This window comes from Psychrosphaera sp. 1_MG-2023 (assembly GCF_030548245.1).
GTDB lineage: Bacteria > Pseudomonadota > Gammaproteobacteria > Enterobacterales > Alteromonadaceae > Psychrosphaera > Psychrosphaera algicola.
Window position 1 is genome coordinate 346,029 of record NZ_JAUORW010000001.1, and the last position, 57,671, is coordinate 403,699.

General features: G+C 39.3%; 50 protein-coding genes (2 of these 50 cut by a window edge). 26 read left to right on the forward strand and 24 right to left on the reverse strand.

Annotated elements, in window-relative coordinates:
- Together aroA and serC are read right to left on the reverse strand one after the other, a co-directional pair.
- Positions 1–416, reverse strand: the 5' portion of a protein-coding gene (gene aroA / locus Q4575_RS01350; protein ID WP_303521080.1) for a 3-phosphoshikimate 1-carboxyvinyltransferase. It extends 874 nt beyond the left edge of the window; the window shows 416 of its 1,290 coding nt (coding positions 1–416); it begins with the start codon at positions 414–416; its stop codon lies off the left edge, out of view.
- Positions 409–1,485, reverse strand: coding sequence for a 3-phosphoserine/phosphohydroxythreonine transaminase (gene serC, locus Q4575_RS01355; protein ID WP_303521081.1), 1,077 nt, complete (start codon positions 1,483–1,485; stop codon positions 409–411). Before serC ends, aroA begins: the two co-directional genes overlap by 8 nt.
- A gap of 244 nt (positions 1,486–1,729) precedes the next feature.
- Between serC and Q4575_RS01360 the strand changes: the two genes are divergently transcribed.
- The gene (locus tag Q4575_RS01360; protein ID WP_272179676.1) at positions 1,730–1,933 is read left to right on the forward strand and encodes a hypothetical protein; all 204 of its coding nucleotides are present in this window, start codon (positions 1,730–1,732) and stop codon (positions 1,931–1,933) included.
- A 65-nt stretch (positions 1,934–1,998) separates the two neighbouring features.
- Here Q4575_RS01360 and Q4575_RS01365 read toward each other — a convergent pair whose 3' ends face one another.
- The gene (locus Q4575_RS01365) at positions 1,999–2,889 is read right to left on the reverse strand and encodes a LysR family transcriptional regulator (RefSeq protein ID WP_272179677.1); all 891 of its coding nucleotides are present in this window, start codon (positions 2,887–2,889) and stop codon (positions 1,999–2,001) included.
- Positions 2,890–3,042: 153 nt separating this feature from the next.
- Here Q4575_RS01365 and Q4575_RS01370 point away from each other — a divergent pair, with 153 nt between their 5' ends.
- The gene (locus Q4575_RS01370) at positions 3,043–3,930 is read left to right on the forward strand and encodes an MBL fold metallo-hydrolase (RefSeq protein WP_303521082.1); all 888 of its coding nucleotides are present in this window, start codon (positions 3,043–3,045) and stop codon (positions 3,928–3,930) included.
- Between the two features lie 96 nt (positions 3,931–4,026).
- On the opposite strand, the gene gyrA is transcribed toward Q4575_RS01370, so the two are convergent.
- Positions 4,027–6,690 carry a DNA gyrase subunit A gene (gene gyrA / locus Q4575_RS01375; protein WP_303521083.1) on the reverse strand — a complete coding sequence of 888 codons (2,664 nt, stop codon included), beginning with the start codon at positions 6,688–6,690 and terminating at the stop codon, positions 4,027–4,029.
- Positions 6,691–6,952: 262 nt separating this feature from the next.
- Here gyrA and ubiG point away from each other — a divergent pair, with 262 nt between their 5' ends.
- From ubiG to arsJ, 9 genes are all read left to right on the forward strand, one after another.
- Positions 6,953–7,672: a bifunctional 2-polyprenyl-6-hydroxyphenol methylase/3-demethylubiquinol 3-O-methyltransferase UbiG gene (gene ubiG, locus Q4575_RS01380; protein WP_215962983.1), complete on the forward strand. Its 720-nt coding sequence runs from the start codon at positions 6,953–6,955 to the stop codon at positions 7,670–7,672.
- A 401-nt stretch (positions 7,673–8,073) separates the two neighbouring features.
- Positions 8,074–10,389: a class 1a ribonucleoside-diphosphate reductase subunit alpha gene (gene nrdA, locus Q4575_RS01385; RefSeq protein ID WP_303521084.1), complete on the forward strand. Its 2,316-nt coding sequence runs from the start codon at positions 8,074–8,076 to the stop codon at positions 10,387–10,389.
- Positions 10,390–10,452: 63 nt separating this feature from the next.
- Positions 10,453–11,583 carry a class Ia ribonucleoside-diphosphate reductase subunit beta gene (nrdB, locus tag Q4575_RS01390; RefSeq protein WP_215962985.1) on the forward strand — a complete coding sequence of 377 codons (1,131 nt, stop codon included), beginning with the start codon at positions 10,453–10,455 and terminating at the stop codon, positions 11,581–11,583.
- Positions 11,584–11,612: 29 nt separating this feature from the next.
- Positions 11,613–11,882 (forward strand): class I ribonucleotide reductase maintenance protein YfaE, encoded by a 270-nt coding sequence (yfaE, locus tag Q4575_RS01395; protein ID WP_215962986.1) that lies wholly within the window; start codon positions 11,613–11,615, stop codon positions 11,880–11,882.
- A gap of 256 nt (positions 11,883–12,138) precedes the next feature.
- Complete coding sequence (locus Q4575_RS01400) at positions 12,139–12,966, forward strand: metalloregulator ArsR/SmtB family transcription factor (protein WP_303521085.1); 828 nt, start codon at positions 12,139–12,141, stop codon at positions 12,964–12,966.
- A gap of 43 nt (positions 12,967–13,009) precedes the next feature.
- A complete protein-coding gene (arsB, locus tag Q4575_RS01405) occupies positions 13,010–14,038 on the forward strand; it encodes an ACR3 family arsenite efflux transporter (protein ID WP_303521086.1) in 1,029 nt (342 codons plus the stop codon).
- Positions 14,031–14,540: a dual specificity protein phosphatase family protein gene (locus Q4575_RS01410; protein WP_303521087.1), complete on the forward strand. Its 510-nt coding sequence runs from the start codon at positions 14,031–14,033 to the stop codon at positions 14,538–14,540. The genes arsB and Q4575_RS01410 overlap by 8 nt, the downstream gene beginning before the upstream one ends.
- Positions 14,541–14,566: 26 nt before the next feature.
- Positions 14,567–15,577, forward strand: a complete 1,011-nt coding sequence (locus Q4575_RS01415) for an ArsJ-associated glyceraldehyde-3-phosphate dehydrogenase (protein ID WP_272179683.1) — start codon at positions 14,567–14,569, stop codon at positions 15,575–15,577.
- A gap of 16 nt (positions 15,578–15,593) precedes the next feature.
- Entirely contained in the window at positions 15,594–16,805 is a 1,212-nt protein-coding gene (gene arsJ, locus Q4575_RS01420; protein ID WP_303521088.1) for an organoarsenical effux MFS transporter ArsJ, read from the forward strand.
- 223 nt (positions 16,806–17,028) lie between these two features.
- Here the strand turns inward: arsJ and Q4575_RS01425 are convergent, their stop codons facing one another.
- The 5 genes from Q4575_RS01425 to Q4575_RS01445 form a co-directional block, all read right to left on the reverse strand.
- Complete coding sequence (locus Q4575_RS01425) at positions 17,029–17,511, reverse strand: cupin domain-containing protein (protein ID WP_215962991.1); 483 nt, start codon at positions 17,509–17,511, stop codon at positions 17,029–17,031.
- A 583-nt stretch (positions 17,512–18,094) separates the two neighbouring features.
- The gene (locus Q4575_RS01430; RefSeq protein WP_272179685.1) at positions 18,095–18,679 is read right to left on the reverse strand and encodes a hypothetical protein; all 585 of its coding nucleotides are present in this window, start codon (positions 18,677–18,679) and stop codon (positions 18,095–18,097) included.
- Positions 18,680–18,939: 260 nt separating this feature from the next.
- Positions 18,940–19,611: a DUF2987 domain-containing protein gene (locus Q4575_RS01435; protein ID WP_303521089.1), complete on the reverse strand. Its 672-nt coding sequence runs from the start codon at positions 19,609–19,611 to the stop codon at positions 18,940–18,942.
- The gene (locus Q4575_RS01440; protein WP_272179687.1) at positions 19,612–20,415 is read right to left on the reverse strand and encodes a glucosaminidase domain-containing protein; all 804 of its coding nucleotides are present in this window, start codon (positions 20,413–20,415) and stop codon (positions 19,612–19,614) included. It abuts the gene before it with no gap.
- Positions 20,416–20,457: 42 nt separating this feature from the next.
- Positions 20,458–21,036: a hypothetical protein gene (locus Q4575_RS01445; RefSeq protein WP_303521090.1), complete on the reverse strand. Its 579-nt coding sequence runs from the start codon at positions 21,034–21,036 to the stop codon at positions 20,458–20,460.
- A 100-nt stretch (positions 21,037–21,136) separates the two neighbouring features.
- Between Q4575_RS01445 and Q4575_RS01450 the strand changes: the two genes are divergently transcribed.
- The 7 genes from Q4575_RS01450 to Q4575_RS01480 all read left to right on the forward strand — a co-directional run bounded on the left by Q4575_RS01450 (position 21,137) and on the right by Q4575_RS01480 (position 29,993).
- Entirely contained in the window at positions 21,137–22,351 is a 1,215-nt protein-coding gene (locus tag Q4575_RS01450) for a pyridoxal phosphate-dependent aminotransferase (protein ID WP_215962996.1), read from the forward strand.
- A gap of 2 nt (positions 22,352–22,353) precedes the next feature.
- A complete protein-coding gene (gene yfbR, locus Q4575_RS01455; RefSeq protein ID WP_252736705.1) occupies positions 22,354–22,947 on the forward strand; it encodes a 5'-deoxynucleotidase in 594 nt (197 codons plus the stop codon).
- 8 nt (positions 22,948–22,955) lie between these two features.
- Complete coding sequence (locus tag Q4575_RS01460; protein WP_303521091.1) at positions 22,956–24,275, forward strand: anti-phage deoxyguanosine triphosphatase; 1,320 nt, start codon at positions 22,956–22,958, stop codon at positions 24,273–24,275.
- A gap of 487 nt (positions 24,276–24,762) precedes the next feature.
- A complete protein-coding gene (locus Q4575_RS01465) occupies positions 24,763–26,283 on the forward strand; it encodes a GGDEF domain-containing protein (RefSeq protein ID WP_303521092.1) in 1,521 nt (506 codons plus the stop codon).
- A gap of 98 nt (positions 26,284–26,381) precedes the next feature.
- A complete protein-coding gene (ppnN, locus tag Q4575_RS01470) occupies positions 26,382–27,737 on the forward strand; it encodes a nucleotide 5'-monophosphate nucleosidase PpnN (protein ID WP_303521093.1) in 1,356 nt (451 codons plus the stop codon).
- Positions 27,738–27,827: 90 nt separating this feature from the next.
- Positions 27,828–28,208 (forward strand): DUF3192 domain-containing protein, encoded by a 381-nt coding sequence (locus tag Q4575_RS01475; RefSeq protein ID WP_215963001.1) that lies wholly within the window; start codon positions 27,828–27,830, stop codon positions 28,206–28,208.
- Between the two features lie 3 nt (positions 28,209–28,211).
- Positions 28,212–29,993, forward strand: a complete 1,782-nt coding sequence (locus Q4575_RS01480; RefSeq protein ID WP_303521094.1) for a hypothetical protein — start codon at positions 28,212–28,214, stop codon at positions 29,991–29,993.
- Here the strand turns inward: Q4575_RS01480 and Q4575_RS01485 are convergent.
- Genes Q4575_RS01485 through Q4575_RS01495 form a run of 3 tightly spaced genes read right to left on the reverse strand, consistent with a single transcriptional unit; the run spans position 29,977 to position 31,997 of the window.
- Positions 29,977–30,363: a DUF423 domain-containing protein gene (locus Q4575_RS01485; RefSeq protein WP_303521095.1), complete on the reverse strand. Its 387-nt coding sequence runs from the start codon at positions 30,361–30,363 to the stop codon at positions 29,977–29,979. The genes Q4575_RS01480 and Q4575_RS01485 overlap by 17 nt on opposite strands.
- Before the next feature lie 31 nt (positions 30,364–30,394).
- A complete protein-coding gene (locus Q4575_RS01490; RefSeq protein WP_303521096.1) occupies positions 30,395–31,096 on the reverse strand; it encodes an alpha/beta family hydrolase in 702 nt (233 codons plus the stop codon).
- Positions 31,089–31,997 (reverse strand): transcriptional regulator GcvA, encoded by a 909-nt coding sequence (locus Q4575_RS01495; RefSeq protein ID WP_215963004.1) that lies wholly within the window; start codon positions 31,995–31,997, stop codon positions 31,089–31,091. The genes Q4575_RS01490 and Q4575_RS01495 overlap by 8 nt, the downstream gene beginning before the upstream one ends.
- A 234-nt stretch (positions 31,998–32,231) precedes the next feature.
- On the opposite strand from Q4575_RS01495, the gene cysK reads away from it, so the two are divergent.
- Positions 32,232–33,200, forward strand: coding sequence for a cysteine synthase A (cysK, locus tag Q4575_RS01500; RefSeq protein ID WP_303521097.1), 969 nt, complete (start codon positions 32,232–32,234; stop codon positions 33,198–33,200).
- Between the two features lie 149 nt (positions 33,201–33,349).
- On the forward strand, positions 33,350–33,811 hold the full coding sequence (locus Q4575_RS01505) for a hypothetical protein (RefSeq protein ID WP_303521099.1): 462 nt from the start codon (positions 33,350–33,352) through the stop codon (positions 33,809–33,811).
- 134 nt (positions 33,812–33,945) lie between these two features.
- On the opposite strand, the gene ggt is transcribed toward Q4575_RS01505, so the two are convergent.
- Positions 33,946–35,709 carry a gamma-glutamyltransferase gene (gene ggt / locus Q4575_RS01510; protein WP_303521100.1) on the reverse strand — a complete coding sequence of 588 codons (1,764 nt, stop codon included), beginning with the start codon at positions 35,707–35,709 and terminating at the stop codon, positions 33,946–33,948.
- An 80-nt stretch (positions 35,710–35,789) separates the two neighbouring features.
- Between ggt and rrtA the strand changes: the two genes are divergently transcribed.
- Positions 35,790–36,377 carry a rhombosortase gene (rrtA, locus tag Q4575_RS01515; RefSeq protein WP_303521101.1) on the forward strand — a complete coding sequence of 196 codons (588 nt, stop codon included), beginning with the start codon at positions 35,790–35,792 and terminating at the stop codon, positions 36,375–36,377.
- 45 nt (positions 36,378–36,422) lie between these two features.
- Here the strand turns inward: rrtA and Q4575_RS01520 are convergent, their stop codons facing one another.
- The 3 genes from Q4575_RS01520 to Q4575_RS01530 all read right to left on the reverse strand — a co-directional run bounded on the left by Q4575_RS01520 (position 36,423) and on the right by Q4575_RS01530 (position 42,821).
- The gene (locus Q4575_RS01520) at positions 36,423–38,822 is read right to left on the reverse strand and encodes a prolyl oligopeptidase family serine peptidase (protein WP_303521102.1); all 2,400 of its coding nucleotides are present in this window, start codon (positions 38,820–38,822) and stop codon (positions 36,423–36,425) included.
- Positions 38,823–39,028: 206 nt separating this feature from the next.
- Positions 39,029–40,060, reverse strand: coding sequence for a protease SohB (gene sohB, locus Q4575_RS01525; protein WP_215963010.1), 1,032 nt, complete (start codon positions 40,058–40,060; stop codon positions 39,029–39,031).
- Between the two features lie 115 nt (positions 40,061–40,175).
- Complete coding sequence (locus Q4575_RS01530; RefSeq protein WP_303521103.1) at positions 40,176–42,821, reverse strand: VolA/Pla-1 family phospholipase; 2,646 nt, start codon at positions 42,819–42,821, stop codon at positions 40,176–40,178.
- Positions 42,822–43,038: 217 nt separating this feature from the next.
- On the opposite strand from Q4575_RS01530, the gene Q4575_RS01535 reads away from it, so the two are divergent.
- Positions 43,039–43,788: a YciK family oxidoreductase gene (locus Q4575_RS01535; protein ID WP_215963058.1), complete on the forward strand. Its 750-nt coding sequence runs from the start codon at positions 43,039–43,041 to the stop codon at positions 43,786–43,788.
- A gap of 8 nt (positions 43,789–43,796) precedes the next feature.
- Here Q4575_RS01535 and Q4575_RS01540 read toward each other — a convergent pair whose 3' ends face one another.
- The 8 genes from Q4575_RS01540 to Q4575_RS01575 all read right to left on the reverse strand — a co-directional run bounded on the left by Q4575_RS01540 (position 43,797) and on the right by Q4575_RS01575 (position 53,992).
- A complete protein-coding gene (locus Q4575_RS01540) occupies positions 43,797–45,062 on the reverse strand; it encodes an SO2930 family diheme c-type cytochrome (protein ID WP_303521104.1) in 1,266 nt (421 codons plus the stop codon).
- A gap of 33 nt (positions 45,063–45,095) precedes the next feature.
- On the reverse strand, positions 45,096–46,610 hold the full coding sequence (locus Q4575_RS01545; protein WP_303521105.1) for an SO2930 family diheme c-type cytochrome: 1,515 nt from the start codon (positions 46,608–46,610) through the stop codon (positions 45,096–45,098).
- A 64-nt stretch (positions 46,611–46,674) separates the two neighbouring features.
- Positions 46,675–49,902, reverse strand: a complete 3,228-nt coding sequence (locus Q4575_RS01550; RefSeq protein ID WP_303521106.1) for a parallel beta-helix domain-containing protein — start codon at positions 49,900–49,902, stop codon at positions 46,675–46,677.
- 212 nt (positions 49,903–50,114) lie between these two features.
- Positions 50,115–50,981: a 23S rRNA pseudouridine(2605) synthase RluB gene (rluB, locus tag Q4575_RS01555; RefSeq protein ID WP_215963015.1), complete on the reverse strand. Its 867-nt coding sequence runs from the start codon at positions 50,979–50,981 to the stop codon at positions 50,115–50,117.
- 10 nt (positions 50,982–50,991) lie between these two features.
- On the reverse strand, positions 50,992–51,621 hold the full coding sequence (gene scpB, locus Q4575_RS01560; RefSeq protein ID WP_303521107.1) for an SMC-Scp complex subunit ScpB: 630 nt from the start codon (positions 51,619–51,621) through the stop codon (positions 50,992–50,994).
- Positions 51,622–51,623: 2 nt separating this feature from the next.
- Entirely contained in the window at positions 51,624–52,466 is an 843-nt protein-coding gene (locus Q4575_RS01565) for a ScpA family protein (protein WP_272179706.1), read from the reverse strand.
- Positions 52,466–53,086 carry an L-threonylcarbamoyladenylate synthase gene (locus Q4575_RS01570; protein WP_215963018.1) on the reverse strand — a complete coding sequence of 207 codons (621 nt, stop codon included), beginning with the start codon at positions 53,084–53,086 and terminating at the stop codon, positions 52,466–52,468. The genes Q4575_RS01565 and Q4575_RS01570 overlap by 1 nt, the downstream gene beginning before the upstream one ends.
- A 45-nt stretch (positions 53,087–53,131) precedes the next feature.
- On the reverse strand, positions 53,132–53,992 hold the full coding sequence (locus Q4575_RS01575) for a PHP domain-containing protein (RefSeq protein WP_303521108.1): 861 nt from the start codon (positions 53,990–53,992) through the stop codon (positions 53,132–53,134).
- 287 nt (positions 53,993–54,279) lie between these two features.
- Here Q4575_RS01575 and Q4575_RS01580 point away from each other — a divergent pair, with 287 nt between their 5' ends.
- The 4 genes in view from Q4575_RS01580 to trpCF are tightly spaced (at most 12 nt apart) and all read left to right on the forward strand, a layout consistent with a single transcriptional unit that may run on beyond the window.
- The gene (locus Q4575_RS01580; RefSeq protein ID WP_303521109.1) at positions 54,280–55,890 is read left to right on the forward strand and encodes an anthranilate synthase component 1; all 1,611 of its coding nucleotides are present in this window, start codon (positions 54,280–54,282) and stop codon (positions 55,888–55,890) included.
- A 12-nt stretch (positions 55,891–55,902) separates the two neighbouring features.
- Positions 55,903–56,502 (forward strand): aminodeoxychorismate/anthranilate synthase component II, encoded by a 600-nt coding sequence (locus Q4575_RS01585; protein WP_303521110.1) that lies wholly within the window; start codon positions 55,903–55,905, stop codon positions 56,500–56,502.
- Between the two features lie 11 nt (positions 56,503–56,513).
- On the forward strand, positions 56,514–57,533 hold the full coding sequence (gene trpD, locus Q4575_RS01590; RefSeq protein ID WP_303521111.1) for an anthranilate phosphoribosyltransferase: 1,020 nt from the start codon (positions 56,514–56,516) through the stop codon (positions 57,531–57,533).
- 2 nt (positions 57,534–57,535) lie between these two features.
- On the forward strand, positions 57,536–57,671 hold the 5' end (the start) of the coding sequence (gene trpCF / locus Q4575_RS01595) for a bifunctional indole-3-glycerol-phosphate synthase TrpC/phosphoribosylanthranilate isomerase TrpF (protein WP_303521113.1). The gene runs 1,316 nt beyond the window's last position; only the first 136 of its 1,452 coding nucleotides appear in the window; it begins with the start codon at positions 57,536–57,538; the stop codon falls past the right edge of the window.

A 57,671-nucleotide genomic window follows, 5' to 3' on the forward strand; every position in this document is an offset into this window, starting at 1 on the left:
CCAAGTGGGCGTATAGCGTCTACCAGGTGCCCAATTGGACGTTCTGACATGCGTTCTTCGCCGGTTAATTCCGTTGTGATATTTGCAAATGCTAATACCGCCGCAAGAGGACGCATTGCCGTTCCTGCATTACCTAAAAACAATGCTTGTTGAGGCTGTTTAAATTGACCATTACAACCATGCACAACACACGTCGTTTTATCTGCTGACAACGTGGTTTTAACGCCTAATAACTCAAGCGCATTTAACATGTGTCTAATGTCATCACTGTCGAGCAAATTGGTGATGGTTGTATCACCGTCACATAACGCCGCTAATAATAACGCACGATTTGACAGACTTTTAGATCCCGGAACCGTTACGTCCCCTTTAAAACCAGAAATGTGAGGTAGCGTTAATGATTCTTGATTAGCCATGTGTACGTTCGAACTCCTGCATAAACTCAGTTAACGCTTTAACACCTTCAATAGGCATGGCGTTGTAGATACTTGCTCGCATACCGCCAACAATTCGATGTCCTTTCAGTGCAACCAGTCCTTGATTTTCAGCTTGCGCCAAAAATGTACTGTCTAATTCGCTGTTCGCCAAGAAAAACGGAACATTCATACGAGAGCGATTGGCACTTGCAATGTTATTACTATAAAAACTGGAGTTGTCGATCGTTTGATATAACAAGTCAGCTTTTTTCTTATTTAATACTTCCTGTGCCGCAACACCGCCATTTTCTAATAACCAATCAAAGACTAACTTAGCTAGATAAATCGCATAAGTTGGTGGCGTATTAAACATACTGTCTTTTTCATGGGTTAATTTATAGTTAAATACAGAAGGCACGGTTTCCTGCGAACGTGCTAACAACTCTTTTTTAACAACAACTAAGCTTAGCCCTGACGGACCTATGTTTTTCTGGGCGCCAGCATAAATTAAGTCAAATTTACTGCTATCGATTTCACGGGAAAAAATGGTGCTCGACATATCGGCAACGACAGGCACATCAAATGAAGGCTGTTCAAATATTTCAATGCCATCGACTGTTTCATTAGGGCAGTAATGAACATAAGCGCTGTCTTGCGAAACCTGCCAATCAGACATCGAAATAACTTGTTTTTTACCACCAACAATTTCCACCGTATTTTGTTCTGTAACGGCACCAAACTTTTTGGCTTCTTCAACGGCGGCCTGGGACCATGACCCTGTTGTGACATAATTGGCCTGGCCACTATTTAGCAAATTAAGCGGAACCGCAGAAAACTGACCGCGACCGCCACCGTGCATAAATAACACAGTATATTCATCGCTGAGCCCTAATAATTGCTTTATCGAGGCTATTGCCGAGTCATAAACAGCAATGAACTCTTTACTTCTGTGGCTGAGTTCCATTACAGAACAACCTGTGTTATTCCAATTAACAAACTCACTCTGAGCTTTATTCATCACGGCCTCGGGCAATTTTGCAGGGCCCGCACAGAAGTTATAAACTGTCATTCATTTTCTCGTTAGTTACAGTAAAGCTAATTTTATCGAACAATTACTCTAACGTTATTTGAATTGCGTCTCAATTGATTATTTTGCAATTAATTAATTAATTTATGACAACAACAAAATTTGTTTGTTAAATAATCTAAATAGCCAGACGTACAAGGCTTACCAACATCCTCTATGATAAATATCCTATTGAATTTTAGTATTTTACTGCCCATTTAAGTCATACAACCATTTGGAGACATTTATGGAAATATTTGAAGCAATTGGAATTACCAATGAACTTATTCAATATTTCATTACTGGTTTACTATTTTTTATGGGAGCTATGGTGATGTATAAAATGGTTCTTTGGGGTAAGAAAATGCCTAGAGGCGCGTTTCTATTTTTAGCGTTATTTCCACTTATAACAATTTTTCCTATTCCACCTCCCATATTTAAAACATGTTAAAAAAATGTGGATAGTGGCGACCCACCTGACGAGGACCTAGCATAATCATAAGAAAATGGCCGACACTAATCCCAAGGATGTTGCTTAAAATATTCAGCTAGAAAATCGATTAGTGCACGCACTGTCGGTGACAAAAACTTTCGAGAAGAATACAAAGCGTAAATATTCATATCATTCGTATTCCAATTAGGCAGTACACGAACCAAACTGCCATTTTCAATAGCGGCATTTGCCATATAAGTTGGTTGCATGCTAATTCCGGCGCCACATTGAGCTGCTTTTAATAACGTGGTTGCTTCATTAGCCGTTAACTGACAATTAACGCTAATGGCTTTATGTTCGTTTTCATTCCAAAGGTGCCAAATGTGTTTTTCAAAATTGGTATAGCTAAGGCAACGATGTTGACTTAAATCATCCGGTGCCGTGATTGCAGGCATAGAATCCAGGTAAGCTTGACTTGCCACTAAAACGGAATGACACACCGCCAATGGTTTTCCAATCAACGACGGATCTGGATTTGACGCAATTCGAATTGCTAAATCAATTCTGCTATCGACCAAATCAATTGCAGTATCTTGCAGGTCTATGTCGATAGAGACTTTCGGGTGACGTGTCATAAATTGTTGTATTGCAACCATGAGCTGCGCATGACTAAACGACATACTACACGCGAGTCGGATCCGACCGGAAAGTTGCTCAGTTGACTTTATCTCACTGATAAATTGGTCTGCTGTAGTCAGCCACTGCTCAATATCATTTAGGCATTTTTCTCCTTGCGTTGTCAGTGTCACTTTTCTAGTCGTCCTATGTAATAAACGAACTTCGAGCCAACTTTCCATCACTTCGATGTAACGCGTTACCATTGGGCGTGACATCTCCAAACGCTCCGAGGTCGCGGTAAAGCTGCCTGTGCGGGCTACATCAATAAATACTTGTGCCGCTTTAACCCGATCCATACTAAACCCCGATTTCTAACAGACCAACCCACATATGTTCGATTTAAGAAACAATGTTGAACATTATTGTACATATATCATTGCAAATCAATTCTCTATTATTGCCCAACTTTCAAAATACAGTTAAACAAAACCCAAAAAATAGGAAATAAAATGAAAATAAATCTACTCAAAGGTTTCTATTTATTAGCAACATTGACAGTAACATTAATGAGCTTTTCAAGTACCGCCGATAATAAAAGTGCGCTGAGTTTAAAAGTATATAACTCGGATAAAAACAGCTTTCATGTAAATTCAACATTAGTTTATGGTGAAACAGAGGCCGTATTGATAGACACAGGTTTCACAAGAGCTGATGCACTTCGTATTGCAGCAAACGTTTTAGATTCAGGTAAAAAATTAACAACGATTTTTATTAGCCAAGCTGATCCTGATTTTTACTTTGGTATTGAAACCTTGCGACAAATATTCCCTGACGTAAATGTGATCACGACACCCGCAGTACGCAAGGCAATTAGTAAAAAAATGGGAGGCAAATTGGCCTACTGGGGTCCAAAAATGGGCGTGAATGCCCCTAAAAATGTACTACTACCTGACGTATATAGTCCAAATAGCTTTACCGTAGACGGTTACAAAATCGAAGTTAAGGGAACAGAAGGCGTTTTGGCTAACCGCCCTTTTGTTTGGATCCCATCAATTAAAGCAATAGTAGGTAATATCGCAGTGTTTGGTGATTTACATGTTTGGACCGCAGATACACAATCATCTGAAACGTTAGCAGCGTGGCAACATCAACTGCAAGAAATGAAGGAATTGTCACCAAAGGTTGTCGTGCCAGGTCATATGAAAAAAGGAACTCAACTTAATGTTCAACTAATTGACTATACCGCAACTTACTTAACTGACTTTATTGATGCTAAGCGCAAGAGTAAAAACGCACAGGCATTAATAGACATAATGACCACAAGATATCCAGATGCCGAGTTAAACCTTGCTTTAGCGATTGGCGCTAAAGTGCATATGGGCGAGATGAAATGGTAATGTATTCTAATTAACAGGGATACAGGCATAAAAAAAAGGTCCATTAGGACCTTTTTTTATTCTATATTTACAGTTAAAGACTGCGACTTATTCGCCCTATTCAGGCGCTTCGTCATCTTCACTTGATTCAACTTGTATGTCATTTGTTACTTCAGCGCTTTCGCCTTCAATAACATCCTGACCCTCGACAACTTCGCCGTCGATAAACTCGCCTTCAAGCGTTTCATCTTCTTCAATCTCTTCGACTTTAGCCAGACCGACAACCAATTCACCTTCAATTGTTCTTATCAAACGAACACCTTGAGTGTTACGTCCAACAACAGATACTTCGTGAACCCGTGTTCTTACTAATGTACCTTTATTTGAGATGATCATGATTTCGTCAGTTTCAGCAACTTGACAAGCGCCAACCACTAAACCATTACGTTCACTCACTTTAATCGAAACAACACCCTGTGTTGCTCGACTCTTAGCTGGGTAGTCAATTTGCGGCGTACGTTTACCAAAACCGTTTTCAGTGATCGTTAGGATATTGTCTTCTTCGTTAGGCACGATTAGTGATACCACTTTCGCGTCTTCAGTCAATTTAATTCCACGAACACCTGTCGCAGTACGTCCCATTGCACGAACTTGCCCTTCATCAAAACGAACAACTTTACCGTTTTGTGAGAACAACATGATTTCGTTTTGGCCATTTGTTATTGACGCACCAATGAGTTTGTCACCATCATTCAAGTTCACAGCGATAATACCGCTAGAACGAGGACGAGAATATTCGGTCAATGCTGTTTTCTTAACGGTACCGTTTGCCGTTGCCATAAATACAAACTTATCTTGTTCGAATTCTTTGACCGGCAATATTGTTGTTATCTTCTCGTCACTTTCTAGAGGTAACAAGTTAATAATTGGACGCCCACGTGATTGACGTGACGCTAATGGTAATTGGTATACCTTCAACCAATATAAACGACCACGGTCAGAGAAACATAAGATTGTGTCATGGGTATTGGCAACTAATAGTTTTTCAATGAAATCTTCATCTTTCATCTTAGTCGCAGACTTACCACGACCACCACGGCGTTGAGCCTGATAGTCAGTAAGTGGCTGATATTTGCAATAACCTTCATGAGAAAGCGTTACAACAACGTCTTCTTCATTGATTAGATCTTCAAGGTTGATATCGTGTGACGCCTCACGGATCTCCGTTTTACGTTCATCACCATAAGTATCGCGAATTAATTCTATCTCTTCACGAATAACTTCCATCAAACGCTCAGGTGAACCTAAGATCTCTAACAATTCAGCAATTAAGCCTAAAATTTCACGATATTCATCTAAGATCTTTTCGTGTTCTAGACCAGTTAATTTATGTAAACGTAATTCCAATATCGCTTGAGCTTGTTGCTCAGTCATATGGTATAAACCATCGCGAATACCGTATTCATCTTCTAGCCATTCAGGGCGAGCAGCGTCATCGCCTGCACGTTCTAACATGGCAGCAACACCACCTAGCGGCCACCCTTTAGCAGTAAGCTTTATTTTTGCTTCAGCTGGCGTTGGAGAGGTTTTAATTGTCTCGATGATTTCGTCAATATTTGCCAATGCTATTGCAAGAGCTTCTAATATATGGGCACGGTCACGTGCTTTACGTAAATCAAATACCGTACGACGCGTAACAACTTCGCGGCGGTGAGATAAAAATGCTTCAAGCATTTCTTTAAGTTTGAATATTTTTGGCTGTCCGTGATCCAGTGCAACCATATTGATACCAAATACGGTTTGCATTTGAGTCAATGCAAACAAGTGATTTAAAATCACCTCAGTTGGTTCACCACGTTTCAATTCAATAACAATACGCATCCCGTCTTTATCAGACTCATCGCGCAGTGCCGTTATTCCTTCAACCTTTTTATCTTTTACCAGCTCTGCAATTTTTTCAATCAGCTTAGCTTTGTTAACTTGATAAGGGATTTCGGTAACGATAATCGTATCTTTACCCGTTTTTTCATCCGTTTCAATTTCTGTATTTGCTCGGATATAAACCTTACCACGACCAGTACGGTACGCTTCTTCAATCCCTTTACGGCCATTGATAATCGCGCCCGTTGGAAAATCAGGACCCGGAATATGTTCCATCAACTCAGGAAGTTCCATATCAGGATTAAAAGATAAGGCTAAAACCGCACTAACAACTTCACGTAGAGAATGTGGCGGTATATTGGTTGCCATACCTACAGCGATACCAGAAGAACCATTAATGAGGAGATTTGGTACTTTTGTCGGTAAAACAGCGGGAATAAATTCAGTCCCATCGTAGTTAGGAACAAAATCGACTGTTTCTTTTTCTAAGTCAGCGAGGAGTTCATGGGCAAGCTTGTCCATTCTCACTTCGGTGTAACGCATTGCGGCTGCGGAGTCGCCGTCAACAGAACCAAAGTTACCTTGGCCGTCTACTAATGTATAACGTAAAGAAAATGGTTGCGCCATACGAACAATGGTATCGTAAACAGCTGAGTCACCATGTGGGTGATATTTACCAATTACGTCGCCCACGACACGGGCAGACTTCTTATATGGTTTATTCCAGTCATTTTTAAGTTCATTCATCGCAAATAAAACACGGCGGTGAACCGGTTTTAAACCATCACGAACATCGGGTAAAGCACGTCCTACGATTACACTCATCGCGTAATCAAGGTAACTTGTCTTTAGCTCTTCTTCGATATTAATGGGGCTAATGTTTTTGGCGAGTTCAGTCATAAACGAAAATTTCCCTGCAACTATTTAAATAGAAGTTTTTATTGTTTTTAATTAACGCGGGATTGTAACACATTCGTGTATTCGTGCTAGTGAAAATTACGTTATAAATAGTGGGGGGCTAGTGTTGTTGTCGTTAAAATCGCCTTGAGGCCATTTTGATGCGTTATTTGCTGTTTATTTAATCGATTGTTGAAATCTAGAATTCTTTTTCAACACAATATCGAGTACCCTACTCTGCGTTAATTATCTTAAAGGAACTTACATGTCGTTAGAAAACACCACAAATGTTGATCAACATGAAATTGAAAAGTTTAACTCAATCGCAAGTACATGGTGGGACCTAGAAGGTGATTTCAAACCTCTGCACATTATTAACCCTGCGCGGCTTGCCTATATACAGGAACAAACAAGCGGTTTAGCGAATAAGTCTATCCTTGATATTGGTTGCGGCGGCGGTATTTTGACCGAAAGTATGGCAAAACTGGCCGGCGACGTCGTGGGGATCGATATGGCGAGCGATTCATTACAAGTGGCTCAACTACACGCCTTAGAAACTAAGGTAACTAATGTCCGATACGAGCAAGTGCAAGCAGAACAATATTGCGCTGATAATAAGCAACAGTTTGACGTTGTCACGTGTATGGAAATGTTGGAACACGTACCAGATCCGGCAGCTATTATTGAAGCCGCGGCGATGGCCTGTAAACCTGGTGGTTCTGTTTTCTTTTCAACGTTAAATAAAACATACAAATCCTACGCTCTAGCGATAGTTGCAGCAGAAAAGCTATTAAAGATAGTGCCAAATGGAACGCATGATTACGACAAGTTTATGAAACCGTCTCAAATCATCCGTTGCGCCTCTAATTTTGATCTTAATGTAAAACATAGCATTGGCATTAATTACAACCCAATCTATAGCTCAGCCAGTTTAACGCCAAAACTTGATGTTAATTATGTGCTGCATTTTAAAAAATTGGTTTAAATGGCGACAAACCCAACGGTGACGCTGGCATCATAAAATTTACAAAAAGTGAAGTAATAATTTGGTAATTTAAATGGATTTTTCAGATAAAATTCATATAAAAAAATAGTTAAAAATCACGTTCAATTATGGATATTTTTAGTTATGTTTACACCTGTTGCTCATACTGTAAGGAGACACTTACAAGGACCCATGGTTGGTTATTTTGTAGTCATATAGATGAATATTTTAAACTTGCAATCATCTCCTCTACACTCTATCTTGTGCTATCGAATTTAAACAGACACTATATGATGTGTTTTTAGCCAAATTAGCTAATTATTATCCAGTCTGATTTAAAATTGCATCTAAATGCGATACACAAAATAATAATATATAAAAACAAAGGACAAACTGGCCCAATGAACAGCACCCTTTCTGTAACCAAACGTGACGGTGTAAAAGAACCTTTAGACCTAGATAAAATCCATAGAGTGATTACCTGGGCAGCAAAAGGTTTAGACAACGTTTCGGTATCTGAAGTAGAAATTCGTTCTCACATCCAATTTTACGATGGCATAAAAACAGAAGATATCCATGAAACCATCATAAAAGCGTCAGCGGATCTTATTGCAGAAGACACTCCAGACTATCAATATATGTCTGCACGTTTAGCGGTCTTCCATTTACGTAAAAAAGCGTATGGCCAATTTGAACCACCACGTTTGTTTGATCATGTTAAACATTTAGTTGCTAATGGCCGTTATGACGAACATTTATTAGCTGATTATACAGAAGCCGAATTTGACGCTATGGATAAGTTTCTTGTCCATGACCGTGACCTAGATTTTAGTTACGCAGCCGTTAAACAGTTAGAAGGTAAGTACTTAGTACAAAACCGCGTAACAGGCCAAATTTACGAAAGTGCCCAGTTTTTATATATTTTAGTCGCCGCGTGTTTATTTGCTAAATACGACAGCGCGACTCGCTTAGACTACGTAAAACGTTTTTATGATGCGACGTCGCAATTTAAAATTTCGTTACCAACACCAATAATGTCTGGTGTTCGTACGCCAACCCGCCAGTTTAGTTCGTGTGTGTTAATTGAAGCGGGTGATAACCTAGATTCAATTAATGCAACAACATCTGCCATTGTTAAATATGTTTCGCAACGTGCAGGTATCGGTATCAATGCCGGTCGTATTCGCGCTTTAGGTAGCCCGATTAGAAATGGTGAAGCATTCCATACAGGTTGTATTCCATTTTATAAACACTTTCAAACAGCCGTAAAAAGTTGTTCACAAGGTGGTGTTCGTGGTGGTGCAGCTACCCTATTCTACCCGCTATGGCATTTAGAAGTTGAAACACTCCTTGTACTTAAAAATAACCGTGGTGTTGAAGAAAACCGAGTAAGACATTTAGATTACGGCGTGCAATTTAACCGCTTGATGTATCAACGATTAATCCAAGACGGTTTTATTACTTTATTTAGCCCGTCAGATGTTCCTGGTTTGTACGACTCCTTCTTCCAAGACCAAGATGAATTCGAACGTTTATATGTTCAATACGAACAAGACGATTCCATTCGCAAAAAACGCATTAAAGCCATTGAGTTGTTTAGCTTGTTCTTAAACGAACGTGCTAGTACAGGTCGTATCTATTTACAAAACGTTGACCATTGCAATACTCATAGTCCGTTTAATCCTAAATACGCGCCGGTTCGTCAAAGTAACTTGTGTCTTGAAATTGCCCTTCCGACTAAACCACTCCAGCATGTAAATGACGAAGAAGGTGAAATTGCCCTCTGTACATTGTCGGCATTTAACTTAGGCGCAATTGAATCATTAGACGAATTGGATGAGTTGGCTGAATTAGCTGTTCGTGCATTAGACAGTTTATTAGATTATCAAGACTACCCAGTTCCAGCCGCATTTAATGCCACTATGGGTCGTCGTACATTGGGTGTTGGTGTTATTAACTTTGCATATTATCTTGCAAAAAATGGCGCAAAATACTCGGACGGGTCTGGAAACAACCTGATCCACAGAACTTTTGAAGCAATTCAGTTTTATTTGTTAAAAGCCTCTAATACGTTGGCTAAAGAACAAGGTGCCTGTCCGAAGTTTAACGAAACGACATATTCTCAAGGTATTTTACCAATCGATACCTATAAAAAGGCGGTTGACGGATTCTGTCAGGAGCCTTTGCATTTAGATTGGGAAACCCTAAGAAAAGATATTGTTGAGCACGGCTTACGTAATTCAACATTGTCGGCACTTATGCCGTCAGAAACATCGTCACAAATTTCTAATGCGACGAACGGCATTGAACCTCCTCGTGGTTTGATATCAGTTAAAGCAAGTAAAGACGGCGTGTTAAAGCAGGTTGTTCCTGAAATTGGACGATTAAAAGATCAATACGAATTGTTGTGGAATATTTCAAGTAACGAAGGTTATCTGCAATTATGTGGGATCATGCAAAAATTTGTCGACCAGACAATTTCTGCCAATACAAATTACGATCCTACAGACTTTAATGATCACAAAGTACCAATGCAGCAGTTGTTAAAAGATTTATTAACAGCTTATAAATATGGCTTAAAGACTTTGTATTACCATAATACGCGGGATCAAGCCGGCACCTCTACCGACAGTAAGTCTGGTAAAAAGGTCACCGCACCAACCACAGTTGTTATCGAAGACGATGAAGACTGTGAAGGCGGCGCTTGTAAAATTTAGTCATATTATTATGCCCAAACCTATGTTTGGGCAATTCCAAATTAGATTACAGAGTTTAATAAAATGCGATATACCACGTTTAATCAAAATGAAGTTAACCCGCTTAAAGAACCTATGTTTTTTGGCGAAGCCGTTAACGTTGCTCGTTACGACCAACAACGTCACGCTATTTTCGAGAAACTAATTGAAAAGCAACTGTCCTTTTTCTGGCGACCAGAAGAGATCGATGTAAGTCGCGACCGAGCTGACTTCCAAAGCATGACGGATAGTGAAAAGCACATTTTCATTTCAAATTTAAAATATCAAACGTTATTAGATTCTATTCAAGGCCGTAGCCCGAACATCGCTCTGTTGCCAATCACATCACTTCCTGAATTGGAAACATGGATCGAAACTTGGTCGTTCAGTGAAACCATTCACTCCCGCTCGTACACTCATATCGTGAGAAATTTATTTAGTGACCCGAGCGAAGTTTTTGACGACATAGTCAAGAACGAAGAGATCCTGAAGCGCGCAGCAGACATTTCTAAATATTACGATGATCTAATTTTCTATACTCAGATATTTCAAACTCTCGGTGAAGGTGAACATGTCATCGACGGTGAACGCTACGTAGTTAACCTTCGTGTTTTAAAGAAAAAATTGTATCTTGCCGTAAACTCAATTAATGCATTAGAAGCGATTCGCTTTTACGTCAGCTTTGCTTGTACGTTTGCTTTTGCTGAGCGCGAATTAATGGAAGGTAACTCTAAGATCATCCGTCTTATTGCCCGTGATGAAAACCTGCATTTAACCTCAACTCAACACATTATTAATTTGTGGGCTGATGGTCAGGATGATCCAGAAATGCAAGAGATCAGCATGGAGTGTTTCCAAGAAGCAAAAGAAATTTTTGCCAATGCAGTTGAGCAAGAAAAAGAATGGGCTAAATACCTATTTAAAGATGGCTCTATGATTGGCTTAAATGAAGAAATATTGTGTCAATATGTTGAATATATCGCTAATCACCGCTTATCTGCGATTGGTATTCCAGCGATGTATGACGTTAAAAGTAATCCGCTACCATGGATGAACAAATATTTAGAATCTGACAACGTTCAAGTTGCACCACAAGAAGCTGAGATCAGTTCTTATCTTGTTGGTCAAATTGACTCAGAAGTTGATGCGTCTGAATTTGACGGTTTTGAACTGTAATTTTAGTCAGTTCCCTACTTTAACGATTCATGTCTAAAATACGGGTTTTGAGCCAACAAGAAGTTGAAACAGAGTTTGAATTTCAATCTGGCGACAAAACCCTACTCACCTCACTCCTAAATCAAAAATTGGACGTGCTTTACCATTGCCGTGAAGGGTTTTGTGGTGCATGTCGATGTAAACTAAAAAGTGGTACAGTTGAGTACATTAACGAACCACTGGCTTTTGTTCGCAAAGGCGAAATCCTCACTTGTTGTTCCAAACCCACTACTGATATTGAGATAGAAATTAAATTTTAAGCCCCTGTCTTTACGCTGCGCCTCAGACGTAAACGTTACAAATTGACTGCAAAGAGTTTATTCAACACACGTTAGATCCAGCTCATTTTGTTATTTTTTGTCTCAAGCGTCGAGTTAAACCTCTTAAACTCATTAATATAAACAAAAACTTACCAATATAAACCTCATTTAACCGCGACATTTTTAATATAAACACTTTACATATGATTGTTTGTATATACACTATTTTATATATATTAAGTCTGTTACTAATTTTATGAAAAATCTAAATAAACAAAAAGTCCTTTTTATCTGTACTGGAAACTCGGCTAGGTCACAAATGGCAGAAGCGCTTCTAAGACATAAAGCCGCGGATTATTTTGAAGTGTATAGTGCAGGAACACAGCCTGATACAGTAGACGTGCGTGTGATTGAGGCATTAGGTCAATTTGGGATCGACACCACTGGTTTAGTTTCAAAAAATATAAATACGTTCGAAGGTCAAATTTTTGATTACGTCATCACGCTCTGTGATAAGGCAAATAATGAATGTCGTAGCTACCCAAATGCTCTCAAGCAATTAGCATGGGATTTCCCTGATCCAAAAGAACGCTCCTGCAGTAATCCATTTTCTACAACATTAACTGAACTAAATAATCGATTATCGATGTTTCTTTTAGTCGAAGGCAAAAATGCGCGATTTCAAAATGAAACCACCCATAATCGCGCAAGTGACGGAGTTAATCAGCTAATTGACCTAGAGCCGATCTCTTTTTATAAGACCCTTACGGATGATATTCGACTCAAAACATTAATGTTGACCCATTATTATGGTGAACTTTGCGTATGTGAATTAATGGAAGCGATGGATGAAGATAGCCAACCAAAAGTGTCACGCAACCTTGCCGTTTTGAAAAAAGCGAATGTAATAACGGATAGGAAACACGGACAGTGGGTGTTTTACCGAATAAATCCTGAACTGCCGCTGTGGGCTAAATCAGTTATTGCACAAACAACTGAGAACAACGTTCCTCTTATCGCTAACGAAGTCAAACGTTTGGCTAATATGAAAAATAGGCCCGACAAATCCAATTTCTGTAAATAAAGATCACAAAACAATTTTTCTTCTAATTTAAAGAGGATTTTACATGGGTATTTTTGAGCGTTATTTGTCCGTATGGGTAGCTCTGAGCATAAGCTTGGGGGTGATTTTAGGCCTTTGGCAACCAGAGGTTTTTCAAACAATAGCGGGCTTTGAAGTAGCGCATGTAAATATTGTTGTCGCTGTTTTCATCTGGGTGATGATTTATCCTATGATGGTTCAAATAGACTTTTCAGCTATAAAGAATGTAGGTAAAAACCCAAAAGGACTGCTGCTAACTATAGTAATCAATTGGTTGATTAAACCTTTCACTATGGCCGGTTTAGGATGGCTATTTTTTAATATCTTATTTGCCGATCTGGTTGACCCAACATCAGCTCAAGAATACATAGCAGGCATGATTTTACTAGGCGTCGCACCATGTACTGCGATGGTCTTTGTGTGGTCGCAACTAACGAAAGGAGATCCAAATTATACATTGGTACAAGTCTCAGTTAATGACGTGATCATGATCTTTGCGTTTGCGCCTATCTCTGCGTTTTTACTCGGTGTAAGTGACATTCAAGTCCCTTGGGAAACATTGCTTATTTCTGTTGCACTTTATGTATTATTGCCATTAATAGCCGGTGTTTTAACTCGCAATATGCTCAATAAAGGCCAAGGAGAACATACCGTAAATCAATTTTTGTCTTCTTTAAAGCCATGGTCGGTTATTGGGTTGTTGGCAACCGTCGTTTTATTATTTGGCTTTCAAGCAAATACAATAATTTCTGAACCTGAAACCATCGCTTTAATTGCAATTCCGTTAATGATCCAAACTTACGGTATTTTCCTCATCGCTTATTTGGCTGCGAAATGGATGAAACTCCCCCATAACATCGCTGCGCCCGCCTGCCTGATAGGTACTTCTAACTTCTTTGAACTTGCTGTTGCTGTCGCTATCTCGCTATTTGGCCTACATTCCGGTGCTGCTTTAGCCACCGTAGTGGGCGTGCTCGTTGAAGTACCTGTCATGCTCTCGTTAGTTTATATAATAAACCATACTCAAAACTGGTTTGGAGAAAATCATGGATAATAAACCAGCCATACAAAAACACCCTTACGATATATTGCCTCTAGAAAATGGTGCTCAACTTATTTTTACACCTTGCCCTGGAACAAAAGACGCTAGTTTAAGTGACGCTATTTCAACCCTAAAACATGCAGGAACAAGCATGCTGATAACATTAATGTTTGACGATGAAATGGCAAAAAACAATGTGCAGTCTTTACCTACGGAATGTCTTAAACACGACATTGAATGGGTTCAGCTCCCTATTGTTGATGACGCCGCACCTGCGCAGGCATTTGAAAACCAATGGCACGTGCAGAAGGACAAGATCTTAGAACAACTAAAGAACAAAGGCACTATTGCGGTCCACTGCAAAGGCGGCTCCGGTAGAACAGGTTTGGTAATTGGCCTCATTCTTTTATCTATTGGTTGGCCCGCTGAAAAAATAATAAAACAAATTCAACAAAGGCGTCCTAACGCACTAAAAAATTCAAAACAGCTCAATTATTTTAACTCTTATTTGTAAATATTAAATAATACATAGGTAAATTTATGACAATCAAAATAGGTATTAATGGCTTTGGTCGAATGGGTCGATTATCAATGCGCGCCGCTTATGACTGGGACGACATTGAAATAGTACATATTAATGATCCTGCAGGTGATCCCGCAACATTAGCGCATTTAATGACGTTCGATTCGGTACATGGCAAATGGCATTACGACGTAAGTCATAACAATAACGAACTTATTATCAACGGTAAATCAATTACTTGTACGCACAATAAAGCGATTAAAGAAACTGACTGGTCAAAATGCGATGTGGTAATAGAAGCCTCTGGCAAAATGAAGACAAAAGCGCTATTAAACGACTATTTGGAGCAAGGGGTAAAACGTGTAGTGGTTACCGCTCCAGTAAAAGAAGATGGTGTTCTAAATGTTGTTATGGGAGTAAACGATCATCTGTTCAACAAGGACTTACACCCTATCGTGACCGCCGCGTCATGCACCACGAACTGCTTAGCGCCAGTCGTAAAAGTAATTCATGAAACACTAGGTATTAAACATGGGTCTATGACAACCATTCATGATATTACCAATACGCAAACTATCATTGACGCACCACACAAAGACTTACGCCGCGCTCGAGCGTGTGGTTCTAGTTTGATCCCTACCACAACAGGTTCAGCGACCGCAATTACCCATATTTTTCCTGAACTTTTGGGTAAGTTAAATGGCCACGCGATACGTGTGCCATTAACTAACGCTTCTATCACCGATTGCGTTTTTGAATTAGAACGTGAAACCAATATTGAAGAAGTAAATGCCCTATTACAACAAGCTTCTCAAGGGCAATTGCAAGGTATCTTAGGTTATGAGGAACGCCCTCTTGTTTCCATCGATTACAAAACAGATCCACGTTCAGGCATCATTGATGCGTTATCGACTATGGTGATAAACAAAACGCAACTGAAATTGTACGTTTGGTATGACAACGAATGGGGTTATGCAAATAGAACGGCAGAATTGGCACGTTTAGTCGGTATGGCAGATAAAGGCTAAGGGCAAGTTAACAAACATGGGACTTTTATCATTTAAAACACTATCGCCACAGATAAAACAATATTTATTGATCACCGGTAATTATTGGGCGTTTACATTAACTGATGGTGCACTGCGTATGCTCGTTGTGCTGTATTTTCATCAGTTAGGGTACTCACCATTAAATATTGCGATGTTATTTTTATTCTACGAAATATTTGGTGTTATCACTAACCTTGTTGGGGGTTGGTTAGGCGCTCGTTTAGGTTTAAACAAAACCATGAACATCGGGTTAGCAATTCAGATAATTGCGCTCGCTATGCTTGCAGTTCCTGCTGAAATGCTAACAATCGTCTACGTAATGGTGGCTCAAGCATTATCTGGTATCGCCAAAGATCTAAATAAAATGAGTGCTAAGAGTTCCATTAAGTTACTTGTAAGCGACGGCGCAGAAGGAAAGCTCTATCATTGGATTGCAATACTGACGGGGAGTAAAAATGCACTAAAGGGCGCTGGGTTCTTTTTAGGGGGATTGCTACTTACTTTACTTGAGTTTAAAGGCGCGATTATTGTTATGGCAGCCCTATTAAGTATCGTTTGGGTCGTTAGTTTAATCGCATTAAGGGAAGATCTGGGTAAAGCAAAGTACAAACCTAAATTCAGTGATATTTTTTCCAAGAGTGCATCAATAAATATTCTGTCAGCAGCACGCATGTTTTTATTTGGGGCAAGAGATGTTTGGTTTGTTGTCGCATTACCAGTATTTTTAGCCGTAAAGTTTAATTGGGACCACTGGTGGGTTGGTGGATTTATGGCAAGTTGGGTAATCGGCTATGGTATCGTACAATCCTTCGCGCCCTATTTTACCGGAAAGAGACAGGGAAAAACGCCAACTGGAAAGTCTGCTTTTCTATGGGCAAGTTATTTGGCAATAATCCCCGCTTTTATTGCTTTGGCATTACACTTTAATTTTCACATTCTTGCGTCGATCATCATAGGACTCATTATTTTTGGCGTTGTGTTTGCCATTAATTCGTCTATGCATAGTTACCTTATCGTAAGTTACGCCGGTAACGACGGTGTGTCGCTCGACGTTGGTTTTTACTATATGGCTAATGCAATGGGCAGACTAATAGGCACTGTACTCTCAGGATGGGTATATCAAAATTTTGGCCTAGAGGCATGTTTATGGATATCAAGCTTGTTTGTTGCTACAGCGGCCTTGCTATCTTTGAAATTGAAACAATAAAAACTGTACTCACTTTCCTAAATTGAAATTAAAAAGCGTCGGGAATAATTTGGTTGATTTGATATTGATGAGCTTGTTTTATGTGCTCACAATCTTTAAGAGATCAACAATTCTGACGCTTATTTTAGGAGGTGAACGCCTCAATAATGGGCTGGTTGTAATTGGTTAAAACCAGTGACGAAGGAGCAAAAGCCAACCGTTTTGAACTTTGTTTAACAAATTGTTATGCTTTTTTACCACCCTCTGGTTCTTGGATATTTTCAAAATCAACCAAATTCCATTTTTGCCCATTGCGGCGATATATTCGTTTTTTAAGATTGGGGTAGTCAGCCATATCGCTATCTAGCCGCTGACCAACAACTATACATTTTAGAGTTTCAGTTCCTGTATTTTTAATGTTATGTGCTTCACCTCCAGCACGATAACCAATAAAGTCACCTGCTTTAATTTCGTATACCTCATTTCCAACAATAGCTTCACCATTCCCTTCAAGAACATATACACATTCTTCCTCAGAATAATGAACATGCGTTTCGGTAGTTACATAACCGGGTTTAACTTCAATTATGTGAAACCCAATACCACTCAGACCCGTTAAGTCTCCAAGAGATTTATTAATACGCTTTGCATTAGGATTAAGAAAATGTGTTTTATCAATACCCTCGTAGGCATCAATCTCTTCTTTAGTAACTAAATATTTATCCATCAGGTTACCTTATGAATTCACTCATTTTAATTTAAAACATAACAACTTCATCAGGAAAAAGTTTCCTCAGATCCTGAAAAAATATTTTCCCTGTGCTTATTTATCTATTATTAGCAAACTCTTTAGGGTGCTTGCAACTACTATGTCTGAGCAATGATGTTTTTGTGGAAATCAGGAAAGTTCGGTGATCCGAAGACTATCGAGGAAATAGCAGTTAGTTGTTTCTATAAGGCAATGTCCCTGTTATGTGTTGATATCGTCAAATAAACAAGTACCAAAAAGAGGGTAAAGTTGGAAAGTATGGTAATTGCCGAATCGAGTTCTTTATTTAAGGAGCGCAACAAATAAAGGCTTACAAAGGTTCAAATGCAAATTCTGTAAAAAAATTCACAGGTGTAAAAAGCTCACCTTTTAAACCCGATGCAATCAGACACGCTGATTGCTATGACAAAGAGAGTGTACCGCTTTTCACTTAGACGACTCGCTATATGAGTTTAGATATTTATCTAAATGGTTAGCAGACCCACTGTTTATAATTTGTCAGGCTAATAATAAACAGTGGTTGATACTTCTGAGGTAGAAACTAAAGTAGAAACTCAAATCGGAAATAGTTGCTTAGGTTCGAAGTTACTTCAGTACTATTAGCGCTGTAAGCAATATAATCATCCAAATCTAAGTCGATAATTACACATCCACAAACAGGGCTATAATATGCTTCAATCCCATTCCCACTGTCACCAGAAATAAAATCGGACCATTGCGCTTCGACTCTAAACAGTAAAGGGTTGGAGTTTTCATAGTCCTGATAAAAGTAAAAAGTACCATTCACTCGCCTAACTTGTGTGTGCAACATCAATTCAGTTTCTTCGCCCGAAAGCATACTTAAATCTTTAGTCCAATCGCCATCTGCGATAAATGAAAAATCAAAATAATTCCCATTGTGGGTAAACAAGGTCTGCGAACATTCGGTATCTACACACCGCTTTTCTAATTGTTTTGGCTTAGTCAACTCAATACTGAAGTAGCCAGTTCGTTGTTCTAAATCAACCTCGGTGAACGTAGCAACCTCACTATCATTGGTAAAGGACACTTGATCAGAAAATGCGTCCTCTTCGAGAACACAGGCTGACAATAACAAAGTTAGAAGGCCCACCGTAATTAATTTCATAAACTTCTCCTTAAGGCTCAATATCAAATATAGACTTACAAGAATTAACTCAAAACGATCCATCGACAATAATATAATCATAACTATCATATAATTGGATGAAAAACAAAAAAGCCCTACCTAACTGGTTGGGCTTGTTAAACGTTAAACTGCGGTTTTAAAAAATGTATTAATGACAAACCGACTTTGTAAAGTTTGATACCTCTAAACTCTACTTTTTAACGAAAATTGAAGACTAAAAATCACTGATTACCTTAGCTCTATTGTTTAATAAACGGAACAATCTTCGATGGTATTGAACTAAAGACAAATGGTTTTTCAGCGTTTTTAAGTATGGCTGAAGTTAATATACATTGGTTATCACTACACCAACTTTCATCTCCGTTGATTATACTTAATTGCTCTCCAGTTTTTCCTAAAACGGTAACACCTGTGACTTTTGGTACTAAAAACGACATCATGCCTCCTAAATCCTGGAGAGCATCGTTAAAAGTTGCAACAAGACGGACTAGCTTAGTATTGTCTATGGTTGAGGCTAACAAGAAGCTGTTTTCAAGTCTCATGTTTAAGCCGCACTCTAATCCCTTTTCGGTTTCAATAACCAACTTTGCTTTATCCATGTCCAACTGTTCATCAAATGGCAATAAAACTTCACCATTTTCTAGATAGTAAACAGGCATTGATTTGATCTTAGTTTGCAACTTAGCCGAACGTATTGGACAGGCTTTTTTACTGTTAATTTGATTAAAGTAAAACGCCAATTTTATATCAACATATTCAGCTTCATCCAAATCATCCATACGATCAAAAAAGCCATCGTAGTTGAGTTCCATCGTCTTTGTTTGTTGTTCAACGTTGGCAAATAGGCTACTCGACACCAAACACATGGGGAAAATCAGTAAAAACGGTACCGCTAATTTTTTCAATGTCATTTACATATACTTTTGGTTAAAACGTAACATTTCTTGGATCTCTTCCACGTAGGCTTCGCGACGGGTTGAATATGGCAATAGCCCCTCTGCAATAACATACGGGTCCAGTTCATCATGGTTAACCCTTTGTTGATTTCTAAGTTGTCGTAACTTAGCGTATGCGTGGCCAGTATTTAAGTTATGGAAATAACTTCTGATGGAATCCGCTGGCGTTGCAAATTTACGTACTTCATAGGTTTTGCCTGCAGGTCGGCCTGTTGGAATAACGCCGCAGCCTTTGGTAAAACACCATTGACCAAATAAATTATTTGCTTCTAACGCGAATCGCGAGGTTCCCCAACCACTTTCGTTGGCGGCCTGCATCAAAACCAAATCCACTGGGATAATATCAACACGAGTTAGTAATTCAGCTTTCACTTTATGTAAGTCGTCTAATTCTTTAATTCGGTATTTTTTAGCAAGAGCAAGAAAACGCTTTTTGTCTGACGCGTTTTTACTCTGTGGACTAAATGATTCTACAAACGCGCGATGACGGCCGAGTTCTTCGTTAACTTCTAAAACAAATGGCTTCATAAAAGTAAAAAAAGCGTGCTTCTTTTCTTTCACATCACGAATGCTGGCAAAATCGGGGAGATGAACATTTTTATGAGATTTTTTAGATATGTGTTTTTCAACCGATCCAATCTCGATGTCTAGTTCGCTTTCTGAACTTGATTCTACCGGTGAATGCTGTACGAAGGGGTAAATAGCTGCATAAGCAACGACAAGGATAATGACTAATTTTTTTATTACTTGGCTTATCATAAAATTTCCGTAATTGGGTTAAGCCTGTAATTTTAGCACAACTTATCGAGGCGTCTTTACTCTATCCCAAAAAATAGTTTTACCTGCTTGTAAACACAAGGCTTCATTAAGTGATTTAAATCGTGTTATTTTTTTGTCGCTGTCTGTTAAACATTGGTGTACAAAACGGTGGCAATTATTATTGACCACATCGTATTCGCGATACGTATATACGTTGCTAATAGCACGTTCTCCCACGCCTTCAATTACTATCGGATTGTGGTTTTTATCGCACGCAACAAACATATTATTGCCTGATCGGTCATCTAAAAAACGTTCATAAGATATTGCTTTAACTAAGCCATTTTCACTCAATTCAATTATGGTGTCCCGGTCAATCCAAATACCGGTGTGGTCAACAAGATTATAAACTTCACAACACACAATACTGCCAAACACTGGGGTCACTGTTTGGCCATTGTCATAGGTATCTGAAGGTGTTTTAGTGATACTGGAATGATATATATTAGAATAATCGTCATTTTTACGATTTAATTCTAAATTTCTATAGTGATTTTTGGTAGATTCATGTAACGCAGCCGCGCCTAACGCTAAACCTGCTGCAATTAAAGGTAATGCCATAATTTGTCTCAAATTTAATTAGTCACCTTTATATTGTTATGTAAAAATGTATTTATGACTGTAATAAGTTGCAACAAGATGTAAATGGAAATATAACGTAATGAAAACCATAAAAAAATCGAGCAAATTAGACAACGTATGTTACGACATTCGAGGACCCGTCTTAGATGAAGCAAAACGTTTAGAAGAAGCTGGTCACAAGATCCTAAAACTAAACGTTGGTAACCCTGCCCCATTTGGTTTTCAAGCCCCTGACGACATCTTAAAAGATGTCATTGCACAATTACCTAAAGCCCAGGGTTATTCAGATTCCAAAGGTTTGTATTCAGCTCGTGTTGCTATTATGCAATATTATCAGCAAAAAGGTCTACGCGATGTAACAGTCAACGATATCTATATCGGTAATGGGGTTAGTGAATTAATTTCCATGTCGATGCAAGCTTTGTTAGATAATGGTGATGAAGTATTAGTTCCAAGTCCCGACTATCCACTATGGACAGCTACCGTCTCGGTAAGTGGTGGTAAAGCCGTCCATTACCTTTGTGATGAAAATGATGATTGGGCACCTTCAATTGAAGACATTAAATCCAAGATCACAAAAAAAACCAGAGCAATTGTTTTGATTAATCCAAACAATCCAACTGGTGCGGTTTATAGCAAAAAAGTATTGTTAGAAATTGCAGACCTTGCAGCGGAACATGATTTGATCATTTTTAGTGATGAAATTTATGACAAAGTTTTATACGACGATGCTGTTCATCACAGTATCGCAGCTATGCGTCAGGACCTATTTATTGTTACGTTCAGCGGTTTGTCTAAAAACTATCGAGTCGCGGGTTTTAGAACGGGATGGATGTTGCTATCGGGCCCCAAAAAATGGGCTGGCGATTACATTGACGGCTTAAACATGCTGGCATCAATGCGACTATGTGCCAATGTGCCATGTCAAAATGCAATTCAACAAGCATTAGGTGGGTACCAAAGTATCAACGATTTGGTCGCAAAAGAAGGTCGACTATACCGTCAAATGGATTATGCCTACAAAGCATTAAATGCCATCGATGGTATTTCAGTTACTCGTCCTAAAGGCGCAATGTATTTATTTCCGAAAATTGATCTGTCAAAATTTAATATTGAAGACGATGAAAAAATGGTGCTCGACTTACTAAGGCAGAAATACATTCTCGTGGTCCATGGCCGAGGCTTTAATTGGCCAAGCCCAGATCACTTTAGATTGGTGTTTCTACCGCATATAGATGAGTTGAAAAAGGCCATCTCTGACCTATCTGACTTTTTAGATGTATACCGAAAATGATAATGGAACACAGTCATTTTTTTGCCAATATCGCCCGCTTGAAGTTAATTCAACGCTGGCCTTTAATGCGAACCGTCACCACCGAAAATGTGCAGGAGCATAGCCATCAAGTGGCAACTGTCGCGCACATTTTGGCGTTGATCAAAAACAAAAAGTTTAATGGCAACGTTAACCCTGAAAAAGCGGCACTCGTTGCGTTATATCATGACGCTAGCGAAGTATTAACTGGCGATTTACCCAGCCCAATTAAATATCACAATGAAGATATCGCAAACGCCTATAAAAAAATTGAAGCAGTAGCCGAAAAATCACTGTTGCAAATGTTACCTGCTGAATTTAGGGAAGACTTCAGTGACCTTCTATTACATGAAAATATTGATCCCGAGATGGCTCGAATTGTGAAGTCAGCGGATGTAATTTGCGGTTTAATTAAAACCTTAGAAGAACTAAGCGCAGGCAATCATGAATTTGAGAAAGCCAAAAAGAACATTAACAAAACACTACAAAAGTATCGTTGCCCCGAAGTCGACTATTTTATGGATATGTTTTTACCAAGCTTCTCGCTAAACTTTGACGAAATTTCGTCACCACTTTAAGGCTTTAAATGACTGACGTTTGGAACAATCGACAATCGGGGGATGCCAATCAAAGACCCAACGATCAACGAGACCCATTCCAACGAGATCGCGCCCGGATATTGCATTCCGCGGCGTTTCGTCGTTTACAATCCAAAACTCAGATCCTCGGCGTAGGGCAAGACGATTTTTATCGGACTCGATTAACTCATTCGTTAGAAGTAGCCCAAATCGGCACGGGGTTGACCGCTCAGTTAAGACAAAATAATAACGTCCTTAACCATCAGTTTCTCAAAGATGCTTTACCTTCTGATGCACTAATTGAATCTCTTTGTTTAGCACATGATTTGGGTCACCCACCATTTGGTCACGGAGGTGAAATTGCGTTAAATTATATGATGAAATCCTCCGGTGGATTCGAAGCAAACGGACAAACATTCAGAATCGCAACAAAACTTGAACCCTATACACCCGCGTTTGGTATGGATCTTACGCGTCGAACCTTACTAGGGTTGGTTAAATATCCACTTTTAATTAAACAAAACCCTGAATTTATTCAGCCAAACAATATTTCGACAATTATACGTGCTGACAGTTGGAAACCCATTAAAGGTCTATTCGACGATGACAAGTCGAGCTTTGATTGGTTATTGCAACCTCTGTCAGACAAAGACCGTAGTCAATTTTTAGAAATAGATACCGATGGTGCTGCAACGGGACCGTTTCTTTCTTTAAGAGCAAAATACAAATCTCTCGACTGTTCAATTATGGAACTAGCCGACGACATTGCCTACGGTGTTCATGACTTAGAAGACGCTATCGTGTTAGGCAAGGTGACGAGCGATTTCTGGCACGACGAAGTATTACCTGGCTTGTTAACGACCGGTAACCCTTGGGCAAAAAAACACGCCAAGCAGCTGTCTATAATGTTATTTAGCAAAGAACATCATCAGCGAAAAAATGCAATTGGTGCACTAGTAAATCACCTAATCACCAATATAAGCATTGTCAAACGGCCTACCCAGTTTGCCGAAACATTGCTTCAATATAACGCTCAATTACTTCCTACGGCACAACCGGTGTTGGACTTATTGAAACGATTTGTTTTTAAACATGTGATCCAAAATACCGAAATCCAACAACTGGAATTTAAGGGACAAAGAATGTTAATTTCATTATTTGAAGCCTTTTCGTGTGATCCAAAGCGCCTGTTGCCAACTCAAGTAAAACAATTATGGTTAATGAGTGAAGAACAAGGACTCAACTCTGATCGGATAATTTGCGATTATCTCGCTGGGATGTCTGATGACCACGCAATCCGTGTTTACAACCGTTTGTTTGGCATGTAGTACTAATTCATACCACAATTCAAAATTCCACTTCTATCTTCCTCTTTGAATTACACACATGACATAAAAAGTAAAGCCTCAATAAACACAACCCATTGTATTTAAACAAAAATATAAACCACCTGTGTGAGGACAGAAATAGAGTGTCTATAAGTAATTACACGAAGTCGTTATAAACACCTGTCCATTCTGTAAGTAGTCATGTAAGTAATTATGTAAGTCGACATGTAATAGTACAAAAAGACTTTCACTTTGGATAAAAAAAGACTATGCTTATCGAACTAGCAAAAACTGTAAGTCAATTTTACAAGGGTGGGACAAGATCATGAATGACGAATATCAAGCGGAACCAAATTGGTTACCCTACTATCTGCTTAAAAAACAAAAGTAATTCCAGAAAAAGCCATCTTCAAGATGGCTTTTTTTATACTTTAAAATTATAGTTATCTTAGTAACTTCTTTAGCTATGGATATTTAGACTACGGATATGAGTGAAAAAGATAAACAAAATCAACTGGAAGATGTGATTGTTCAACACGAGCGAGCATTAAAGCTTGCGTTAACTGTCGTAGACAAGATGGGAAGTCTAACCAAAGGTCAAGATGTAGAAGTTGACAATAAATTAACTCAACTTAGAAAAACAACAGGTAAAGGTGTTGAGCTGTCAACGCTTACGTCTCGACTTACAGAAACTCATGAATCGATAAAGTCCTTAGAAAATCAACATTATTTAAAACAGAAAGCCCTACGAGACTTTCTGTTAGAAGCTGGGGAAACCTTGCAATCCGTAAAAGGGATGGAAGAAAACGTTCGTAGGAAACTGCGCATGGTTGTAAATAAGGTAAAGTCTAAAGAGACTTTGTTATTTAATGAATTGCAACCAACGGTTGCCAATTTGGTTGAAACCTACCGTTTGGTCGCTCTGCAATTTCAACAAAAGCCTGTTGAAAACCAATCAAAAGATCAACAATTAAACCCTAAATTACTAAAGAACATAATAGTTCGCCTCGATAAGCTCTCTCAGAATGCGATTATTAAGCCGCGATTAAATGAGTTTAAAAAACGCATCGACGTTTCTACACATGATTTTGACCGTTTAGAAATTTGTCTTACGTATTTTGAAGAGTCCGTGACTCAATTTTCTGAAGAATTTTTACAAACTCAAAAACTCATTTTAAATGTAAATGCGGCATTGGCCGATGTCCACAAAACACTGATTAAGTCGATAAATTGTTCTAAAGATTACGGCAACCAACTCGAACAGTTAAATAGAAAAATAGATGGTCAAATCGACGAGTTATCTAAAAATGCCGACAGCGCTAATAGTGTTTCTAATCTTAAACAGATAATTGAAAACAAATTAAACGTTATTACCGAGTCGATTAAGCAGCGTGATAAATTGGAAAAACAACGCGCTGCTGATTTAGACAATGTTTTGCAAGACATGGAATCTAAATTGGCTAATTTAGAGCAAAGAACGGAGTTTTATCGTAAAAAATGGCTCGAAGAGATCGCTAGAGCAGATTTAGATGCGCTGACCAACTTGCCAAATCGTGGCGCGTACGACAAACGATTTAACGAAGAATTTAAGCGTTGGTTACGGCACCCAGATCCGCTGTGTATTGCCGTGATTGACGTAGATCACTTTAAAAAGATAAACGATAAATATGGGCACTCTGTAGGTGACAAGACGCTACAAATTGTTGCCAAAACCCTGAGAACCTCGTTACGTGAAACTGACTTTTTAGCTCGATATGGCGGTGAAGAGTTTGTTTGCTTAATGATAAATACTGACGCGACAAATATGTTAACCCCACTTGAAAAACTGCGTAAAGCAGTCAGTTCAATTCCTTTCAAAGTAAAAAATGATCGACTAAACATAACGGTTTCAGTTGGTGTCACTATGTTAGTGGCAACGGACAACGTTCACACTGCGTTTGATAGAGCCGACAAAGCGCTATATGAAGCTAAAGATGCGGGTCGAAATAGAATTTGTTATAAAAAGTAGATCTTAAAAATAATAATTAAAAAAACAATCAACATAGATGATGTAATTAAAAATACATCTTTCCTTGTTAAAACAAAGCATTAAATCAAGGAGAAGATATGAGAATACTTCTAAGTCCACTTAGTGGCATGAATTTACTATCGCAACACGAAGTTGAACAACTTAAACAATCATCCAACAGCAACCTATATAATTTATTTAGAAACTGCGCCCTAGCCGTTCTCAATGTTGGCACCGAATCTGATGACAGTACTGCAGCACAGGCAAAATACAAAGACTTTGAAATAAACTTATTAAGCCGTGAACGCGGTATTAAAATCGAATTAGTTAACCCGCCGACTTCTGCATTTGTAGACGGCAAAATTATTGTCGGTATTCAAGAACATTTACAAGCCGTTATCAGAGACATTTTGTATAACGCTAACCGCTATCCAAATGAGAGATTAGCTGAACTTGCATCGGGCGCAATTATTACTAATGAAGTTTTTGAAATGTTGCGTAATGCAAATGTGGTATCACCTACGGATCATCCTAACCTCGTCGTATGCTGGGGCGGACATTCGATAAAAGATCATGAATACCAATATACAAAAGAAGTTGGATATCAATTAGGCTTAAGAAAATTGGATATTTGCACCGGTTGTGGCCCTGGTGCAATGAAAGGCCCGATGAAAGGTGCGGCATTAGCGCACGCAAAACAACGCATAGATTCAGGCCGTTATTTAGGTCTCACGGAACCCAGTATTATAGCTGCAGAAGCCCCCAATCCAATCGTTAATGAATTAGTTATATTGCCAGACATTGAAAAGCGCCTTGAAGCCTTTGTACGTGTCGGACACGCAATTATCATCTTCCCAGGGGGCGCTGGAACAGCTGAGGAACTTTTATATATCCTAGGCATCATGTTACATCCGGATAATAAAAAACAAGTATTACCTATCGTATTGACGGGACCAAAAGAGTCGATAAGTTACTTTGAAGAAATTGCTAACTTTATCGAATTGACATTGGGCCAAGAAGCACTAGATTTAATCAAGATCATTCCAGATGATCCTAAGCAAGTTGCTCGCTATATTTCTGAAAAAATGGAAGATGTAAGGGTGTACCGCAAAGAAAATGGTGATGCTTATCAGTTTAATTGGACATTAAAAATAGATCAGGGTTTCCAACAAAGCTTTAACCCAAGTCACGAGAATATGGCAAGTTTAGATCTCCATATTAACCAAGATAAAAAAGAACTCGCTGCGAATCTACGTCGCGCATTTTCTGGCATCGTCGCTGGCAATATAAAAGAAGATGGCGTTCGTTCTGTAAAAGAGCACGGGCAATTTATATTAGATGGTGATGCTGAACTGATGTTGGCGATGGACAAGCTCCTCGAAGCTTTTGTCCAACAAGGCAGAATGAAATTACCAGGTGCCAAATACGAACCTTGTTACAAAATAGTGACTTAATATCCGAGTTAATTGTTAAACTTCTTTGACAAGGCTTGATGCTTTCAAGTTATAATGCGCGCAAAATAAAAGAGAGATTGAAGGAATGTTATGTCTAATAAAGTAGTTAAATTTGCAGGTATAGGATTTGGACTATATGTCGTATTTGCAGCTACGGTCATTACATTTTATGAAGATGATCCAGACCAAATGGACTGGGAAGATAGGCAGGCGTTTAATAAAATTTATATTAATAAATTGTCTATTAACGATCAGATCCTAAAATCTCATGTCATTGATTCGTTAGGTTCACCAGACCTTACAGAAGCAAGGCAAGTAGAAGACGGTACCATTCAGGTAATGTTCTACCGTACGCAGCATCAAAAAAGTGATGGTATCACCACAAAAGACGAATGTACGCCGATGTTATTCAAGAACGGTCAGTTGATTGCTTGGGGCGCCGGTGCATATGAAAAGTTCACTCAATACTAATTTGTGCAAAACGTTCAAGAACACCTACATAACGGCCAACAGGCGCTTTCAGAGTTTTTAAAAACGCTTCGAATTTGTCAGTTGGCGGTTAAAAAACAAGACACTGCTGAAATTAATGCCAGCATAACGCTGTTAATCGATAATGCGTTTGTATTAAATAAACTAAATCCATTTTGGTTTACTTTACTTTATGGTTCAAAACTCATTGCGGTTACCCCTTTTGTTGGCGCCTTACTAAATTGTATCGTCATCGGCCTACGATTGGGTAATGCCTGTTCGTTAACAAAAGAAACTCAAAAAGAATTGTTAATTACTTGTTGTACCGTTATTTATAGCGGAAAACCGATATTTGAGAAGTTATCTATCGATCCAAAGCTAACCGCTTCGACAAAAACAAGTTTGAGTACCCTTCTAGCTCGTTCGTACAAGTACGCTTGTTCTGAGGCGTTTGCAGAAACCAATACGCATACGATATTAGGGGCTATCTTAGGTGGGTCTACCTGTAAAAATAGAAGACTAACCGTTCAAGCATTAGTTACTATTGTTATCAATTATTGTTTATCCGCGTGTCGTCATCAAAAAACTAGGAAATACAGTAGTGACCAACTACTAAGCCAAATTGCCTATGGAAATTATGTTCTACCTGTAGATTCACGTTTGTCTTCTTTCTATCAACAAATCGTGATGCAAAAACTCCATACGGATGAATCTGTCGTCTTCGTTGAACAAAACAACAAACAACTCATCGCCATACTCAATGGCAGTGTTATAGAAGCCTGCATTAGTATTGCCGAAAACCAAAAGAAGCCGAGTAACTACGTTATTCAAGAAGTGAAATTTGATGAAGAAGCACAATACGACAAAAATATTCCAATATTTAAATTGGAACAGATTAATAACTTAAGCTTGCGTTTATTACGACTCGGTTTGTCTAACAATACACCGATAGAAGTCCCTATCTTGCCAGTTGAGAACATAAGATTTAATGCGCCTATTAGTTATCCAGCGTTATATCAGCTTATTAATATTGCGCCAGTTAACAAAATAGAACAGTTTTTAAATGAACAAGCGGATATAAATTCTGTTATTGGTTACGCCCAATCTCAATCAAAAGAAGTCAGAGCAAACTTTACGTTAAAACATGCCATTGGTTTAATTGGCATTGAACGATTACCGGCTATTTTAATGAGGCAACAGTTTTTACGTATTGCCTATAGTCAAAATGATAAATTTAGCCATTTAATCATTAACAAACTCGATCAATTTATTGCAATAACATCTTTGTTGTCGAGAAAGCTAGATTTACAACAACAAAATGTCAGTGAAAAATCGGTATTAGTGTTAATCATGGCTGGTTTGATTTCCAACCCTCAAATTCTTAACAAAGATCCGTTAAAAACGTTAAAAACAAAATCGAAAATAGATTTTTCTTTATTAGATTACTTTGAGTTATCGGACAATAAAGTTTTGAAGACCCATATTTCTCAAATTTGTGTTAATTGGCATGTCGATAAACATGTTAGAAACCAACTCGATCTATATCTAAAATATATTGAAAAATCAGCGCCGCTTCGCTTAATTCCAAAGAAATATCAATTTGTCATCTTATGTATAGAGCTTGCAGGCTACATGTATTTAGCTATTAATTCAGTGAGTTATAGAGGATTGTTACGCGACGAGCAAGTGCAAAATATTATGACCGAATTAAAGCTCGATAAAGCCGGTATACGTGAATTACTTAACCAAGTCGTCGAAAACGCTGCGCCTATTACTTCACTTGAGTAAATTCATATTGCCTAAAACAATGCCAGGCAATTACGCCCCAACCTACGATCATTAACATGCCACCAAACGGCGTAAGCATTGCAATAATTTTTAACGTAAATGACACTAACATAAACAACGAAACAGAAAACGTAATCACGCCAAATAGGATCAGTTTTAATCCAAGTGTAAGTTTTGGTGACTGTGGTAAACAACTTAAAATTAAAATCCCTAAACCTTGCGAAAGCAGATAATTAGAGGCCGTTGCCCACGTTGTAAGTTCTGAGGTCGTTAATATATCTTTAAGACCATGTGCACCAAATGCTCCGGCAAGAACCGATAACGCAACTAAAACACACGCTATTGCTTTAAAATTCCAGTAATGATTCATCGTAGTCCCCTGTTAAACATTTTAATTTATCTTATTTGCCAATAACTTTGTGAATAAAGTCGTTAGACAATTTTGCCGCTAATTCTAAATTATCTTCATATGTTTTGCCCGACGACTTCAATGGTTTAAAACTATGATCACCATTTGGGATCCAGCTTATTGTTACTTGGTCTGGGAATGTTTTTGAATTTAACACAGCGGTATTACCAAACGTGTCGCGCTCACCTTGTAAAATCAACGACGAACACTGCAGGTCTTTAAAATGTTGAGTTCGAGACTCAAACTTTTCAGGCTTTCCTGGTGGGATAAATGGATAACCTAAAACAATATTTCCTGCAATGTTCACGTTTTCCAATTCAGCCAACGTTTGTTGTGCAAGTGACATGCTTGAAACCAAACTCGACACTCGGCCTCCCATGCTTTTGCCAGCAACAAACAAAGGTAAATCCGCACCAAATTGTCGAGTCGCTTCACCTATTTCAGAAAAATAATGTGTTACTAGCTTATCGACTTTATTTGGCGGACGTCGTTTTTCCGTTTCATACATAATTTGCATATATGGAAAATTAAATGACCACACCGCAATATTATATTGGGCCATCATATGGCAAAACGAATCCATAAATTCGTGCTTAAGGCCAGCGCCAGCGCCGTGGGCAATAACTAAAACAGCTTTTATATCGTTAGGGATGTAAGTTCGTCTAATTTCGCCAACCGTCGTGATCTTAATCAAGTTCAATGGCCTCTTGTTCTTGCTTAACAGCCGCTAACAACCAGTTTCTAAATGTTACGATCTTTGCCGTGTCTGATTGGGCTTCGCGGCAGACTAAATAGTATGCATTTTTACTGACGAGTACTTGATCAAATGGCATTACCAAACGGCCAGAATCTATGTCAGGCTTGGCTAAAACACTATGTGCTAATGCCACTCCCTGACCATGTATCGCGGCTTGCAGCACCATAGATGAATGGGAGAATATTGGTCCTTGATTTACGTTGAGATCGGGCAGCCCCGCAACTTTCATCCATTCCTTCCAATTTTTCCTAGATGAATCATGCAGCAAAGTATGATGACGTAAATCCTCTGTCGAACGTATCGGACGATCACTTGCTAACAATAGTGGACTACACACTGGGGTCAGGTACTCGGTATGAAGTTTATCGGCATTCACTCCTTGCCAATGACCTAATCCGTAATAGATCGCTACATCAACATCATCAGTAAGCGAGCTGTCATCATGATCCTGCGCTTTAATTCGCACATCGATGTCGGGATGTAGCGCAGAAAATTCAGATAAACGCGGCACTAACCACTGGATCGCAAAACTTGGCGTGAGCGCGATACTTATCGTCCCCTTCGCTCCCCGCGTTAATAACTTTTCGGTTGCTTCGTAGAGATGCGCAAAAATATCTTTAATATCGAGATAATAGCTTTGCCCTTCTTCAGTAAGTAAAAGAGATCGATTTCGACGCATAAATAACTTAATGCTTAGATGATCTTCTAATAACTTAATTTGATGGCTGATTGCTGCTTGAGTAACAAACAACTCTTCCGCGGCTTTAGTAAAACTAAGATTGCGCGCGGCAGCTTCAAATGCTTTTAATGAATTTAGCGGGGGTAAACGACGTGCCATAGTAAAATTCACATTATTATTAATGCCAAAGTGTAACACTTATCTAATTATCCGACAGCGTAAATTGATTTTTTTGGCCCTCAATATAGCAAAAAATAGGTGTAAAGATTTCGATATGTTTCTGCTATTAACTTAAACGAATATGTTATTTAAAAAACGAACTTTTATTTTTGCCTCTGACGTTATTTACTAGCACAGTTGCTAAAAAACTATAACCATGAAGGTATTAAAAAAATGAGCTCTATTTACGAAGATAATTCACGCTCGATAGGCAAAACGCCATTAGTTAAACTAAACCGAGTTACTGGCGGTAACGTATACGCAAAGATTGAATCAAGAAACCCTTCATTTAGTATTAAATGTCGTATCGGCGCGAATATGATTTGGGACGCAGAAAAATCTGGTCGTCTTACGCAAGATAAAGAAATTATCGAGCCTACTTCGGGTAATACGGGTATTGCACTTGCTTTTGTTGCGGCTTCTCGTGGTTATAAATTAACGTTAACTATGCCAGAAACAATGAGCTTAGAGCGTCGTAAGTTATTAGTGGCACTAGGTGCGAAACTAGTGTTAACTGAAGGTCCAAAAGGCATGGGCGGCGCAATTGCTAAAGCGCAGGAAATTGTTGCTTCAGATCCTGAAAAGTACGTTTTATTACAACAATTTGAAAACCCAGCTAATCCTCAAGTTCACTTTGAAACTACAGGCCCAGAAATTTGGGACGATACCGAAGGGACAATTGACGTCTTTGTCGCTGGTGTTGGTACTGGCGGTACGATTACAGGTGTTAGTCGCTATATTAAACAAGAAAAAGGCAAGCAAATTCAATCTGTTGCTGTAGAACCTGTTGATTCTCCGGTTATTGCTCAAAAACTTGCTGGTGAAGACTTAAAACCTGGACCACATAAAATTCAAGGTATTGGCGCAGGCTTTATTCCTAAAAACTTAGACTTAGACTTAATTGACTCAGTTGAAGCGGTTAGTAATGATGATGCAATGGAAATGGCACACCGCTTAATGAAAGAAGAAGGCATTTTAGCTGGTATTTCTTCAGGTGCTGCAGTAGTTGCAGCTAAACGTATTGCTGAAAAACCAGAAAACAAAGATAAGGTTATTGTTGTAATCTTACCTAGTTCTGCTGAGCGTTACTTAAGTTCGCCTTTATTTGCTGAAGTATTCACTGATTCTGAACTTGTACAATAATTTGAATTACTTTGCTTTTTAAAAGCGTTCAAAAAACTCAAAGTTTTATAAACTTTGAGTTTTTTTTTGTTTTAGGTGGATCATTTAAGTGTTCACGATAGACTAATGGAAGAAAGGTTTTTATCTTTGGCCAAAAATAAGGAATTTTTGTGAATATCATCCGAACACTTATCGTGATTTTTGTTTTTTTTAATTTGTATGCTTGTAAAGAGCAAAGTAACAATATTCCTGCATTTGCAAACCCCAATGCACCTGAATATCGTGCATTAACGTTTTTTGATGCCATTTATAACCAAAATGACATTTCTCTATTGTTAAAATATGTTACCAAAAAGCATGCTCGGATCATTAAGAGTTATGGTACGCCTAAAGGTTATTCGCGTTATGTGCTAAATATGCAATTTGATAAGGGAGTCGACTTAAAAATTGATCGAACCTTAAATCAAGTTAAAGTTGGGGACAATAACACTACGTCAGTCAATATTTTGTTCACGGGCAAATACCTCGGTGCACTTAAAAACGACCTTAGAAAAGTTAAATTTGTTAAAGAAAAAGGTGAATGGCTCATTGCCGAAATTGCCGACGACCCTTATGCAAGACAACATAAATAACCCAACAATTATCGGTTAGCATTTTGTTAGAGTTAGCGTTTCAGTTTGATTGTGATTGTGATTGTGATTGTTGGGACGCTAGAGAACAATAAAACGCAAGCGCACTTAGTTATACAAAAAGTGCGCCCTGTCTATTAAAGTCCTTTTGCGGTACCTTCTCTACGAGGGTCTGCAGTCCCCTTCCAGCCATCTTTAGTTTTAATTATGGCGTGGATACCTGAGGTTAGTTCAGATAGCCTTACGGTGTGTCCCATCTGTTCCAATTGCGTTTTGTACTGTGCCAAAATCGAATCTTTTTCCAATGTCGTATAGCCATTACGATTTGAAAACCTAGGACCGTTCACAACGTCGTCAAGATCCATCTCAAATTCCAATAGCCCGAGCAAGGCATACCCAACATAGTTTATGATACGGCTGCCACCGGGTGAGCCTAAAACCGCAAACAATTCGTCATCCTTCATGACAATCACTGGTGTCATACTGCTTCTTGGGCGTTTATTCGCTTCCACTCGATTAGCAACTAGTTTCCCGTTGACCTTTGGAGCTAATGAAAAATCGGTTAGTTGATTATTTAATAAAAAACCACCAACCATAACCGTCGAACCAAAGCCCATTTCAATACTTGTTGTCATTGAGATTGCATTACCCTCTTTATCGACAATTGATAGATGACTCGTATTAGGCTGCGCGATTGATACGTTTGCGGCATATTCTTTATGTCCAATAATGCCCGCTGTGGCTTTCCCCATATCCCGTTTTTCGTTTATTAGTGCACTGCGCTTGGTTAAATACTGTTTGTCCAACATTGCTAAGGTAGGCACATCTACAAAATCACTATCAGCGATATATTGGTCTCTGTCGGCAAATGCCAGTCTCGCTGCTTGAGAATAAAGATGTAACGTTTTGGCACTAAAAAAATTCAAACCGGTGAAATCAAACGGTTCTAACATCGCTAAAATTTGCAATACCGTTATGCCGCCTGAGCTCGGTGGCCCCATGCTGCAGATATCAAAAGATGAGTCTCTTTTAGTGTAGTCTAAACATTCAACCTGACGTTCGATTGATTGATAGTTCTTAAGATCCTCAAGTGCTAATAACCCGGGGGCAACTGGAGCATTATTGACTGCATCAACAATTTGTTTAGCGACAATCCCGTTATAAAACGCCTTAATACCATTTTTAGCAATAAGCTTTAATGTATTGGCATAAGGTTTATTAACTAACAGACTGCCTTCTTTAATGGCTTTTCCATTCGGGTAAAAATATTCTTTAGCCGGACTCAACCGAGCAAGACCAGGATTCATATGCATGGCGACTAACTTGGCTAACCGAGGACTTACACGAAATCCATTCTCAGCTAATTTTATCGCGGGTTGAAAAAGCTTGTGCCATTCTAATTGGCCTTTTTTTTCATGTACTTGATGCAACATATGGAGAACACCAGGTACGCCCACTGAACGTCCACCGATAACAGCATCAATCCATCTTACAGGTTTACCTTTTTCAAAGAATAATTCTGGAGTAGCCGCAGATGGGGCTTTTTCACGACCATCAAAAGAGGTCATTTGTTTTGTCTTGGCGTCATACCATAATAAAAATGCGCCACCACCTATGCCTGAGGACTGCGGTTCAACTAAAGTTAATACCAGTTGTATAGCAACAGCTGCATCAATAGCATTACCACCTTGAGCTAACATTGCTAAACCCGCATCTACAGCATGTGGATTTGCTGCACTGACCATCGCCTCACTAGCAATAGCAGACTTCTGGTAGTTCATTCCAGTAAAGGCTTCTGGTACCGATCTAGAAACTGCATTTTCGTCAGTTTGTTCGGCCGCCATTAAAAACTGGCTAGACAGAGTTGCAATGGTGAAAGTAATAAGAGTTAATACGCGCATAGTTACTTCGAATAATTTGTTATTACCGTAATGTTATCAAATCACACAATAAACACATACTACAAAATAGGGTCATTTACATGTTAGGTCTACCGTTGCGACGTCAGTTTATAATTGGGCCGCTACTTGTATTTAGTTGCATGATCTTACTTCATTTATTTGAACCCTACTCCAGCGAATTATTAGGGTTGTTTCCAGCCAAGGTACTTGATGGAGAATGGTGGCGCGTGATCACAGGCCAGCTTTTACACACCAACTTAAATCATTTGTTATTAAACTCTTCTGGATTAGTTTTAGTCTGGGCGTTACATGGTGAATATTACAGTGTTAAACACTATCTAATAGTGATGCTACTATGTCTTACCCTCGTTGGCATAACACTCATGTTTTTTGCTAATTACAGTCATTACGCCGGTTTATCTGGGGTCCTACATAGTCTGTTAATCTACGGTGGCATTATAGATATCACCAAACAAGAAAAAACAGGTTGGTTGCTGTTACTAGGTATTGCAATTAAAGTTGCGTACGAAAATATTGTAGGGGCGTCAGTGGAAACCGAAGAGTTAATTGGTGCTTCCGTTGCAACCGAAGCACATCTGATAGGTGTTATCGTGGGGTGTGTTGTTGCCGTATTCTACTTTTATTATCAGGTAATACGGCACAAATAAAAAAGGGCCTATTGGCCCTTTTAAAAACTAAACATTTTTTAAGCGTTATAAGTGAGTTTCAAACAACTTAAAAATACGACGATACTCGTCTAACCAACTTGAAGGTTGAACAAACCCATGCGGTTCAACAGGATAAATAGCCGTTTCGAAATTCTCTTTTTCTAATTCAATGAGGCGCTGAACGAGTCGCACAACGTCAACAAAAAACACGTTGTTGTCGACCATTGGCGCATTAATTAGTAAAGGCTTATTGAGTCCTTCTGCAAAATATATTGGTGAACTTCGTTGATAGGCTAAAAGATCGTTTGTTGGGCGATTGAGAATATTAGACGTATAACCGTCATTGTAATGGGCCCAGTCGGAAACTGGACGCAACGCAGCCCCTGCTTGGAACAAATCAGGCGCTGTAAACAAGGCCATAAATGTCATAAAGCCGCCATATGAACCACCGTAAGTTCCAACACGTTGTCTATCAACACTGACGTTTTCTTCTAGCCAGTTAACACCATCTTTTAAATCTTCTATTTCCGGTGTACCCATTTGACGATAAATTGCCGTACGCCAATCGCGGCCATACCCTTTAGATGCTCGGTAATCCATATCCATTACAACATAACCCTGTTGAGTCAAAAAGTTATGGAACATAAACTCCCTAAAATAATAGGAAAATCCATAGTCACTATTTTGCGTGTACCCGGCGCCATGATTAAAGATTACGGCTTTGTAGCTTTTAGCTGGATCATAATTTTTAGGATAATAAACTTTAGAGTAAATAGGCTGTTCTTGATTTGACGACGGTACCGCAACAATTTTTGGTGCCTGCCAATTGTAGTCAGCAAATTCTTTCGATACCGTTTGAGTTAACTGCGTAACTTGATTGTTATTCGTTAAATCAACTAAGAACAACTCATTTGGGCGAGTTAGTGTTGAATGCGTTATGAGTAATTTTGTTTCATCAGGAGATATAGAAAATTCATTATTTCCTAACATCGAAGTTAACGCTTCAGGTTTACTTTGTTTTTTGCTGTCAGTTGCTACACGGTAAATTTGGTAGTCTCCTGGGTGGTTTACGTTCGCTCTAAAGAAAAACGATGAACCATCCGAGTTTACTTTTAAACTTGATACTTCAAATTTTCCATCAGTAACCTGTCGAACCTTTTTACTAGAAATCGATTTTGTATAGATATGAGAATACCCATTTTGTTCTGATAAAAAATAAAGTTTGTTTTGATTTGGTAACCAGCCAAAATCGTTAAATGTGTAGTTTATCCACGCATCGTCATGTAATTGATGTTGCTGTTTCAACTTGCTTTTATCAAAATCAACTGTGGCTATCCAACGGTCTTTATTATCCCAAGCTTCCAACATGATAGCGACATTATCACCAGACTGTTGCCACTGAATTGGGCTTTGCTCCCAGCTCCAATCAATAATCAAATTAACGGTTCTATCTTGTTTTTCACTTTTGTACTTTTTACCTAATGCCTTAGCATTCTCGGTTTTAACAGATTTAAGTACGTCTTTGTCAAAATCATCCAAATTTGAAATAGTGATCTGAGACTGTTTTCTATCTATTAAATCCACATACCAAAATGTTTGTTGATTAGGTTCAGCGTCAGCGACTCTAGATCTAACTTTTTCAGCATGAATTCGGCCATCGTCACCAATATAATTTGGCATGATATCGCCGTCACTTCGCCAATTTTTCTTTTTCGCAGTAACAACAATCATCTTGTCACCACGTGGTGAAATAGACACATCGACAAGTCTGTCTTCAGGTGAGAAAAAATACTCCTGAGAAAATACACTTTTATTTTTTTGATTAATCATTGAACTGTAATTGAATCGCTCAACTTCATCTCTATGTTCATTCGCAACAAACTTAATTAATTTGTGCTGCTCAGTACTAATTACATCATCTTTAATTTTTGGTGCTTCAGGTTTTTTTTCAAAACTTAGTTTGACTAGTTCTTTTTCAGTTTTCGAATTTAGATCAAAAACATAAGCACTAAAATCGCGCCAAAATAACAATCGATTGTCGTTCAAAAACATAGGTTCATTTTCAATTGAACTGGAAAAGGTAAGTTGCGTTACCTTGTTGATTGCAATGTCGACAGTAAATAAATTACCCTCAAAAACATAGGCTGCTAGGGTTTTATTTCGGTTAAAAACTAACTCGTCTTGGTGGTTTAAATGTAATGTTTCTATCGGCACCTTTGATTGGGATAAACTTGATAAATTCACTTTCATCAGGTTTTCAATGGCGGTTTCCGTTTCTTGCTGGAATACAACAGAATCTGATGTCGCAAGCCACGCAGCAGAAGATGGTGCGGCTCCAATCCAACTAGGATCTGACATTATTTTTTCAAGGGTTAATTCTGAACTTTCCGCAAAGGTAAATAATGGAAATAGTAGTAACGAGAGTAAAATCGATTTATTTTTCATATTGTAATCCAAAAATGAGTTGTCAATATTTAACCATTGTTTGGGTTACTTCGCCATATTGAGACGGCGAATTAACAGAATAATACTATTAACGAATATCCTAAAATGTAAACCGATTGAAAATTACAGTGGCAAAAACAAAAACGTTAGGCACCTGGCCTAACGTTTCATTCTTTTATTAATCGAATTAACGAGTTATATGAGCATTATTTAGTATTAGTCACCGACCACGAAGACAAAACACCAAATACCCTTTTCAAGCCAAGTTCAGCGGCTATACCAAATTTTTCCGCCAAATTATGTTTTATCTTAAACTCAATTTTATAAACGTCGTATTTTGTTAAGTTCGTTAGTACAAAATCATCACTTGTTAATATTTCGTCAACTAAACCGAGATCTTTGGCTTGAGTTCCATACCAATGTTCACCAGTTGCCACTTTATCAATATCAACCTCTGGTCTATGATCCGCTACAAACTGTTTAAATAAATCATGTGTTTCATTTAACTCTTGCTTGAATTTTTCACGCCCTGCGTCGGTATTTTCACCTAGGACAGTAAGCGTTCGTTTATAGTCGCCCGCAGTATGCTGTTCAATATCAATATCAACCTTTTTCAAAAGACGATTAATATTTGGTATTTGAGCTACCACACCAATTGAACCAATAATTGCAAAAGGTGCTGAAATTATCTTATCCGCAACACAGGCCATCATATACCCGCCACTTGCAGCCACTTTATCAACCGCAACTGTTACTTTAAGATTTGCATTTTTAAGACGATCAATTTGTGAAGCGGCAAGCCCATAGCCATGAACCACTCCACCGGGACTTTCCAAATTGATTAATACTTCATCATTTTCTTCAGCAACCGAAATAATGCAACTAATCTCTTCACGAAGAGATTCAACTTCTTGAGCATCTACGCCACCGTCGAAACGGATAACAAATAACTTAGCTTTTGTTTTAGCTTCATCATCTTTCGCTTTTGACTTTGCCTTCTTAAGTTTCTTTTCTGCTTTTTCTAATGCTTTAATTTGGCTTTTATCAAGCATGGCTTTTTTTACATCGTCAATCTCTTGCTCTTTTGATTCAGAGATATTTTCTAAGTACAATTCGCCCTTCTTGCTCGATTTTCCTTTCATTGCGGCACCCGCAATTAACCCAATAACAATACCAACGGCTACAACAACCGTAGCAATTTTGGCCAAAAACAAACCGTATTCGTATAAAAATTCCAATGGATTCCCCTTATATTCAACCCAACATTTGTGGGGACTTTTTTGCAAAATTCAACGTTTTGAAGTGATAAAAACAAAAAAACCAGCCGAAGCTGGTCTTTTTAATTTTGGCTTTTTACTGACTACACGTTTCCGGGTTACCACCTTTAACAAGGCAAGCACCTAGCGTATTGTCGCCAATCTGAACTGAAGCACCATCACTTAAGAAATAGTAATTCATCATTAAGTTCAGGTCTTGGTTTAATAGCGCGTACAATGTTGGGTAATTCCCACCTAAACTCGTCGCAGGAGACAATATTGTACTGTGAGATCCTGCCGTTAGACGGACAATACCGCTTACCGAACCACTAGAGTCCATCATTGATTCAGTTATCGATTGCAGACCAATTGAGGTCGCTAGACCGCTTGTTCCTGCCATAGGATTAGTTGCTACGAAGTTTGGAACAACTAAATCTGATGGGTTGTCACCACCACGGTCAATATCGCCAACCATTTCAATCATCAATACTGGTGTTTGGGTTGCCGCTAACAAACCTGCATAGTTTGTTGGGTCAGTGGCTTCTACAATTGCTTGTGCAGCAAATGAGAACTGAGCAAATGCGGACGCCATTCCAGCTTTTTCAGCGTCACTTGCTGAGGCTACAAATGCATTGTAGGCACAAACCAAAGCAATATTTTGATCAACAACTTCAAAGTTTTCGTTAAGTGCCGCGCCACATGATGGCTCTTGAGCAACAATTAATCCATAGTTAGCAGGTTGTAAATTTAGCGCCATAGACTGGCTTAACTCATTGCCCAAACCATAAATAACTGACGCCTTAACTAACGGACTAAACGACGCTGATTCCAATAGGAAGTTAACTAATGAACCGCCACCGTTGGCTAGGAAAGAGGCGTTAATTTTATAAGCCGCATTTATCGCTGCATCAGTTGCTGCATCACCAGTATTCGCTGGCGTATTAGCTACTGCAGTAAAAGCTGTACCTGTAATCGCACCCAGTGAGTGTCCCATGTAATAAACTCGAGTTGAGTCGATTACACCAGCATCAGGAGGTGTTACACCATCTTGCGAATATGCCGTTACATCAGCCATTGCATTAAGTGATAAACGAAGTCGTAACGCATCGGCTACCGATTGACGGCCGTTATCACGCGCCGTTAACAAACTTTGTAAGTTTAAGTAATGCGTAGGGTTTTCAGTTGATGCATTAATAACAACACCATCATCTGTAAAACCACGACTACCATGCAAAGGATGGTCTATCGCTACCGTAGCAAATCCGAACATAGATAAGAAACCTGTCGCGGCTAGCATATCTTCTTTTTTGCTTGTAATACCGTGTTGTAAAATAACAACTGGCCAACCTGCATCTGGTCTACCAGCAAGCGGCGTTAAGCCTTGTTCTGCTCGTATGGAGTTAGCATTATCCAGATTAGGAAGGGTAATTTGTACATCAACAGTTTCCATACTCTTAACTTTAGGTACAGGATTGTACTTAGTTAAATGACGTTGAGTATCAATACCAAAATCTGCCAATCCAATTTGCGCACTTGAACACAATTCGTGATTATCACCAGTATTCGCTGAAAGTGCTACAAGTTGGTCTTGAGTAAGTGATTGCAACATTACGCCACTATCACATGCCGCTTCCCAGCGTCCCGTTAATGGGCTGCCTGTTTCAGCATTCTCTAGGTAATAAGGCATACTAATTTGAGCGCCGTATACATCAGCAGATGAATAGAGCTTGTAAGGCAGTGAATCAGGATCATTTTCAATAGCGCCGGCTTGAGCAAAGGCTTGAGCGACGTTAAAACCCTGTGACAACATCAAAGTCGCAACGCTTGACGGGTCAGCCGCAGCCATTCCCGCAAATTTCTGTGCGTTTAACAATTTTGTTATCTGAAGAGGATCCGTTCCCGGTACACCTGCTGATTGCACAGTAAATACTTGGGTATAAACAATCGCGTCTTTATTTGCGCCAAATGTATCAGCAAGTGTGTTTTCGAAATTATTAAACATTGTTTGTAATAATCGAATACCAGCTTGAGTTTCATTTAATTCAGACGCTGTTAGATCAGGATGTACAATAGGAAGTGTATTTATATCTTGTTCTACCGACGCGTAGGTCGAAGAAGGATTTAATGGATTACCATTAGAGTCTTTAATTTCTTTAGTTAACGCCACAGCATATGACTTGCCCGCTTTAAGCGGCTTTAACGGAACAACGGCGATGTTGCCACCAGACAGTGTTGTTACATAATCAACGCCAAACGTTAGTCTTGCAGTGCCTTTACAGATTAGACCTGCTCTAGAAGCATCGGCACAATCTGGGTCTGAAAGTTCAGGAAACTTAACAACTTCATACAATGCAACCGCATCACCAGACATTATAGAGGTTGCGTCCAACGTCACACCTGAGTCATACGCAAGTTCAATAGTGAATGGATTTTGAGTACCCCATCCGTCTAAGGCACCCAATGCAGAAGCTGGACTTGCCCAATTGACAGATTCACCGGCAGCTTTAGAAGCAACTTCTTCTGGCATTTCCAGAGTGAAATCTTGTGTGCCACTATAGAGTAAATCATTTGGAACACTCAGTTTGCCATTTGAAGGGTCAAACACTACCGATACTTTAGGTTGCGGTTCGTTTGCTTCAACTAGTGACGCTGAATCTTTTTGAATATTTTCTAACGTTGTATCGTCACAGGCAGTGAGCCCTAGAATACTCGTTACGGCTATACTTATTGCTAATTTTTTCATTTTTCTCCCCAGGTCCTATTTTTTTTATTATCCGTTTGTAGGTACGGCTTTAATTATGGGACTTTCTAAACAGCTTAGACCAGTTAAAGTTACATGAGAAATTTAATTTTAGCTAGTCCCTAAATAAAAATTAAGAATAATAATTTTGTAACGATGATTTTATTAAATTGAAGAGGTAATATGTCGGCCTTTGATAAATAGAATTTTATTGGCCGAAATGAATCACGTAAGTTTTAAACCCGCAGCAAACGAACTCGACGGTAAAGTCATCTTAATCACCGGAGCCGGTGATGGCATTGGCAGACAAGCTGCCTTGACCTACGCAAAACTAGGTGCTGAAACCATATTATTAGGTAAAACTGTTAAAAAATTAACGGCTGTTTACGACCAAATAGTCGCGGAAGGTGGTAAAGAACCCGCTATAATTCCTCTCGATATGAAGGGCGCAACGGTTAAAAACTATAAAGATATGGCCCTAACTATTGAAAGTGAATTTGGTAAATTGGACGGATTACTTAACAATGCGTCAATTTTAAATTCGCTAAATCCCATCGATCATATCTATGAAGATGCGTTTGATAAAGTGATGAAAGTGAACTTAAAGGCGACGTTATTTTTGACACAAGCATTAATTCCGGTGCTAAAAAAGGCCGATAAATCATCCGTTATATTTACATCAAGCGGCGTTGGTAAAAAAGGTCGTGCATTTTGGGGTGAATATGCAATTTCAAAATTTGCAACAGAAGGCTTAATGCAAACAATGGCGGATGAATTTGGTCATACAAATATTCGTACAAATTGCATTAACCCAGGGGCTACAAAAACAACCATGCGTTCGAAAGCCTACCCTTCTGAAGACGTATCCCTGCTTAAGTTACCAGAAGACATTATGCCAACTTATGTCTATTTAATGTCTGATCAATCAGTTGATGTTAATGGCGAATCACTAGACGCTCAACCCAAATAGCCAAAACGTTAATTGTTACAACTTACGATAGGCATACGATTAATCCAATCGTTTATCAGTTTAATGCCTTCTAAATGAACACTATGTCGTCCAATGGGCGGCATAATGTCTTTAGCGGTCGTAACCGACATTCGATAAGGCAAAATAGACTGCTCTGCATTCCCTGGCACAATGTCATATGAAAGATGATTTAGGCCTCCGTCATATCCAGGCGGCTTTTTACAAATCCCATGTTTGATTGATGTAGCGTCGCGCCAGTATTCTAATCTAAGCCCTGAAATGCCCCCAAGTCCGCCGTCTTGATGACAATGAGCACAATTAACATCAAGATAGCCTTTGGCTGCTTGATCAAGTTCAAGGTCAGTGACTGGAAATTTAGGTACTGTATTTGTCGCTGCAATGTCTGTCTCATCACCTGACAACAACCCATTAATTTGCATGTTTCTAAGTTGCGTTTCTGACTGGTTAGCTAAAGGCCAATTTAAAAAACGGGCTTTTAAACCAATGGGTAAAAACACCAACTCATTTGTGTCCGTTTCTTTTTGATGGCAATTTTTACAGGTCGTCTTAGACGGAATTTCATAACGAAAATCTATTGTTTGCTGTGCGTTCGTCATAACTACGTCAACCAATGCACCATACTTAGTTAAAATAGCGTCTTCACCATCGTCGGTCCATTTAAACGGCAACGCAACCCAACCATCGGTGCGTTTGATTAATAATCGAGTTTCAATCAATCGTTCGTGTTCTGCGCCTCTAATGGCCGTATCAAATGGCATAGCAAATGTCTTAACTAAGACCGTTCCTAAAGGCATTTCAAAAGCGTCGTCAAAGGAATACGTCATTTGTGAGTTTTCAGGTAAAAACACAAACCGATACTTACTTGCGTAATCACTAAATAGTTCAGCCGACAATTGATAATATTGCCCTGCTCCATTTGCATCATATTGTGGTTGTTTAATGTTCTTGAATAACTTGTATTGGCTTAACAAATTACAATCCGCGTGACTAAGCGCATCCCAATTTACGCTTGTTGAATCTTGCTGACAGTCTGCTGGAGACGCCAAAGCTAAACGCGCGAGTTTCTCTTCTAGCGTTTCTACCGCGTTTTCGTCGTCGTTTTTGTCATCATTTTCGTCGACAACAATGTCGGTGCTATCATCGTCCTTTGGCACATCGACCACATCTTCTGGTGGTGTTGTCTTCGATGTTTCACCACACGAGAATAGACAAAAGCACATGATAATATAGAAAATAAGGTGTGATTTTTTCATAAATAAAAAGCCCTTTTTAAGGGCTTTCCAATGTTAATCGCTCGTACAGGAGCTGAGATTATACGGCGCACTATTGAGGCGACTAATCCACTCCCCAATTAACAATACCCCTTCCTTATGGATTAAAGAACGGCCAATTTCTGGCATTCGAACTTTGGCCTCATTTGAGTCCATACGTGCATAAACAATTGACTCAACTGCGACACCTGGCTCTATGTCATATCCCAATCCTTCACCACCATAAGCAATGGGTTGTTTACAAATACCATGTTTGTTTTGCTGTGAATCAAAATCTCGCCAATATTCGATGTGGAAACCTGTATTGCTTGCACTACCTTCAGGGCGATGACAATGTGAACAGTTAATATCAAAATACCCTTTGGCAAATACCATTAACTCGCTACTTTCTAATGTCAGTACCGAACTGATGTCTTCGTCTTTAAAGTTTGGAATAGACTTAATAGTTGATAAATCGGATGGTGCACCGGTTAACATACCTTCGACAGACCATTTTGCGATTTGATTTTTTGTTTCATCGTCATAGCTGAAATCATAGTTAAGTAATCGCGCTTTTGGTCCAATAGGCGCAAACCTTGAAGTGCCATCGACAATATTTCCGGCAGAATCAAGATCGGTTAATTGGTGACACTGTTTGCAGTCACTTCTCGCTGGAACAACATATGTAAAGTCATAATCTTCGCCATCATGCTTAACTTTTGTATTGGCTATTTGCTTACCGTATTTAGCCAACTTCGCATCGGTACCGTCTTCATTCCAAACATAAGGTAAGGCATCCCAACCGTCATCACGATGGATCAACAATCGTGTTTCAATCAACGTTTCGTTTTCGAACCCTCTGCTTGCCGTGTCTGCTGGCATTGAAAAGGTTTTAACTAATATAGAACCAACAGGTAAATCAAACACTTCATTTTCGTTATAATTTGCAGTTGTTCCGTCTGGCATCACAACAAATCGATATTTTGTCGCGTAATCAGTAAAAAGCGGCATGGATAAATCATAAGGTAACGAATTTGAGCCTAAAATCCCCTCAGTCGGGTTTGTCATATCGCTAAATAAATTGAAAGCAGATAGATATTCGCAATCTTCCTCCATTAGAGCATCAAAATTGACCTTGTCACTATCTGGCGTACATAAACCAGAATATTTCAATTGCGATTCTAACCAAATGTTCTGATCATTTGGTGCGAAATCAATATTATCACCATAACCATCTTCATCTGTATCAACAGTTTCAGTTGCATCGTTCGGAAATGCATCGGCATTGTCACCAACGCCGTCGTTGTCAGTGTCAGTTGTTTCTGTTGCATCGTTCGGGAATGCATCTGCGTTATCGCCAACACCATCGCTGTCAGAATCTTTTGTTTCTGTCGCATCATTTGGAAATGCATCGCTACTATCAGCAACGCCGTCATTATCTGTATCAATTATCGCAACGTCTTCTTTTCCATCTGGATCAGAACCACCGCCACAACCGGTTAAAGACAGTCCACCTAAAATAATTATTGTGAGTAATTTTTTATACATCATCGGATCCACCTAAAAAAAGGGGGGTCTCCCCCCTTTTTTGTTCATCTATTGTTTCAAATTAAAATTAGTCGTCTGTTTTACACGCTACAGATGTCGTATCATCAATGCCACAACCGTAAGTTGTCCCATTAAATTCAACATCGTAAACCGGTAAAGCGTCATGACTACAATCCAACAATGACTCACTCATAGTAAAGGTATATTCACTGCCTGTCGTTGCTGGTATTACACCTGTGAAATCAAATACAGTACCAACCAATATATTCTGCATTACACCGTCTTTCATGTAACCATTATTCTGTGAACATATGGCATCGTTAGCGGTAAATGCAGCTTCACCCATATCAGCTATCGCCCCTATATTTGCCAGGTTTTCACCTAAACCGTCATATAGGATCTCAGGATATCGGCCGTTGTAGCCAAAGAAGCCAGTTACGACGTCATCAATCAACGCACCGCGAGGTCGAGTAGCATTCATAACCATTTCATTGTCGTGCATATTAATTGCTCTAGGAACTGGTCTCCAACCATCAAAAATAACGCCACCGAGTCCAGCCGGATCGGCATATTTTGCAAAGTCTGGTTCGGCTAAGAAGTAGCTCGATACTGCTATTGCATAAGATTCGTTTCCAGCAATTACATTATCAAATATTTCAACACTATTTGTACTTAGCACTATCATGCCCGAACCTGGAGGTGCGATATGCACACCTGCTGGGTTACTACTTGCATTTGCAAAGTTGTCGGTATTATTTGCAATGGATACGTTATTAAAGATACGAACTCCATTTCCGTAGTTACCATTACCAATCGGTAAATCAAATATCAAGATACCTGCGGTGTTCATATATGCATAGTTATCATAAACATCGGCATTTTTTGAGTTTTCAATTTCAATACCAGCGACATTTGCAACCGCAAAATTGCGTCTAACAACGATATTGGTTGACTGACCGACATAAACACCTGCGTCTGCGGAACCGTAACTAAAGCTGTCTTCGATAATTACATTTGACGTTTCTACAGGATATAGACCATACGCGCCATTGTCTTTGTCTGGAACACCAGGCCAAATTGTACCGACGTGGTGCATGTAGACACCGTCTGTTTTAGTGACTTTAATGGCGTTATTATTGGAATCCAGTACTGAGAAATGTGCGAGTTCTAGATTTGCACCATTTGAAATAAGGAAGCCGTCTTTAGCTACGCTCGCACCTTTATAGTCTAAAATGGTTTTGTCTATACCATGACCCATAATCGTAACCGCAGATAAATTACTGTAATCCGCTAAATCTATGTTAAAGGTTTGATCCAGAACAAAACGCCCTTCAGGCATAACCAAAACAGCATGTGTTGGGGCCGTAGCAGCTTGATCTGCTGTATCTAGCGCTTCTAAAACAGCTTCAATTGGGTAAGTTGCTGAGTTGCCATCACTCGGCGTGGTAAAATCGAGCATAATTGCACCATCAGGGATGGTGACTGCCATTTCGTCTAAACCATAGTAAAAAGCAGTATCTGAGTCAGCATTCATTGGATAAGCATTATCAGGAACGGCAATCGTTAACTCATCAACACGAGTTGGAGCTGGTGTTGCAGCGGTACAAACTTCGCCCATATCATCAACGCCACAACCCATTTCAACACCATCAAATTTTACAGTGTAAACAGGCAGTTCAGTTAATTGACAATTAAGTAGTGATTCACCAGTTAGGTCAATTTCAAAAGATGGGAAACCATTTCCTTGCATAATTGCAAAAGCGTTTGATGCCGTTGTGTGGTCAAATAATTCGCCAACAGTAGCGCCGCCATTATTTGTTGCACAAATTTGCTCATTTGCTCTAAATGGCAATTCGCCCATTGGCTGAAGAATAGAATTTTCAGCTAAATTTTGGCCAAGACCATCATACAAAATTGCAGGCATTAATCCGTTAATTCCAACAAAACCATCAATGATGGGTAAAGAAGGATCTTCAAGCAGTGCACCACTTGGGTTTCCACCAGTTTCAGCAATTCGATTGTCGTGAACGTTAATACCGCGTGGTACTGGTTTCCAGCCGTTCGCGATAACTCCGCCTAGTTGGTTTGGATCAGCATATTTTGTAAAATCTTGTTCAGCTAAAAAGTAACTTGCAATCGCAATTGCATACGAATCATTTCCAGAAATGTCGTTATCAAAAATTTCAACATTTCTAGACGCTAACACTATGATCCCAGATCCAGGAGGTGCGATATGCACACCTGCAGGATTTGCGCTGGCATTAGCAAAGTTTTCAGTGTTGTTTGCAATCGACACGTTATTAAATATACGCGTACCATCACCGTAATGATTGTTACCGATAGGAAGGTCAAAAATCAAAATACCCGCGGTATTCATAAACGCATAGTTGCTATAAACATCAGCGTCTTTGGAGTTTTCAATTTCAATACCAGCAACGTTTGCTACGGCAAAGTTATTTCTAACGACTATTTTTTCTGACTGCCCGACATAAACACCGGCATCAGCTGAACCATAAGAAAAGCTATCTTCGATGATGACATTTTTGGTTTCAACTGGGTATAAACCGTATGCGCCGTTATCTTTATCAGGTGTACCAGGCCATATCGTGCCTAAATGATGCATATAAACACCATCGGTCTTTGTGACTTTAATGGCGTTATTGTTTGAATCTAAAACTGAGAAATGACTTAACTCTAAGTTAGCCCCATTTGATATGAGGAAACCATCTTTAGCGACACTCGCGCCTTTATAGTCAAGGGTCGTTTTATCAATACCGTGACCCATAATCGTGACGGCTGACAGATTTTCGTAGTCGGCTAAATCGATGTTGAATGTTTGATCTAACACAAAGTGCCCTTCAGGCATTACCAAAACAACTTTGGTTGGCTCAGTCGCCGCATCGTTAGCATCATCTAATGCTTTTAAGACAACTTCGATTGGGTAAGTTGTTGAATTACCGCCTGATGGAGTAGTGAAATCAAGCATTATCCCAGTGTCAGGAATAACAGCAGCTTGTGCATCAATACCATAGTAAAACTTGTTGGCGCCTTCGGCGTTAAACGGATAATCACTTTCGTCATAAGCAATTGTCAAAGAATCAGTCACGCTACTTGTGTCAACATCAGGAACCTGAGGTGCTGCTCCACCTGAGCCGGTGTATACTTTGTTTTCTGTGCTTACTTGAACTTGTTCGTCGATTAATGTTTCGACATCTGGTGCGCTATCTCCACAAGCAACAATTCCCGCTGCGACTGATAGTGCGACTATAGTTCTCACGAATGCAGTAGTTTGCATGACCTCTCCCTCTTAAACCTGTTTTATAATTATTTTTATATTGTAGTCTTAAAAAATATATAGCGGACTGTAAATTTAACAGTCCATTTATTGACTAAAGGTACAATTATCATAACTAATGCATTGGTACAACCAGTTAGCAAAAAATATTTATACTTTTTGCACCAAACTGGTTGTCTAATAAGAGAGTGTTTTTGTGGTAGAGCGTTTGCTTATTTTCGTTTAGTCGAGCGTATCTTATGTTTTTTCACTGCACGTTTAATACGAGCGTGTTCTACCCGACGGCTTTTTGCATTGTCTTTCGTAACAACAGGATTAAACTCTTGTAACTCACGGTCTAACCCCACCTTTTTACGAAGTTTATTTAATTCATCTAACGGCAACTCGCGCCAACCGCCTTGGATTAACCGTCTATCGAGAACAACGTCAGCATAACGAGTACGAACCAGTCTGCTTACAGTTAACTCTTGAGAAGCCCATAAACGACGTACTTCACGGTTTTTACCTTCTCGTAAACTAACCGTAAACCAGCGATTACTGCTTTCATCGTTTTGGTTTGAATCCGCTTTAATTTTATCAAACTTTGCAATGCCATCTTCTAACTCAACCCCTTTGGTTAAATTTTGCAAATGGCTGTTTTCGACTTCACCAAATACACGAACCGAATATTCACGTTCTATTTCGTAACTTGGGTGCATTAATCGATTAGCTAAATCACCATCATTAGTAAATAGCAATAAACCAGAGGTATTCACGTCGAGACGACCAATACCAATCCAGCGACTATTTTTAAGTTGTGGCAATCTATCGTAGACGGTAGGACGACCTTGAGGGTCTTTTCGGGTGCACATTTCGCCTTCTGGCTTGTTGTACATAATCACTCGGCATATTTCGTCAGCAACTGGACGAATTTCAATAACATGGCCGTCAACACGAATGGTTTCTGTGCTGTCGATTCTATCCCCAAGTTTTGCAACTTTACCGTTAATGCTTACTCGATTGTTGGTAATGTATGTTTCCATTTCCCGACGAGAGCCAACACCACAGCGTGCTAATACTTTTTGCAATTTTTCTGACATTAAATAATCTCTATTTATAATTTGTATAATTTGTTTCAGTTGAGGTCGACGCTTCTTGGTCAACCCCCATAAATTCATTTTCTAAACGACGTGTAATCGTTTCAAGTGCTTCTGGTTCCATCAATTGTGGCAACTGCGACAAATTGCGCAACCCAAAATAGTCTAAAAATGCGTTGGTGGTGCCAAACAACGATGGCCTACCCGGTACCTCTTTATGTCCAACGACTTTTACCCAATTTCGCTCTGTTAACGTACGTATAATGTTTGTGCTAACGCTGACACCACGTACATCTTCTATTTCACCACGGGTTATTGGTTGTTTGTAGGCGATTAATGCTAACGTTTCTAACAACGCTCGACTGTATTTTGCAGGCCGCTCTGTCCATAGATAACCTAACGAACTCGATACGGATTTTGCCGCTTCAAAGCGATACCCCGAAGCCACCTTGACTAAGTTAATGCCGCGGTTGTCGTAATGTTCTTGCAATTTTTCTAGCGCAATTTTCACACGTTTTGTCGTCACTTTTTGGTCGACTAACACCGTTTGTTTCATCTTCTCCACCGTCAATGGCGAATCAGCACAAAATATTGCAGCTTCGATTAATTGGAGTAATTTGTCGTCGGTCAGACTTTCGCTCATCGCTATTCTACCCTTTTATACCTAACATGTAATTGACTAAACGCTTCACTCTGAATTATCTCTAGTAATTTTTCTTTTACGAGTTCGAGTATAGCCAAAAAGGTCACGACAACGCCCTGTCTCCCCTCAGATAAATCAAACAATTCCGGGAATGGCACAAAAGAGTCAGTCTGTGACAAACGTTCTAATAATTGCGACATTCTCTCACGTGTTGATAATTTTTCCGCGGATATTTCATGATGACTAAAAGCTTCGAGCCGATTAACAACGTCTTGGAACGCTGCGACAAGTTCGTGCATATCAATTTCAGGATGTTGAACAATTGGCTCCATATTTAATGGTAAAGCTGCTTGAGCAACATAAATTTCGCGGTTTAAACGCGGCATTTCATCGATATTTGCCGCTGCTTCTTTATATATTTCATACTCTTGTAATCGACGTATCAATTCAGCTCTAGGGTCTAATTCATCGTCGTCGGCAAACTGATTGCGCGGTAATAATAATCGAGATTTGATTTCAGCTAACATGGCAGCCATTACAAGATATTCTGCAGCAAGTTCAAGTTTCATGTTTTTCATCAAATCGACGTATTCCATGTACTGCAGGGTAATTTCTTGAATTGGTAAGTCGACAATATCAAACTTTTGCTTTTTGATGAGATACAGTAAAAAATCGAGAGGCCCTTCAAATGCCTCTAAAAAAACCTCAAGGGCATCTGGTGGAATAAATAAGTCTTCAGGTCGTTCAATTACCGCTTCCCCACGGACAAACGCAAGAGGCAGCGACTGCTGCACCATTTGTGTTGTATCTATGACAGGAGGTTGAAGTTGTTCAGCGTTGGTCATTAGTCAAAATGGCTAGTATCGCCCTCACCGCGGCGCAATACCACAGGCTCGCCATCCGTAAAATCGACAACGGATGTCGGTTTCTCACCCAAAAAGCCACCATGGATAATTAAATCAACGTGTTTCTCAAGGCGTAATCGCATTTCGTCTGGATCAGACTCTGCAAATTCGTCACCTGGTAATAACAATGACGATGACATTAATGGCTCACCTAGCTCTTCGAGCAAGGCTAATGCTATTTTGTTATTTGGTACTCGTATACCTATGGTTCGACGTTTGTCATTTAACACACGTTTTGGGACTTCTTTTGTGCCTTTAAAAATAAAGGTAAATGGCCCGGGCGTTAAATGCCTGATGATACGAAACGCAGAATTGTCGACTCGTGCAAAATTTGCGATTTCTGATAAATCTTTACAAACCAATGTAAAATTATGGTTTTTATCAACGCGTCGAATACTAATTATTCGATCCATCGCTTTTTTCTCACCTAATCCACATCCAATAGCATATCCCGAATCGGTCGGATAAATAATAACACCACCGTTCCTTACAATAGCGACGGCTTGACTGATCAATCGGCCCTGCGGGTTATCTGGATGAATATGAAAAAACTGACTCATGGCTTAGGTACTTCCTTTCTCTATATATCTTACTATAACGTGCCGTTAAGCAAAGCGCCATTTAGGATGTTCCCAAACAGGTTTGCAATGTTCGCCTAACTTTAGATTTCGTCCTAACTCTATCCAACGTGCAGGACCATGAAAGTCCGAGCCTTGGGAGCTATATAAGTCATGTTGCTGGGCCAAATTACTCAAATGGGTTCGTTGGTTAGGCGTGATTTGGGTTAATCCAACTTCAAGCCCCGCCCCCTGCGCTTCAGCAAACTGTGCAACTAATTTTGCTAACCACTTATTCGACATATCGTAACGAATGGGATGTGCAAGAACTGCAATACCGCCCGCAGCATTTATAGCCGCCACAGCTTCTTCTATACTTACCCATTCCGCTGCCACATAACAAGATTTACCCTTGCCTAAATATTTTTTAAAAGCACCATTAAAATGGGCTACGCCACCTCTGTTTATAAGGGCCTTAGCAAAATGAGTTCGACTTATGTGATCACTTCCAGCTAAGTCATAGGCATCTTGATAAATACCAACATAACCTTTTTTTTCTAACTTTTCAGCAACCAGCTTAGCCCTGATCCGCCTTGCGTTTTGTTGCTTTGTAAGCAAGTCATTTAAATGCTCGTTTTCAAGATCTAAACATAAACCAATGACATGTATTTCAAAACCATGCCATTTGGTGGATATTTCAACACCATTGACTAGTTTTATCTTAAGCGATTGTTCTTCAATATATTGTTTTGCTTTGGCTAACCCATTGATTGTATCGTGATCAGTTATTGCCAAGGCATTAACTTGTTTAATATCGGCTCTCATTAACAGTTCTGAAACCGTTAACGAGCCATCAGATTCGGTCGTATGACTGTGTAAATCATAGGAAAAATTATCGGTATTTTGCATAGCCAACATTATTGCATATAGCGTTTAGTTCTACACGCGATAAATTCCCCTCTTGACTCTAAGTTAAATTCGCGGTTTTATATAACCACTTTTTAAAACAGACAGCTTAGGTAATCATGAATACAGTTATCTCAAATCATACAACTTGGCGTTGGTGGTTAACTTCCAATTTTGGCGGGTGAGTGCTGCGTGTCTGTTTTTTAACACGACTTTATGTAGAAACCCGCAATCAGCGGGTTTTTTTATGCCCGTAAATTTAGAACATTATTTAGTAAAGAAGATTAAACATGGTATTCAGTCAAATTACGACTTCTCCGGGCGAAGTAGCCAGTATTTCAATAAATGTGGATTACATCGACAGCCCATTAAAAGCCTTTGAACTAGCAACAACTGACAGCAATTACGCTCTTTTATTAGAATCCGCAGAAATTAACAGCAAAGATAACTTAAAAAGTTTAATGCTTGTTGATACCGCCGTTGTTTTAGAATGTCGTGGAAATACAGTGACACTTGTTGCCCAGAATGAAAATGGTCAATGCGCGAATCATTATATAAAACAACAGTTTGAACAATTACACGCAAGCGATGTTGTTATCGTGCAACAAGGCATGGAACTCACGCTGACCTTTTCACCACCGGATTTAAACGTCAATGAAGAACAACGATTAAAACAAGTTAACGCCTTTGAGTCTTTACGCTTAATCATTAATCAGTTTAAACATGATGAAACCGACCCTTTTGCGGTGTTTTTAGGCGGTTGTTTTGCCTACGACATGTTAGGAAATTTTGAACAACTACCAAATGTCCCAGACGGAAATAATACTTGCCCAGACTTTGTTTATTATTTGGCCGAAACTATGGTTGTGATCGACCATCAAAATGGTACATCTGAAATAGTAGGTAATGTATTCAGTGGCGAAACCGCCTACGCAAACTGTTTTAGCATTGGCAAACGTTTAGAGCACATCAAAAATATCTTTAAACAAATTTCACCTGAAATTAAAGACGTAGGTTTTGATCTGTTAAACGGCAAATTGGATTTTACGGTAAATATTTCAGATGACACATTCAAGCAAACCGTTTTACAGTTAAAAAACAACATCGTTCAGGGCGACATATTCCAAGTGGTTCCTTCACGATGTTTTTCTCTTCCTTGTGAAGACAGCCTCGACGCTTACCGCCACTTAAAACGTGATAACCCAAGCCCATATATGTTTTATCTTAAACATGCAGATTACGTGTTGTTTGGAGCGTCTCCTGAATCGGCTTTAAAGTACTGCGCGGATACACGTCAAGTCGAAGTCTACCCAATTGCAGGTACACGTAAACGTGGTTTTGACTCCAAAGGTGGGATCAATTTAGACCTAGACTCACGGGTTGAGCTTGAACTTCGTAATGATCAAAAAGAAGTCGCCGAGCATTTAATGTTAGTTGATTTAGCGCGTAATGACGTAGCTCGTATTAGTGATACGGGCACACGCTGCGTAAAAGAATTACTAAAAGTAGACCGCTATAGTTACGTAATGCATTTAGTGTCTCGAGTTGTCGGTAAGCTTAAACCAGAATTAGACGCTCTGCATGCTTACCAAGCGTGCATGAATATGGGCACCTTAGTTGGCGCGCCAAAAATTAAAGCCGCGCAATTAATTCGACAAGTAGAGAAACAGCGACGCGGCAGTTACGGTGGTGCGGTTGGATACCTTAACGGCAATGGCGATATGGATTCCTGTATCGTAATTCGAAGCGCATTTGTCCAGCACAACATGGCTCACATTCAGGCGGGTGCTGGGGTTGTTTATGATTCAGACCCACAATCTGAAGCCGACGAAACCGTCAGTAAAGCGCAAGCCGTTATTCGAGCGGTTTGTGCAAGCCAAGCCCTTTTAACCTCTAAGTAAACGGAGTGACTAATGAGTAAAATATACTTTATCGACAATCAAGATTCGTTTACCTACAACCTAGTAGAAGAATTAAACGCCCTTGAACTTAACGTCGAAGTTTATCGAAATACCTTAAGTGCAGAATTTATCACGCAACGCATTGAGAACAGTATCGCGAATAACGAACAGCCTATTTTGTTTTTATCACCTGGTCCAGGTACACCGAGTGACTCACCAACCATGATGGCGCTTATTGCAAAATTTTGTGGTGTTATTCCAATTATCGGCATTTGTTTAGGCCATCAAGCCTTAGCAGAACACTACGGTGCAACCGTCGATTTAGCCGGTGAAACCGTACATGGCAAATCGTCAGTTATTGACCTTAAAGATCATGAGATATTCAATGATTTCGGTAACGCGTTACAAGTCGCGAGATATCATTCCCTTGTTGCACGGGACCTACCGAGTGAACTCAAGCAAATTGCCATGTTTGGCGACTTGGTAATGGCGATGGTGCATGAGCAAGATAAAACCCTTGGTTTCCAATTCCACCCTGAATCTATTTTGACCACCAACGGTTCTCATTTATTAAAAAATAGCATCGCCTATTTGACCCAGAATTCAAATTAAAGGATTACGTAATGAAAGACATTGACCTTATTCATAATGTGATGGCAAATAACAATTTGTCCGCTGAACAAACAGAACAACTTTTCACGAGTGTCGTAAAAGGCCAAATGGAAGATATCCATTTAAGTGCGCTGTTAACAGCTTTAAAAATGAAAGGTGAAACGCCGGATGAAATCGCGGGCGCGGCCGCGGCACTTTCGGGTAACGCGTTGCCCTTCCCAATCCCAAACTATCCTACTGCAGACAATTGCGGTACGGGCGGCGATGGCACGCATACCATTAACATTAGCACCATTAGCGCAATACTTGGTGCTGCATGTGGCGTTAAAATGGCAAAACATGGTAATCGTAAAGTATCGTCAAAGTCAGGCTCGGCCGACGTATTGTCCGAGCTTGGGATTAAATTGGATATGACGCCTGAACATGCTCGTAAATGTTTAGATGAAACCAATTTAACGTTTCTTATGGCGCCGGTATACCACGCCGGTATTCGATTTGCGATGCCCGTTCGTCAAGCTCTCGAGACCCGCACCATCTTTAATATTCTTGGCCCATTAGTTAACCCTGCAAAATCTGAAATAAAAGTGATTGGCGTATACTCAGAACATTTATGTCGACCTTTAGCAGAAACGCTAAAGCTGCTTGGTAAAAAAGCCGCATGGATAGTACACGGCAGTGGAATGGATGAAATTGCTGTTCATGGCCCTTCTAAAGTCGTGCAACTTCTTAATGGTGAGATAACAGAGTTCGAACTTACCCCACAACAATTTGGGTTTAAACAATACGCCTTATCTGACCTACAAGGTGGAACACCAGTAGAAAACGCCGCTAATATTAAACAAGTATTGGCGGGCGATGGTATCGACGCTCACAATACCGCCGTCATTCTAAATACCGCGCCAGTGCTATTTTTATCTGGTTTAGTGGACAGCTTTGAAGCTGCAATTGCATTGGCTAAGTCGACGTTATTAAGTGGCGCAGGGCTGACAACGCTGAATCAATTTGTCGCACTGTCGGCGCAGGACCAGTAAACATGAATGTATTAGAAAAAATCGTTGTAGATAAGCGTATTGAAGTGGCACAGCGAGAAATCAATTTTCCACTTGAGTCGTTTATAGACCAATTAACCGTGTCCGATCGTGATTTTAAACAAGCATTAATCGATGATA

Bases quoted from the DNA above. Each gene is read 5' to 3' on its own strand.
- serC (WP_303521081.1), bottom strand. From the start codon at position 1,485: ATGACAGTTTATAACTTCTGTGCGGGCCCTGCAAAATTGCCCGAGGCC.
- Q4575_RS01360 (WP_272179676.1), top strand. From the start codon at position 1,730: ATGGAAATATTTGAAGCAATTGGAATTACCAATGAACTTATTCAATAT.
- Q4575_RS01365 (WP_272179677.1), bottom strand. From the start codon at position 2,889: ATGGATCGGGTTAAAGCGGCACAAGTATTTATTGATGTAGCCCGCACA.
- Q4575_RS01370 (WP_303521082.1), top strand. From the start codon at position 3,043: ATGAAAATAAATCTACTCAAAGGTTTCTATTTATTAGCAACATTGACA.
- gyrA (WP_303521083.1), bottom strand. From the start codon at position 6,690: ATGACTGAACTCGCCAAAAACATTAGCCCCATTAATATCGAAGAAGAG.
- ubiG (WP_215962983.1), top strand. From the start codon at position 6,953: ATGTCGTTAGAAAACACCACAAATGTTGATCAACATGAAATTGAAAAG.
- nrdA (WP_303521084.1), top strand. From the start codon at position 8,074: ATGAACAGCACCCTTTCTGTAACCAAACGTGACGGTGTAAAAGAACCT.
- nrdB (WP_215962985.1), top strand. From the start codon at position 10,453: ATGCGATATACCACGTTTAATCAAAATGAAGTTAACCCGCTTAAAGAA.
- yfaE (WP_215962986.1), top strand. From the start codon at position 11,613: ATGTCTAAAATACGGGTTTTGAGCCAACAAGAAGTTGAAACAGAGTTT.
- Q4575_RS01400 (WP_303521085.1), top strand. From the start codon at position 12,139: ATGAAAAATCTAAATAAACAAAAAGTCCTTTTTATCTGTACTGGAAAC.
- arsB (WP_303521086.1), top strand. From the start codon at position 13,010: ATGGGTATTTTTGAGCGTTATTTGTCCGTATGGGTAGCTCTGAGCATA.
- Q4575_RS01410 (WP_303521087.1), top strand. From the start codon at position 14,031: ATGGATAATAAACCAGCCATACAAAAACACCCTTACGATATATTGCCT.
- Q4575_RS01415 (WP_272179683.1), top strand. From the start codon at position 14,567: ATGACAATCAAAATAGGTATTAATGGCTTTGGTCGAATGGGTCGATTA.
- arsJ (WP_303521088.1), top strand. From the start codon at position 15,594: ATGGGACTTTTATCATTTAAAACACTATCGCCACAGATAAAACAATAT.
- Q4575_RS01425 (WP_215962991.1), bottom strand. From the start codon at position 17,511: ATGGATAAATATTTAGTTACTAAAGAAGAGATTGATGCCTACGAGGGT.
- Q4575_RS01430 (WP_272179685.1), bottom strand. From the start codon at position 18,679: ATGAAATTAATTACGGTGGGCCTTCTAACTTTGTTATTGTCAGCCTGT.
- Q4575_RS01435 (WP_303521089.1), bottom strand. From the start codon at position 19,611: ATGACATTGAAAAAATTAGCGGTACCGTTTTTACTGATTTTCCCCATG.
- Q4575_RS01440 (WP_272179687.1), bottom strand. From the start codon at position 20,415: ATGATAAGCCAAGTAATAAAAAAATTAGTCATTATCCTTGTCGTTGCT.
- Q4575_RS01445 (WP_303521090.1), bottom strand. From the start codon at position 21,036: ATGGCATTACCTTTAATTGCAGCAGGTTTAGCGTTAGGCGCGGCTGCG.
- Q4575_RS01450 (WP_215962996.1), top strand. From the start codon at position 21,137: ATGAAAACCATAAAAAAATCGAGCAAATTAGACAACGTATGTTACGAC.
- yfbR (WP_252736705.1), top strand. From the start codon at position 22,354: ATGGAACACAGTCATTTTTTTGCCAATATCGCCCGCTTGAAGTTAATT.
- Q4575_RS01460 (WP_303521091.1), top strand. From the start codon at position 22,956: ATGACTGACGTTTGGAACAATCGACAATCGGGGGATGCCAATCAAAGA.
- Q4575_RS01465 (WP_303521092.1), top strand. From the start codon at position 24,763: ATGAGTGAAAAAGATAAACAAAATCAACTGGAAGATGTGATTGTTCAA.
- ppnN (WP_303521093.1), top strand. From the start codon at position 26,382: ATGAGAATACTTCTAAGTCCACTTAGTGGCATGAATTTACTATCGCAA.
- Q4575_RS01475 (WP_215963001.1), top strand. From the start codon at position 27,828: ATGTCTAATAAAGTAGTTAAATTTGCAGGTATAGGATTTGGACTATAT.
- Q4575_RS01485 (WP_303521095.1), bottom strand. From the start codon at position 30,363: ATGAATCATTACTGGAATTTTAAAGCAATAGCGTGTGTTTTAGTTGCG.
- Q4575_RS01495 (WP_215963004.1), bottom strand. From the start codon at position 31,997: ATGGCACGTCGTTTACCCCCGCTAAATTCATTAAAAGCATTTGAAGCT.
- cysK (WP_303521097.1), top strand. From the start codon at position 32,232: ATGAGCTCTATTTACGAAGATAATTCACGCTCGATAGGCAAAACGCCA.
- ggt (WP_303521100.1), bottom strand. From the start codon at position 35,709: ATGCGCGTATTAACTCTTATTACTTTCACCATTGCAACTCTGTCTAGC.
- rrtA (WP_303521101.1), top strand. From the start codon at position 35,790: ATGTTAGGTCTACCGTTGCGACGTCAGTTTATAATTGGGCCGCTACTT.
- Q4575_RS01520 (WP_303521102.1), bottom strand. From the start codon at position 38,822: ATGAAAAATAAATCGATTTTACTCTCGTTACTACTATTTCCATTATTT.
- Q4575_RS01530 (WP_303521103.1), bottom strand. From the start codon at position 42,821: ATGAAAAAATTAGCAATAAGTATAGCCGTAACGAGTATTCTAGGGCTC.
- Q4575_RS01535 (WP_215963058.1), top strand. From the start codon at position 43,039: ATGAATCACGTAAGTTTTAAACCCGCAGCAAACGAACTCGACGGTAAA.
- Q4575_RS01540 (WP_303521104.1), bottom strand. From the start codon at position 45,062: ATGAAAAAATCACACCTTATTTTCTATATTATCATGTGCTTTTGTCTA.
- Q4575_RS01545 (WP_303521105.1), bottom strand. From the start codon at position 46,610: ATGATGTATAAAAAATTACTCACAATAATTATTTTAGGTGGACTGTCT.
- Q4575_RS01550 (WP_303521106.1), bottom strand. From the start codon at position 49,902: ATGCAAACTACTGCATTCGTGAGAACTATAGTCGCACTATCAGTCGCA.
- rluB (WP_215963015.1), bottom strand. From the start codon at position 50,981: ATGTCAGAAAAATTGCAAAAAGTATTAGCACGCTGTGGTGTTGGCTCT.
- scpB (WP_303521107.1), bottom strand. From the start codon at position 51,621: ATGAGCGAAAGTCTGACCGACGACAAATTACTCCAATTAATCGAAGCT.
- Q4575_RS01565 (WP_272179706.1), bottom strand. From the start codon at position 52,466: ATGACCAACGCTGAACAACTTCAACCTCCTGTCATAGATACAACACAA.
- Q4575_RS01570 (WP_215963018.1), bottom strand. From the start codon at position 53,086: ATGAGTCAGTTTTTTCATATTCATCCAGATAACCCGCAGGGCCGATTG.
- Q4575_RS01575 (WP_303521108.1), bottom strand. From the start codon at position 53,992: ATGCAAAATACCGATAATTTTTCCTATGATTTACACAGTCATACGACC.
- Q4575_RS01580 (WP_303521109.1), top strand. From the start codon at position 54,280: ATGGTATTCAGTCAAATTACGACTTCTCCGGGCGAAGTAGCCAGTATT.
- Q4575_RS01585 (WP_303521110.1), top strand. From the start codon at position 55,903: ATGAGTAAAATATACTTTATCGACAATCAAGATTCGTTTACCTACAAC.
- trpD (WP_303521111.1), top strand. From the start codon at position 56,514: ATGAAAGACATTGACCTTATTCATAATGTGATGGCAAATAACAATTTG.